Raw genomic sequence first — 57,671 nt, 5'->3', positions numbered from 1 at the left:
TGCACTTATGGCATCGTTAAAATCAAAACCATCTCCAATTTATCATCAAGATTTCGCTAGTAGAATTACCACAGGTAATTTAGAAGATGATATAGCTAAAGTAGCCGATGCAGATTGGATTATGGAAGTTGTAGTTGAAAGACTAGACATCAAAAAAATGGTGTTTGAAAACTTAGAGAAATATCGTAAACCAGGCACGTTAATTACATCTAACACTTCTGGTATTCCAATAAAATTTATGAGTGAAGGACGAAGTGAAGATTTCCAGAAACATTTCTGCGGAACACACTTCTTTAACCCTGCGCGTTACTTAAAATTATTTGAAATTATTCCTGGACCAAAAACAGATGCTTCTGTTTTAGAATTCTTGAATGGTTATGGTGAACAATTTCTTGGCAAAACCTCGGTAATTGCAAAAGATACACCGGCATTTATCGGAAACAGAGTTGGTATTTTCAGCATTCAAAGTTTATTTCATGCGGTTAAAGATTTAGATTTAACTATTGAAGAAGTAGATAAATTATCTGGACCAGTAATTGGTCGTCCAAAATCGGCAACCTTCCGTACGGTAGATGTTGTAGGTTTAGATACTTTGGTTCACGTAGCAAACGGTATTGCAGAAAACTGTAAAAATGACGAACGTTTAGAATTGTTTAAATTACCAGATTTCATCAATACTATGATGGAGAACAAATGGTTAGGAAGCAAAACAGGACAAGGTTTTTACAAAAAACAAGTGTCTGCAGATGGATCTAAAGAAATTTTATCATTAGACTTAAACACCTTAGAATATCGTTCGGCTAAACGTGCAAAATTTGCAACTTTAGAACTTACGAAAACGATTGATAAAGTAGTAGACCGTTTTAAAGTATTAGTAAAAGGAAAAGATAAAGCGGGTGAGTTTTACAGAAAAAGCTTCACAGCATTATTTGCTTACGTATCTAATCGTATTCCAGAAATTTCAGAAGAGCTTTATAAGATTGATGATGCCATGAAAGCTGGTTTTGGTTGGGAACATGGACCTTTCCAAATTTGGGATGCTATTGGAGTAGAAAAAGGAATCGAATTAATGAAAGCTGAAGGCCTAGAGCCTGCTGCTTGGGTTAATGAGATGCTTACTTCTGGTAACACCTCTTTTTATTCTATAAAAGAAGGCGCTTCTTTCTTTTATGATATCGCTTCTAAAAAACAAACTAAAATACCTGGTCAAGACAGTTTTATCATCCTTGATAATATTAGAAAAACAAACGAAGTGTTTAAAAACTCTGGTGTTGTTATTGAAGATATTGGGGACGGCATACTTAACCTAGAATTCCAATCTAAAATGAACACCATTGGTGGAGACGTTTTAGCTGGGTTAAATAAAGCTATCGACTTAGCCGAAAAAGATTTTGCTGGTTTAGTTGTTGGTAATCAAGCTGCAAACTTCTCGGTTGGTGCAAACATAGGCATGATTTTCATGATGGCTGCAGAGCAAGAGTATGATGAGCTTAATATGGCTATTAAATACTTCCAAGATACCATGATGCGCATGCGTTATTCTTCAATCCCAACAGTTTCCGCACCTCACGGTATGGCCTTAGGTGGTGGTTGTGAATTATCATTACATGCAGATAAAGTCGTCGCAGCAGCAGAAACTTACATGGGACTTGTAGAGTTTGGTGTTGGTGTTATCCCTGGTGGTGGTGGTTCTAAAGAAATGGCTTTAAGAGCATCAGATACTTTCAGAAAAGGAGATGTGCAGTTAAATACACTTCAGGAATACTTTTTAACTATTGGTATGGCAAAAGTATCAACTTCGGCTTACGAAGCTTTTGATATGGGCGTTTTACAAAAAGGAAAAGATATTGTTGTAGTTAATAAAGACCGCCAAATTGCTGTAGCTAAAGAACATGCTAAATTAATGGCGAATATGGGTTACACACAACCTATAAAACGTACAGATGTTAAGGTATTAGGCAAACAGGCTTTAGGTATGTTTTTAGTAGGAACAGATTCCATGAAAGATTCTAAATACATTAGTGAACACGACATGAAAATTGCTAATAAACTAGCTTACGTTATGGCTGGAGGCGACTTATCAGAACCTACTTTAGTAACCGAGCAATATCTATTGGATTTAGAACGTGAAGCATTCCTTTCACTTTGTACAGAGCGTAAAACTTTGGAAAGAATTCAACACATGTTAACCAAAGGAAAACCTTTAAGAAACTAAGAAAAATGAAAACAGCATATATAGTAAAAGCATATAGAACCGCAGTTGGTAAAGCACCAAAAGGCGTATTTCGTTTTAAAAGAACAGATGAATTGGCAGCAGAAACCATCAAGTATATGATGAAAGAATTGCCTAATCTAGACCCAAAACGTATCGATGATGTTATTGTTGGTAACGCCATGCCAGAAGGTGCACAAGGACTTAATATGGCTCGTTTAATCTCTTTAATGGGATTAGAAGTTGTAGATGTTCCAGGTGTAACTGTAAATCGTTTTTGCTCTTCTGGAGTTGAAACTATTGGAATGGCAACTGCAAAAATTCAAGCAGGAATGGCAGATTGTATCATTGCAGGCGGAGCAGAAAGCATGAGTAGTGTACCAATGACAGGTTTTAAACCAGAGTTAAATTACGATGCCATTGTAAAAGCTGGTCACGAAGATTATTATTGGGGAATGGGAAATACTGCAGAAGCTGTAGCAAACCAATTCAAAGTATCTCGTGAAGATCAAGATGAATTTGCATTCAATTCTCACATGAAAGCATTACGAGCGCAAGCTGAAAATCGTTTTCAAGATCAAATAGTACCCATTGAAGTAGAACAAACTTACATTGATGCTAACGGAAAGAAAGCTACAAAATCTTATACAGTAACTAAAGATGAAGGTCCTCGCGCAGGAACTAGTAAAGAAGCTTTAGCAAAACTAAGAGCCGTATTTGCTGCTGGAGGAAGTGTTACAGCTGGTAACTCGTCGCAAATGAGTGATGGTGCTGCATTTGTAATGGTTATGAGTGAAGACATGGTTAAGGAATTAGGATTAGAGCCCATTGCAAGAATGGTAAACTATGCTGCTGCAGGTGTGGAACCTCGTATCATGGGAATTGGGCCAGTAAAAGCAATTCCAAAAACATTAAAACAAGCCGGATTAAAACAAGACGATTTATCTTTAATTGAATTAAACGAAGCTTTTGCTTCACAATCTTTAGCGGTAATTAGAGAGTTAGGTCTTAACCCAGATATCATTAACGTAAACGGTGGTGCTATTGCATTGGGTCACCCATTAGGATGTACCGGAGCAAAATTATCTGTACAACTTTTTGACGAAATGCGTAAGCGCGACATGAAAGGTAAATATGGTGCAGTTACCATGTGTGTTGGTACAGGTCAAGGTGCTTGTGGAATATTCGAATTTTTAAACTAATAAAAAACTTAATACTAAACTATAAAATGGAAGCAACTGAAAAAGACATCTTAAGAGGTGGTCAATTCTTAGTAAAAGAAACAAATTGTGAAGATGTGTTTACTCCTGAAGATTTTTCAGAAGAGCAAACAATGATGAAAGAATCTGTAATGGAATTTAATGATCGTGAAATCATTCCTCATAAAGCACGTTTTGAAGCTAAAGACTATGCGCTAACTGAAGAAGTTATGCGTAAAGCTGGAGATATGGGCTTTTTAAGTGTTGCTGTTCCTGAAGCTTTTGGTGGAATGGGAATGGGATTTGTTTCTACGGTATTAACTTGTGATTACATTTCTTCTGGAACAGGTTCTTTCAGTACTGCTTTTGGTGCTCATACAGGAATTGGTACTATGCCAATTACGCTTTATGGTACAGAGGAACAAAAACAAAAATACGTACCTAAATTAGCTTCTGGTGAGTGGTTTGGAGCATACTGTTTAACAGAGCCTGGAGCTGGATCTGATGCCAATTCTGGAAAAACGACTGCTACCCTATCGGAAGACCGAAAAACATATAAAATTAACGGACAAAAAATGTGGATCTCAAATGCAGGTTTCTGTAGTGTGATGATTGTTTTTGCTCGTATTGAAGACGACAAAAACATCACAGGTTTCATTGTTGAATTTGATAAAGAAAATCCAAACGGTATAACTTTAGGTGAAGAAGAACACAAATTAGGTATTCGTGCATCATCAACGCGCCAAGTATTCTTTAATGACACTGTAGTACCAGTTAACAGTATGTTAGCAGGTCGTGGAGAAGGATTTAAAATTGCAATGAATGCGTTAAACGTTGGTCGTATTAAATTAGCTGCTGCATGTTTAGATTCTCAAAGAAGAATTTTAACTACTGCCGTAAATTACGCTAATGAACGTAAACAATTTAAAACACCAATTTCAGATTTCGGAGCTATTAAAGTGAAATTAGCCGAGATGTCCACAAATGCATATGTAGGTGAATCTGCAACTTATAGAGCTGCAAAAAACATAGAAGATAGAATTTCTATGAGAGAAGCTGCTGGAAACACACATCAAGAAGCGGAGTTAAAAGGTGTTGAAGAATATGCTATTGAATGTTCTATTTTAAAAGTAGCTGTCTCTGAAGATGTACAACACGCTGCAGATGAAGGTATTCAAATATTTGGTGGTATGGGGTTTTCGGAAGAAACTCCAATGGAATCTGCTTGGAGAGATGCTAGAATAGCACGTATTTATGAAGGTACAAACGAAATTAATCGTATGCTTTCTGTTGGTATGTTAGTTAAGAAAGCCATGAAAGGTCATGTGGATTTATTAGGCCCTGCTTCTAAAGTTCAAGAAGAATTAATGGGTATTCCATCTTTCGAGACTCCTGATTTTTCAGAATTATTTTCAGAAGAAAAAGTAATGATTAATAAGTTGAAAAAGACTTTTTTAATGGTTGCCGGAGGAGCTGTTCAAAAATTTGGTCCAGATCTAGACAAGCACCAACAATTACTTATAGCTGCTGCCGATATTTTAATTGAAATTTATATGGCTGAATCTGCCATTTTAAGAACTGAAAAAAATGCCAAACGCTTTGGAGCCGATTCTCAATCTGTTCAAATTGCAATGTCTAAATTATACTTATATCACGCTGTAGATATTATCGAAGAAAAAGGAAAGGAAAGTATCATTTCTTTTGCTGAAGGTGATGAACAACGTATGATGCTTATGGGACTTAAACGTTTTACAAAATATCAAAACTATCCAGACATTGTAGATTTACGTAACGAAATAGCCGAAAAAGTGAAGGCCGAAAATAAATATTGCTTTTAAGGGATTAAAAGAATTTGTGTGACTAACTCAAATATAAACGACGCTTCGAATTAATTTTTGAAGCGTCTTTTTATTTTTATTAAATTAGATGAAAATAAAATTAAATGAAAATATTACTACTTCCTGTACTTCTGCTATATATTCTAGGTACATCTGCTCAAACAAACCAAAAAATATATGATATTATAGATGCTGTTTCCGCAGAACGTATAGAAAATGATATCCAAAAATTAGTCGATTTCGGCACTAGGAATACGTTTAGTGATACCATTTCAAATATAAGAGGAATTGGAGCAGCTAGACGCTGGATAAAATCGGAATTCGAAACGATCTCAAAAGATTGTAAAACCTGTTTAAACGTATTTTATCAAAAAGATTTTGTGACCAAAGAAGGTAATCGCCGTGTTCCACACGATGCTTGGGTTGTTAACGTCGTCGCTATTCAGAAAGGGACTAAATACCCAAACCGCTATATCATTATGAGCGGAGATATCGACTCTCGTGGTAGTGATACTATGGAATTCACAAAAGATGCTCCTGGAGCAAACGATAATGCTTCTGGCATGGCCGGAACTATTGAAACTGCAAGAGTATTATCTAAGTATCAATTTGAAAATAGCATTGTTTATGTTGGTTTATCTGGTGAAGAACAAGGCCTATTTGGCGGTGGTGGCTTAGCAAAATATGTTAAAGAAAAAGAATGGGATATCATTGGAATATTTAATAACGACATGATTGGAAACATAAAAGGTGTTGATGGTGTTATCGATAATAGAACTTTTAGAATTTTCTCTGAGCCTGTTCCTACTAATGAAACAGAAAAAGAACGTAAATCAAGACGTTTTTATGGAGGAGAAGTCGATGGAATTTCTCGTCAATTAGCCCGTTACGTGCATAAAACAGTAAAAACATACATGCCAGAAATGAATCCGATGATGGTTTATAGATTAGATCGCTTTGGTCGTGGCGGACACCACAGACCATTTAACGATTTAGGTTTTGCTGGAATACGAATAATGGAAGCGCACGAAAACTACACACAACAACACCAAGATATTCGTGAAGAAAACGGTATTAAATATGGAGATATTATTGAACACGTCAATTTTGATTATGCAAAAAAACTAACCACTGTAAATGCCATAAACATGGCCAGTTTAGCTTGGGCACCTCCTGCTCCAAAAACGGTTGCAATTGGTGGTATTGTAGAACCATCGGTTAAATTTAAATGGGATAAAGTTGAAGGAGCCATCGGTTATAAAATATATTGGAGAGATACCACTTCTCCTACTTGGGACAACAGTCGCTATGTTGGTGATGTCTCAGAATTCATGTTAGATGGAATTGTTATTGACAACTATTTCTTCGGAATTGCTTCTGTTGGGAAAGATGGTTTTGAAAGCCCAGTAGTATTTCCTAATAAAATAATGAGATAGCTTCTATCTAGTGATTAACTCTAATATAAACGTACCTCGCGCTAATTTAAAAAGAATCGCATTATGTGCTAAAAAACATATTTTCTCAAATCATAGTAATAAAAAAAAAAGAACCCAAAAGGGTTCTTTTTTAACATAGCACACTATAAAATCTACTACTTATTTTTTAACTACAGCAGGCGCATTAAGTTTGGTACTCATTTCCGAAGAAATTGCAGAACGCTCATATTTTAATTTTCCAGACATCGTCTCGATAACACAACTAGCATCTTTATCATTAATCTCTAAAATTTTGCCATGTAAACCACTTTTGGTTATTATTTTATCACCACGTTTTAATTCGGCTGCAAATTTCTTTTCTTTTTTTGCACGTTTCATTTGTGGTGCTATCATAAAGAAGTACACAACTACAAACATTAATACAAATGGTAATAAACTACCAATTCCACCTTCTCCCATTATAATTTTTATTATTTAATTTCTGGTTTAGTTATTAAGCGTCTGTTTTTACAAATGCCGTAATTTTAACAACTTCTTTTCCTTTTTCGGTATTTGCAGTAAGTGTTAAACTTTTAGAAATTTTCCCTTTTCCGCTACCGTTATATTTTACTGTAAACTCACCTGTTTCTCCAACAGCTAACGGTTCTCTAGACCAGTTTTGAGGTACTGTACACCCACAAGATGTTCCAATATTAGTAATCACTAAAGGTGCTTTACCTGTATTAGTATATTTAAAAACAGTTTCAACAGATTTTTTAGCTTCTATTTCTCCAAAATCATGAGTTGTTTCAGCAAACTCTATCACTGGAAAGTTAGAAGCACTAGCATCTCTTACCGCCGCAGCAGTAACATTTGCTTCTTCAATTTTTTTAGCTGCATTTTCTTCTTTACAAGATGTTAATGCTAATAAGCATAATGCACTTAATCCTAATATTACCTTTTTCATTTTAAATATATTTTTAATTGAAGTTACAAAAATAACAATTATTTAATCGAATTGAAATTTTTGTTATACTCTTAACATAAAATAACGTTACATTAAACCTCTTCCTATTTTGTTTAAAGTACCTGCTTCGGTATATTCTTTCACCAACTTATCTAATATACCGTTAATAAAAACGCTACTTTTTGGTGTAGAATATTCTTTAGCAATTTCTAAATACTCATTAATAGTCACTTTTGCTGGAATAGAAGGGAAATTTTTCACCTCACAGATAGCCATTTGTAACAACACAAAATCCACATTGGCAATACGATCCGTATCCCAGTTTTGAGTTTTCAGTTCAATCTCTTTGTTTATGGCTGTCCTATTTAACAACGTCTTTCTAAACAAATCTATAGCAAACTGCTTATCCTCTGCGTCTTTATATAATCTAGGTGTAAAATGGTTTTCCGAAGATGTTTGTTTTACCTTTCTAAGTATTTTTAAAATGGTAGTATTTACAGTAGGTAAATCATCCAACCATGTTAAATTTTTATCTTCTAAATACTCGTAAAGCTTGTCGTTTGGAGCTATAATTTCTTTAAAAACATCTACTAAAAACTCCTTATCTTCTTTGAAGCTAGACGTATCAGTTTGCATATAATTTTTATACAAATCACTAGATGTGATAGCTTTAAAAATAACATCTACATACTCACTATCCAATTCCCAATCCTTAACGTTATAAAGTTCTAATTTGTCTTTTAAGTCCAAATTATTAAATAAAACTTTAAAAACCTCATTGTTTACAAACTTACGGTTTGGATCTATATCCTCTTTAGTAGCAAGGTGCTTGTTCTGTTTTTTTAGCAAATTGCTTTCGGCTCTTTTCTGAACCTCCATCATCAACGAAATAAGTAATAAGTATAAGTTATACATATTATCTATACTAAAAAGTAGAAATTTTTGATCTTTACTAAAATCATCACTTTCACTACCTTTAAAGGCATACATGGTTTGCATTACTTTTACACGAATATGTCTTCTATTTAACATCATTACAAAGAACTTATTATAGGTTGAAAATTTTATTGCTTTTGTGCGGCAAAAATAACACTATATTTAAATAAAAACGGCATTTAAACACTTTATTATTACTAAATACTTTAAGCTATATTTAACAATTGCTTATAACTATATCAATATATTATTTATATTGAATACCCTATATTTGTGACTTATTTCCTTTAAAATAAATGAAAGAATTACAACACTTAAATAAGTACTTTCTAAAATACAAAACCAACCTTCTAATCGGGATATTTATAACCATAATTGCCCGAATGTTTTTGTTGTTTACGCCTCGATATGTAAAAAAAATATTTATTGTAATAGAAAAATATTTCAATGAAGACATGCCTATCGATGTTTTTAAAGCAGAACTTCTAGAAGCTATTCTTTATATTATAGGTGCCGCTATCATTGGTGGTATCCTTACTTTTTTTATGCGTCAATATATTATAAACGTATCGAGATATATTGAATTTGATTTAAAAAATGAAATTTATGAGCAATACCAAAAGCTCTCTTTAAATTTTTATAAAAAAAATAGAACGGGGGATTTAATGAACCGTATTAGTGAAGATGTTGGTCGCGTTCGTATGTATGCTGGCCCAGCCATAATGTATAGTATTAATACAGTAACGCTTTTTGTAATTGCGTTAATATATATGTTCGAAGAATCTACATCATTGGCGCTATATACCATATTACCGCTACCAATACTATCTATAATAATTTACAAATTAAGTAAAGAAATACATAGAAGAAGTACTATTGTACAAGAGTATTTATCGAAACTTTCTACTTTTACACAAGAATCTTTTAGTGGAATTTCAGTAATAAAAGCCTATGGTATTGAACCGCAAACTTCGGCAAACTTCTCTACACTTGCCGCAGAAAGTAAAGAGAAACAAATAGATTTAGCTCGAGTGCAAGCTTGGTTTTTCCCAATGATGGTTTTACTAATTGGAGTAAGTAACCTAATTGTAATTTACATTGGTGGCATGCAATACATTAACGGTGAAATTGAAAGTATTGGTACCATTGCCGAATTTATTATTTATGTCAACCTGCTTACTTGGCCCGTAGCTACTGTAGGCTGGGTAACATCGATTGTACAACAAGCCGAAGCTTCGCAAAAACGAATTAATGAGTTTTTAAAAATTGAGCCTGAAATTAAAAATAAAACTGAAGCTGAAACCAAAATTACTGGAGATATCGAATTTAAAAACGTTTCTTTTACTTATGATGATACCAACATTCAAGCTTTAAATGATGTTAGTTTTAAGGTAACCGAAGGAGAAACCCTTGCTATTATCGGAAAAACCGGATCGGGAAAATCTACTATTTTAGATTTAATTGGTCGTCTTTACGATATCGATAAAGGATCCATTATGATCAATAAACAAGAAATAGATCAAGTTAATTTATCCAATTTGCGTGACAGTATTGGTTATGTTCCACAGGAAGCTTTTCTATTTTCTGATAACTTAAGAAACAATATTAAGTTCGGGAAGGAAGACGCTACGGAAGAAGAAGTGATTGAGGCGGCAAAAAATGCGCAAGTTCATAAAAACATCATGAAATTCACTCATGGATACGATACCGTTTTAGGTGAACGTGGTATCACGCTCTCGGGAGGACAAAAACAACGAGTTTCCATAGCAAGAGCTATTATAAAATTACCAAAAATATTACTTTTCGACGATTGCTTATCGGCTGTTGATACAGAAACAGAAGAAAAAATACTTAAAAATCTAAAGAAAATTACGGAAGGTAAAACAACTATTATTGTGAGTCACCGCGTTTCCTCGGCTAAAAATGCGGATAAAATAATTGTTTTGGAAGATGGGAAAATTGTACAGCAAGGCACACACAATACACTTATTGAAATCGATGGGTATTACAAACATTTATATTTAAAACAACTGAGCGAAACATCTTCAAAATAAAACACTTAGCATTTTATTTTCTTTACTTTAAATAACTAAATTTCACTTTTTTAAAAGAAACTCCTTAAAATGTTGGTTTGCTTTAGTTTTTTTTAGATTTTTGAAACACTAGAATTAAAAACAAATTTCTATATAATTATGAACAATAATGGTATGATGGAGAAAGAGGAGATTTTTTCAAAGGTATTGAGAGCAGGAAGACGCACTTACTTTTTTGATGTAAGAGCAACAAAAGCTGAAGATTATTATTTAACAATTACTGAAAGTAAAAAATTCACAAATGATGATGGTTCATTTCATTACAAAAAACATAAAATTTATATTTATAAAGAAGATTTTGCCGAATTCAAAGATATTTTAGGTGAAATGACTGACTATATCATAAATGAAAAAGGTGATGAAGTAATTAGCGAACGTCATCAAAAGGATTTTAAAAAGGAATATGACAGTGCAGATACAGATGATGGTTCTCGAGTTACCGAAGCCGAATTAAAAACACCAGAAAGCTTTACTGATATTAGCTTTGACGATATTTAATTGATTTCAAAAAAACATACTCAAAATCCGTTACAATAAAAATGTAACGGATTTTTTTATGCCTTTATAGCCGGTAAATAAAAATTAGCTCAACACGATTTAAAACAACCTTGGATTTGTTTAATTAAACAAAATTCTGAAACCGTTTGCACTAATACTAAAAGGGAAAATGAAACAAATTATAGTGAAAGTAGAGAACTCTTAAATATACTATGAAACGGATGTTCCATTTTTCACTTTGTTTTCTGGGTTTAATAACATAACATCTTTGCCTTCTACAGCACCTATAACTAAACATTCACTCATAAACTTCGCGATTTGTTTCTTCGGAAAATTAACAACAGCTACAATTTGTTTTTGCAATAAATCTTCTTTTTTATAAAGTATTGTAATTTGTGCCGATGTTTTTTTAATCCCCAAATCGCCAAAATCTATAATAAGTTGATAAGCAGGATTTCTCGCTTCAGGAAAATCACTCACTTCAATGATAGTACCCACTCGTAAATCGACTTTAGAAAAATCTTCGAAAGTTATTGCTTCGTTCATTTTTTAAAAATACAAATAATCCCGAACTTAGCATAAAACTTTTAATCATGGCTCGAACACCTTCCAACATGCTTCCTTTAGGTACAAAAGCACCTAATTTCGCCCTATTAGACACCGTTTCTGGAACCACTTTAAATCTCAATAATTTAAAAGGAGACACAGGTACTGTTATTATGTTTATCTGTAATCATTGTCCGTTTGTAATTCATGTAAACGAAGAATTGGTTGGCTTAGCAAATCATTATTTAAAGAAAGGAATTAAATGTATTGCTATTTCGAGTAACGATGTTGTTAATTACCCACAAGACAGCCCTGAAAAGATGAAGATTCATGCCAAAAATGAAGGTTACCCGTTTCCATATTTATATGATGAAAGTCAATCTATAGCAAAGGCTTATGATGCCGCTTGCACTCCCGATTTTTATGTGTTTGATTCTAATTTAGAATTAACTTACAGAGGACAACTTGACGATTCTCGACCTGGAAATAGCATTCCTGTTACTGGTAAAGATTTGCGCCATGCGTTAAACTGCCTAATTGATCATGCTGAAAATGATACGATACAAAAACCTAGTATTGGTTGCGGTATTAAATGGAAAAAGGCTTAATTAATTTTCAATTGAAAAATACCAACATCCAGCCAAGTATCAAACTTAAACCCTACTTCTTTTAAATGTGCGACTTGAGTAAAACCAAACTTTTCATGTAGTTTAACACTGGCAGGATTAGGAATGGTTAAAACGCCCAAAACCGATTTAAAATCACGTTGCTTTAGCAACGCTATTAACTCTTTATATAAACGAGAACCTATTTGCTTCCCATGTGCTCCATTTTTTACATAAACCGTAGATTCTACAGTGAAATTATATGCCGGTTTTGGCCTAAATTTACTACCATAAGCAAACCCTGAAATCTCATTATTTTCTTCAAAAACAATACACGGATAATCTTTTAAAATAAGTTCTAACTTTTCGGTAAAAGCACTTAAAGACACAGGCACTTCATCAAAAGTAACCGTGGTGTTTATTACATAATAATTGTAAATTTCAAGTAGCGAGTTGACATCGTCAAGGGTTGCTTTTCTTATCATTTTAAATCCATCCTTTTAGTTTCATTAAGTTTTCAATATGCGCATAATGATGATTGCTATGCCAAGCATAATTGCCAATATTGAAATTTAGAGGCACTTCGTTATTGGTTTCTGGATGAATAAAACAGGCTTGCAAATCTTCTTCCGATAAAGTTTTTAGTAAATACACTAATTTGACATGAATAGCACGTAAATGAATTAACGACATCTCTATGGGAGCAGATTTAGAATCGATTAATTCTGCCCAACGCTCTTCAAAATAAGCTTTAATTACAGGCTTATCTTCTGTTAAAGTCCATTTAAAACGGGTATAACTATGATGATGACTATCGGATAAATGATGAACCACTTGTCTAATCGTCCACCCCTCTGGTCTATATTGAGTATCTAATTGTGAGTTTGTTAAACCTTTCACCAAACGCTCTAAGCGATCTGGAAAATGTTCTAGTATTGAAATCCAACTTTCAATATGTTGTGAAGTAATTTTCTTTGGACAATTAAATTGACCTATAGGATATTTTAGCTTTTCAAGTTCTTTATCTGTCATGAAAACAAATATAAAACAATACTAGTCAATTTCTACCATATCATTTTTAACAAAATTAATAGCCATTTCTAACTGGCTAAAATGCTTTATAGTACCTTTAAAAAACAGCTTTTCGATAGTAGCGTTAGAAAGACGAGCCTTATCAGACACCACGATATAAGAATTCAAAAAATAACTATTTTTAAAAAACTTTACCCAATCGGAAGCCATAACCGAATAGGAATTAATTCTATTTGAAATCAAGTTAATAGTTGCTCCATCTGGTGTTCCTAAAAACCAAAAAACATCATCGATCACGGCTTTTGCATGGTTATCCCAACTAAAGTCCACACCTTGTCTAATTTCAGAAACAACAAATTTGTCAAAAACAAAAACATCTCCAAAAGAGTAATTAAATTCTTTTAAAACTTCCGGATAAAAATCCGTATCCATTATACTAATCATGATGCAAATTTAAATTTAACAGTTAACTATAAAGAATATATTCGATGAACCAAAATAATTGTCTGCCATTTGGTAACCGAAAAAATGAAACACTAAAAAAGCACCCCTAAAGAGGTGCTTATTTTTATTTAATCTATATAAACCCTTGTAAATAAGTTAACTAAAAAAATTAGAAAATATTTTATTATCTCCCTAGACTTAAGCCCCTATTTAACAAAGAAACAGATGCTTTTTAGATGCCGAGACTACACTCTACATAAATGAGTCTCTAACTTTTTTTACAAAAAAAGTTATTCGCTTCTTATTTTACATCCATAAGTTCTACATCGAAAACTAAAGTTGCATCTGGTGGAATTACACCGCCTGCTCCTGCACTTCCGTATCCTAAATGACTTGGGATTACTAAACGTGCCTTATCTCCTACTTTTAATAAGCCAATACCTTCATCCCATCCTGGAATAACTTGTCCTACTCCAATAGCAAAATCAATTGGTGAATTACGTTTGTATGATGAATCGAAAACAGTACCGTCAGATAACTGTCCTTTATAATGTACAGAAACCGTTTTACCTTTTTCAGCTTGAGTACCATTTCCTTCTTGAAGAATTTGGTAACGTAAACCACTTTCAGTTTTTTTGAATCCAGCTGCTAATTTGTCTAATTCAGCTTCTGCTGCTTCTGCAACTTCTGCTAATCTTTTTTCACGAGAACCTTCAAATTCTCTAAAAGATTCCACCGCTTTAAAAGCCTCTGCATCTGCACCAACTCTTACTATTTCTAAAGTATCTATTAAATCGCCTTGAGCAATAGCATCAACTATATCTTGTCCTTCTACAACTTTTCCAAAAACGGTATGCTTACCATCTAACCAAGCTGTTTCTACGTGAGTTATAAAAAACTGACTTCCATTTGTTCCAGGTCCTGAATTAGCCATAGATAATACTCCTGGTCCGTCGTGTTTTAAATCTGGATGAAATTCATCGTCAAATTTATAACCTGGGCTTCCAGTTCCTGTACCTTGTGGGCAACCACCTTGTATCATAAAATCCTCAATTACTCTATGGAATTTTAATCCATCGTAATAAGGTTCTCCCTGTGGTTTCACATTGTTTTCAAGGTTTCCTTCAGCTAAAGCTACAAAGTGACCAACTGTTCCTGGTGCTTTTTTGTACTCTAAAGCAACTAGAACTTCTCCTTTTGTTGTATTAAATTTTGCGTATAATCCGTCTTGCATGATTGTTATTTTTAAGAAAGTGCAAATATACGGAAGTAAGTTTGTAGTTAAGAAGCTTGTGGTTTATTTTTTCGCTTACGCGGAAAGGGAACATCACCAACACTTTAGATCGTTAAAACTATGTTTGTTTTTTATATTTTTAGATAATAAGATGGTTTGTTGTGTTTTTATTGTTTTTGTAACCATACCCTAATTTCTTTTCGTAAAGAAACCTCAGGTTTTGGTAACGGAATTTTTTGCCCAAATTGTTTACTTTTATTAAATTTTGAATACATAATTTTATGTTTTTTCCAAGCTTCAGGATACAATTCCAAGAACTTGTTAAAAAAACTTTGTTCATTAATTTTCCCTTCTATTTTAGAAAGTACGTCTTTAAATTTCTCTTCTTGTTCTATAATCATGTTGGTATTATATAGTAATAAATGAAACTTTTGTAGTCTCTGGTTTTATTCTTTTTAATTGTGGGTAGCGGGTTTGTATACGAGGATTTTCCGAAGGAAAACCTAATATACCAGAATGCATTTACTCTTGATTAAGCACTAAAATAAGCATTATTTTTATAGGGTGTTGGCAGTAGGCTTTATTCTCCATTTCAATGATTATTAATATCCTAAATCCTCCAACTTTACAAGTCCAGAAACAATATCGACGTATTTTTTATATTCTAAAGGCATACCGATATTAAATAAAATATTTTTAGCAGGGTCTATGTTTTCCCCTTTCAAATGGCATAAATAAAGACGTTCATTTAAATTAGGGTAAATTTCTATTGACGTTAATTCATAATTTGAAATTTCACTAATATCTACATTTTTGGGCATAAGCTCCTTTATAGATTTATCATAAATTCCGCTTGGATGATTGTATTTTCCGTCTTTTAAAATGTCTTTCTCAATTAATTTCCCACCATTCTCACCAAAAGAAATAAAATTCTTTTCATTTTCAGTTCCTGCCCAAACAGTTACTTTCCTACTACCTGAATTTTCTTTAATCCATAATTTAGGCTGTTCATAATTTTCTAATGGGTCAATCTTCAGGGTCTCAATATTGGCTTTTTTTAGAAATTGCCTCGTAACCGCGTGTAAAAATAATATTGGTGTATTTTCCAAATTACTTTCTTTGAATTTATTATCCTCACTAAATGAATTAAAAAATATAAGAAAAGGTGATTTAATCATTTGAGCTAAAACAAAAATGCCCTTTCTCGTTTCAATAGATAATACCTTATTTTCTTTCCAAATTACTCTTCCCATTATTCAAATGTCAATGTTCAAATATTTACCTCTTAGTTTTTTCAACTTACTGCCAACGTCTCGTGTAAGAATAGTCACATATTAATTTAACCCTAAAATAGCAATTATTTTTAGACATCATTGTAATATGTTTTATTCACAATCTATGTCTGAGATGTTTCTGGCTTCTAAAATATTTACCACCTCATAGGTACTGTCATAATCAGCAGCAAATCCATCTTCTGATTTTCCTTTATCAATAATTTCAATTCTCACAAATATTGGAGAGTAAGGCTCTTGGTTTTTTGTTAAATTGAAATATAACTGAGTCAGTTCCTCTTCCGCCATAATCCAAAATTCCTTATCATCTCCACAAGGGGAAAAACTACTAACCTCATGTCCTAACGTTATTCTTCCTCTTAAAATATTTTGTGTACTATCAGATTTAGATTCGCGTTTTTCAGAGTAAATTGGGAAATCTGTATTGATTTCCGAGTTTTTCTCTAGTATTTTTTCGCTTGTAACATTTTCAACGATTGTTTTTTGCTTCTCCTTACAAGAAATTAGAAATAGATTAACAACGAATAAAACTAATAACGGTTTGTACATATTTTTTAATTTCATGTTTTTTTATGATAATTATCTATTTCTAAATTGTAAAGCTTAAGTCCAAGAATATTTACGCTCTTACTTTAAACCTAAAGTAGTAATTATTTTTAAACATTATCAGGTGCCTTTTTAGTTAAATCCTTTCCATAAAGGAGGTAAACCAATTAATATTACTCTTAATTAAAAAGAGTAAAAACCTACTTCACCTTCAATTCATGAAATTTATTTCGGATAACCAAACCTATTGGACGATTTTGAATTTTAGATTCTAACCAAGAAATAATATCTAGATATAAAAACGCTCGACTTTGGTAGGGATCGTTTTCGTATTCCTTTAGTTTTTTATGCAGTTTTATAAATTCGTTCTTCACCTCATGCGGATAGATATCACCTAAACCTCTTAAAAACTTGATAAATTCCTTTTGCACTTCATATAAATCTTCCATTTTAATTAAAAACTTATACGTACTCTTTATAAGCACATCGAGATTGTAATCTAAACCAGCTTCATAATGGGCAACCAAATTTAAAATACGAGAAAAACACAATAAATCTTCACGCATTTGTAATGATTTATTACTAATAATTTTATCTAAGAATTCTATACATTTTTTATTTTCTCCGGCTCCAAAATACATACTGGCCATTTTATAATAAAATACCATAACGTGATGCTCGTCTGTACGATTTCTATAAAACTTTAATTCACTCAAAACTTCATCGACTAAAGGCAAACCTTCCTCGAAGCTTCCTTCAATAAAATGTAAATTAAACTTGTTATTATAGATGTATAGAAAAGCTAAACCATCAAGATTATCATCCTTAGGGAACCATTTTTCTTTGGTTACACCCTCGAATTTAATTAAGCTCTCCTTAAACTTATCGTATTTTCTTAAAAAGTATAACGACTCTAATAAATAATTATTTCCGCTTAAAAAAAACACAGGATTTAGCTCAATCATCTCTTCTTTAGCATAAAATAAATCTACCCATTTTAGAGAGTATTTATAGCAAGACAAAAAATCTACGGTTAAAAAACTGTACCATAAATACGATTTGTAAAGCCACAATTTTTCTCGAAAGCCAAGCTCGTGTATATCATACTTTGGTAAACGGTCATTAAAATACTTATTAACTTGTTTATAATCTTCATCATTTTTAATGTAGCCTATTTTTAAATAAAGGCCGTACAATTGTAACGATAAATTAGATAATTTACTAGCTAAAACATTGTGCAAACTAAGTTCTTTGGCTTGTATGGTAAGCTCATCTGCTCGGTTACTTAAACTACGGGTTATGTATTGCGATTCTATAACTTTTTCGAGCTCAACTACCTCGTAAGCCACATTTTTTTCCTCATTTACAATAGCTAGACTTTTTGCTTTATCTAAGAGTTTTAAACTTTGCTTGTATAGGCCTTTATGGTAAAGTATGGTTGCAAAATCGAGCTGTTCACGAATTTGTAATCGAATATCTTTATGAGACGGGTTTAACCGTAAACTAATTAAAATCTGTTTATAGAGATGCGCTTTAAGATTAGAAAGTTGTTGCTTTTTTACAATCCCTTTCTTTAAAATAACAGATTCATCATAAACCGACAGTTTATCAAGAATATTAAAAAGCATTAAAAACTTAGAGTCTTCATTTACTCCCAATCTTCCTACATAAAGCTTAAATTGGCGCTTTTCGGATTTAGAAAGTGATTTCACTAGCACAAACAAATTATCTTTTTGCTCTTTCGTCATAGTTACAAAATCAGTATTAATTATTTGATTAACAGATAGTTAAACAAGTTATTACAACTTTAAACATCGTAATAACACAAGGTTGTATATTCGATTTGGTTAAGCAAAATATAACTTCGTAGAACAATAAGAAAATATATTTCAATAAATGTCTGATAATAAAGTCCAAATTTTCGATACAACACTAAGAGATGGTGAACAAGTCCCTGGTTGTAAACTAAATACCGAGCAAAAATTAATAATAGCCGAACAGTTAGATTTTTTAGGTGTTGATATTATTGAAGCAGGTTTTCCAGTTTCAAGTCCGGGTGATTTTAAATCGGTTGAGGAAATTTCTAAGATTGTTAAAAACGCGACCGTTTGTGGATTAACACGCTCGGTAGAAAATGATATAAAAGTAGCTGCCGAAGCATTAAAGTATGCAAAACTACCAAGAATACATACAGGTATTGGCACATCGGATTCTCATATAAAATTCAAATTTAAATCTACGCAAGATGCTATAATCGAACGTGCTGTTCAAGCCGTAACGTATGCAAAATCTTTTGTGGAAGATGTTGAGTTTTATGCTGAAGATGCAGGTAGAACCGATAACGAATATTTAGCACGTGTTTGTGAAGCTGTAATAAAAGCAGGAGCAACTGTTTTAAACATTCCAGATACAACCGGATATTGCTTGCCAAGTGAATATGGTGCAAAAATTAAGTACTTAAAAGAAAACGTAAAAGGAATAGATAAAGCTATTTTATCTTGCCATTGCCATAACGATTTAGGTTTAGCTACTGCTAATTCTATAGAAGGTGTTATTCATGGTGCACGCCAAATAGAATGTACTATTAACGGTATTGGTGAACGTGCTGGAAATACTGCTTTGGAAGAAGTGGTTATGATTTTAAAACAACACCCATACCTAAATTTAGATACAAATATAAAAACCGAAATGCTTTACGGATTAAGCCAATTGGTATCCGATAGTATGGGGATTTATACTCAACCAAATAAAGCTATTGTTGGTGCTAATGCATTTGCGCATAGCTCTGGTATTCACCAAGATGGTGTGATAAAAAATCGTGAGACTTACGAAATTATCGATCCTAAAGATGTAGGTGTTACCGAATCTGCAATTGTTTTAACAGCCCGTAGCGGTCGTGCTGCACTTGCTTACAGAGCAAAAAATGTAGGATACGAATTAACAAAACTTCAATTGGATGTCATTTATACAAATTTCCTTGATTTCGCTGACAAGAAAAAGGAAGTAAATGATGGAGATATTCACAATATTATAGAAAATAGTAAAGTTTATAACGAAATTGTTTCATCTTAATAAAAAATAGGCTATTACGTGTTATCTTTGCAAAATAAAACATAACAAATGAAATTAAATATAGCCGTATTGCCAGGGGATGGAATTGGCCCAGAGGTCACCGCGCAAGCCGTAAAGGTGTTGAAAGCCATTGCTATGGATTTTAACCACATATTTACTTTCAATCATGGTTTAGTTGGCGCATGCGCCATCGACAAGACGGGAACCCCTTTACCTCAAGAAACCATAGACATTTGTAAAAATGCCGACGCCGTTCTTTTTGGAGCCATTGGGCGTACATCTTTCGATTTAGATCCAAATGCAAAAATACGTCCGGAACAAGGTCTTTTAGGGATTCGTAAAGAACTGGGACTCCACACAAACATACGCCCTGTAATAGCTTATGAAGATTTACTAAACAAATCTTCATTAAAAGTAAAGCAGATTAAGGACGTTGATATTTTAATTTACCGTGAACTTACTGGAGGTATTTACTTTGGTGAAAGAACGTTAAGTGCAGATGGGAATACTGCAACCGATACTTGTACCTATAACAGATTCGAGATTGAGCGTATAGCGCATGCAGCATTTAAAGCAGCACATGCAAGAAAAAAGAAAATTACATTGGTAGATAAAGCCAATGTTTTAGAAAGTTCGCGCCTTTGGAGACGCATCGTGCAAGAAATTGCACCACAATATCCAGACGTAAAACTGAAATACATGTATATCGATAATGCCGCTATGGAACTCATTATCAATCCACGACAATTTGACGTTATTTTAACCGAAAATATGTTTGGCGATATTCTTTCCGAAGAAGCCAGTGTAATCGTAGGTTCAATCGGTCTATTAGCATCAGCATCACTAGGAGATAAATATGCCATGTTCGAGCCCATTCACGGTGCTTATACTAAAGCAGCCAACAAAGGCATAGCAAACCCAATAGCATCCATTTTATCAGCTGCTATGTTGCTAGATCATTTTGGACTAGACGAAGAAGCTAACAGAGTGCGTGAAGGTGTTGATAAATCTTTAAAATTACACATTACAACGCCCGATTTAAATAACAAATACGATAATATTAGCACCACTAAGGTTGGCGATTTCATCGAAGATTTTATTAATCATCCCGACGAAACCAATCTTAATTTTACCAATATACATTTGGGACAATCAACTATTATTTAATAATTTGAAATAGTTACCAAAAGGAATTAAACAAAAATAGCATCGATAATATCGATGCTCTTTTTTATTTCTATTAATAATGTGTTCTCAGCGTTACCAAAGGGGCTGGGATTTAGACTAATAAACTCTTGAAACAAATGTTTTGAATTACGTGCACCTCTTCTACTAGAGCCCAAACATGTCATTAAATTACTAAGTCGGCATGAGTTAGTGTTGTTTTACATCATCAAAATCACAGGACCTGTTTACTTACTTATTCTCCAACCATTCAAATAATCGTTCCGGCCAAGATTGCAAACGTCCATTTCCTATAGCCAAACCAAATCCATGCCCACCAAATGGATAAACATGCAATTCCGCTTCAACATCATGAGCTTTTAAAGCCTCATAGAACTTCAAACTATTTTTTATTGGAACTGCTTTATCATCACCCGAATGCACCAAAAATGTCCGTGGCGTATTTTTAGTAACCTGCAACTCATTAGAATATTCTTTTATTAACACTTCACTAGGTTTTTCTCCTATTAAATTTCTACGTGATCCCATGTGCGTAAAGGTCTCATCCATGGTAATTACAGGATAAATTAACGCCATAAAATTTGGTCGAGCAGAAATAGTATCCAATGCCGTTTCTTTAAAATTATTAGGTTTATCATATTGAGTACCCAAAGTAGAAGCTAAATGCCCACCAGCAGAAAATCCAATAACACCAATTTCATCTGGACTAATGCCAAACTCCACAGCATGACTTCTCAAATAACGCACGGCACGTTGCGCATCTTGTAAAGGCGCTTCTTGACGTATAACTATCGATTTAGAATCTGGTAATCTGGATTTTAAAACAAATGCAGCAATACCTTTCGTGTTAAACCACTTTGCTATTTCTGTACCTTCCCAATCGTATGCTAACATATGATATCCACCACCTGGGCAAATAATTACAGCTCTAGCCGAATTAGCTCTTTTTGTTGGTAAAAAAACTTCTAAGGTTGGCGTTTGTACGTTACTAATCCTTTTAATATCTTTTATTTCAACAATTTCTACTTCGGTAGTTTTCTGACTATTGGGAATAGAACCATCCCATAAATCAATAATTTGAGATTGTGAAAAACTAGAATTTATCATTATAAAAAAAAAGAGATTAAACAAAGACCGTTTCATAATATACTATTTAGGAAATTTATCGCGAATTTGTTCCAAGCATAAGTTATGGATACTGCCTTCATGGGTGTGTCTTTTAGATGTATCGGGAACGTAAGTTCCGTCTTGAACTTGTCCACCAATTTTCTGGTAAGCCTCTCTAAAACTCTGCCCTTCTACAACCAAAGTATTAATATTATCAACTGTAAATAAGTATTTATACAAATCGCTATTAACATCAACATCCTTGACAATAATTTGCTGAATTGAATAATTAAAAATATCTAAAATATCTTTCAATTCTTCGAAAGCTGCTATCATATTTTCTTTTAATAACTGATAATCTCTATGGTAACCGCTTGGCAAATTATTGGTTATTAAAACCATTTCACCTTGTAAAGCTTGGATTTTATTACATTTACCACGAATTAATTCGAAAACATCAGGATTTTTCTTGTGTGGCATAATGCTACTTCCCGTTGTTAATTCATCTGGAAAAGAAATAAATCCAAAATTCTGACTCATATATAAACAGGTGTCCATTGCAAAACGAGACAGTGTATTACACAAACTACCTAAAGCCGCAGCAATAGTTCGCTCATGTTTACCTCTACCCATTTGCGCAGCGACTACATTGTATTTAAGTGTTGCAAAGCCCATTTCTTTGGTGGTATATTCACGATCTATAGGAAACGAACTTCCGTAACCAGCTGCAGAACCTAACGGGTTTTGATCTACTGTTTTAATAGCAGCATCTAATAGATAAACATCGTCTATCATTAGCTCTGCGTAAGCAGAAAACCACAATCCAAAAGATGATGGCATAGCCACTTGCAAATGCGTGTAACCAGGTAGAACTTTATCTTTATACGTATTAGCTAGATCTAAAAGTGTATTAAAAAGCATTTCTGTTTTATCTTTAATAACACCTAAATTTTCTTTGTAATATAAATTACAAGCCACTAGAACTTGATCATTTCTAGAACGTGCCGTGTGGATTTTTTTTCCTACTTCACCTAAAGATTTTGTAAGTTCAAATTCAATTTTAGAGTGTACATCTTCAAACTGAGGGTCGATAACAAAAGTACCATCTTCAATTTGTTTTTCTAAAACTTTTAACCCTCTTAATAAATCGACTAATTCTTCAACAGAAATAATCCCGATTTTCTGAAGCATTTTAGCATGTGCACGCGATGCAATAACATCATATTTGGCTATATGAATATCAATTTCCCTATCGTTTCCAACAGTAAATTGTTCTATTTTTTTATCTATTGAAATACCTTTATCCCACAACTTCATCTTAATACTTTTTTTCTGTTTCCACGAAAGCGAAAATCTATTATTTTAAAGAAAGAAGAAAAATCTACTTTCCATTTTTTTATTTTACAATAACCTTCTCTAGTAATTTAATATACAAATCTACACCCTCTACTATTTCATTTAAATGAATAAATTCGTCTGCAGAATGCGAGCGTGTACTATCTCCAGGTCCTAATTTTAAAGACGGACAAGTTAGTGTTGCTTGATCGGATAATGTTGGAGAACCGTAAGTTGATCGTCCCATTTCAATACCTGCTTTAACTAAATCATGATCCATAGGAATACACGATGAATTTAACCTTAAACTCCGTGGTGTAATACTTGTACATGGTGCCTTTTCTTGTAAAATTTCGGCTATTTCTGTGTTGCTATACGCATCATTTACACGAACATCAATAACCAAATCTACATGACCCGGAACCACATTATGCTGAGAGCCTGCATTAATTTGTGTTACTGTTAACTTAACATCTCCTAAAGCTTTCGAGCCCTTTTCAAACTTTAAATCTTTAAACCATTGTAACACAGCTATCGTGTTATAAATGGAGTTATTATCGTTTGGATGTGCGGCATGACTTGGCGTTCCCGCTACAACAGCATCGAAAACTACAAGGCCTTTTTCAGCTACAGCTAAATTCATCAAAGTCGGTTCGCCTACAATAGCAACATCTACGTTAGGTATTACGGCCAACATACTATTTAATCCATTTGGCCCGCTGCTTTCTTCTTCCGCGGAAGCGACAATAACCAAATTATATTTTAAATTATCATGATTGTAAAAATGAGTAAACGTTGCGATTAAAGACACCAAGCAACCTCCAGCATCATTACTTCCTAAACCGTATAATTTTCCATCTTCTACAATAGCTTTAAAGGGATCTTTGGTATAAGCCGAATTGGGTTTTACAGTATCGTGATGCGAGTTTAAAAGCAAAGTTGGTTTACTTTTATCGAAATATTTATTAACGGCCCAAACATTATTTTGAGTACGTTTAAAATCAACATTATAACGCTTAAACCAATCTTCGATATGCAATGCCGTTGGCTCTTCTTCCGAAGAAAACGATTGTGTTTCTATCAGCTTTTTTAGAAGTGAAATGGCATCATTCGTTAAATCCTGCTGCGTCATTTTTTATAAGGTTATTTTTGTGAAATTATCATTTTCTTGGGTTAACATTTCTGTATTCCCCATATTTATGGCACTAACACCATTTTGCAACGCATTAAAACAATTTTCTAGTTTTGGTAACATGCCATCGACAATAATTCCTTTTGCCAATAAATCTTTATATATATTAGTATCTATATGTTTTACTACCGAATTTTTATCATTTATATCTTCTAAAACGCCATTGAATTCAAAACAATAATAAATAGAAGTTTCATACAATTTACTCATACCAATAGCAACTTGCGAAGTAATAGTATCGGCATTTGTATTTAATAATTGCCCATTACCATCATGAGTAATAGCACAAAATACAGGTGTAAAATTGGCCTGAATTAGTTTATCTATCGATTTGTGAGCTACGTTTTCAACATCACCAACAAAACCAAAATCTACATCCTTTACAGGGCGTTTAACAGACTGAATACTATTAATATCGGCTCCTGTTAATCCAATAGCATCGATATTTAAACCTTGAAGTTTGGCTACCACATTTTTATTTACCAATCCACCATAAACCATAGTAATAACTTCTAAAGTTTCAGCATCTGTAATACGTCGACCATTTACCATTTGAGATTCTATCCCTAATTTTGATGCAATATGTGTAGCACGCCTTCCTCCACCGTGAACCAAAATTTTCTTTCCTTCTAAATTAGAAAACAGTTTAAGAAAAGCATTTAGAGACGTTTCATCTTCAATGATATTTCCTCCTATTTTTATGATTGATAATTTTTCTTTCATCTATAAGTTTTCTAATATCTTCTTTAACACTAATTGCGCAGCAAATGTTCTATTATTTGCTTGTTGAATAACTAAAGAGTTATCACTATCTAAAACGGCATCTTCAACAACTAAATTTCGTCTAACAGGTAAACAGTGCATAAATTTAGCTTCACCAATTTTTTCTTTAGTAATCATCCAGCTTGGATCAATATTATCTACTAAACCGTAATCTTCATAAGAACTCCAGTTTTTTGTATAAACAAAATCGGCATCTTTAAAAGCTTCTTCTTGGTTATGATAAATTGGTGTATCTCCTGTAATTCCTGGGTTTAAATCATAGCCTTCTGGATTAGCTATAACAAACTCCACATCCATTTTTTGCATGGCTTGTGTAAAACTATTTGCCACCGCATGTGGTAAAGATTTAATATGTGGTGCCCAACTTAAAACAACTTTAGGCTTTGATACTTTAGAGTATTCCGAAATGGTAATCGCATCTGTCAATGCTTGCAGCGGGTGGCCTGTTGCACTTTCCATGCTAATAACAGGTACAGATGCAAACTTTTTAAAAGATTCCAAAACATGTTCGCTTTCGTCCATTTCTCTATCTGTTAAACTTGGAAATGCACGTACTGCAATAATATCGCAATATTGAGACACTACGGCTGCTGCTTCTTTAATATGTTCGGCCGTCTTGCCATTCATTACAGTTCCATCACCAAACTCAATAGCCCAAGCATCTCCAGAAACATTCATCACAATTGGATTCATTCCTAAATTTAAAGCTGCTTTTTGCGTACTTAAACGGGTTCTTAAACTTGAATTAAAGAATAATAAACCTAAAGTTTTGTTTTTCCCTAATTCAATGTCTTGTAAAGGATTTACTTTTAATGCTTTCGCTTCTTCTATCCAAACATGTATGTTATCGATATCGTTTATGGATGTGTAATGTCTCATTTTTTTAATCTTATTTTTAGATTTTCATAGTTTTAGAAACCGTAAAAAATCATGTGCAATATTTTAATATTTAGACCTAAACAGCCTAAATATTGTTACTATTTGATCTTGGTAAACGGTACTTTATTATCAAAGGCATTGGTTATAAAATTATCCTCCAAACCATTTACAATCCAAGTTTCTATTTTTGCTTTTCGAGTAACCGCTGCAGCTTCTATTTTAGATTGCATACCACCAGTTCCGTGAGAAGATTTCGAATCGACAACTTGATTTCTTAATTCATCAAAATCATCAACCTCAGCAATAGTCTCTGGTTTTCCATTCTCAATAGACGCTTTAGTGTAAATTCCATTAGTGTTCGTGGCAATTATAAACAAATCCACATCTAGTAGTGATGCCGTTAATGCTCCTAATTTATCATTATCACCAAACTTTATCTCGTCGGTAGCTACCGTATCGTTTTCATTTATAATAGGGATATAATTATTTTGAACCAATACGTTTATGGTGTTCACAATATTAGATTTACTTTCCTGTTTTTTAAAATCGGAATACGATAGTAAACACTGAGAAGTAAGCAATCCATATTCTCTAAAAATTTCTTGATAAATACGAATTAAATGTGGCTGACCTATAGATGCTAATGCTTGTTTTACAAACACCTCTTCGTGCTTGCTTTCAAGTTTTACAAACTGTTTTGCTACAGCAATAGCACCAGAACTTACAATAATAAACTCGCAAGTATCTTGAAGTTTCGCAATCTGATTAGCGACATCTTCAATTTTACCTCGTGAAATATTATTGGTTTCTTTGGTGAGTGTATTCGACCCTATTTTTAATAAAATTCGTTTCTTTTTCTGCATGCTATCTTGTTTGTCCGTTACCATGAACATACCATTTATTGGTAACTAAATGTTGTAAACCAATTGGTCCACGTTGGTGTAATTTATCTGTGCTTATCGCCAATTCGCCACCTAAACCTAATTGTCCGCCATCGGTAAAACGAGTAGATGCATTATGGTACACAGCTGCCGTATCTACATTTTCCATAAACACTTTAGCTTCTGCTTCATTGGCAGTTACAATAACAGATGAATGTCCTCCAGAATATTTATTAATCATGGCAATTGTATCTTGGTTAGATGCAATTTCGCCAATAAGTATTTTATAGTCTAAAAATTCTTTATACCAAATATCATCTGAAGTAATGGCTTTAACCTCATGGTTTTTTGAGATACTAGCATCACCTAAAACTTCAATATTAGAATCTTTTAATTTTGTAATTAATCGATTTACAAAATCGTCTTTATTAGCAAGATTTTTATCAATTAAAATTTTATCTACGGCATTACATGCTGAAATTTTCGATTTCCCATTCATAATAATATCAATAGCAATATCTAAATCGGCAGCTTCGTGTACATAAACAAAATTGTTTCCACGACCGCTAATAATTACTGGACAAGTTGCGTGTTCCTTAACAAAAGCAATTAAACGCTCGCCTCCACGAGGTACTATTAAATCGACTTTCTGCGTTGGTTTTTCTAAAAAAGCTTGAGTTTCTGTTCTGTTAAATTGTAAATATTCAACCCAATCGGTAGGTGCGCCTTCTTCTTGTAAAGCTTGATGCCACAATTCAACAATTTTTAAATTTGAATTCAAAGACTCTTTTCCGCCCTTTAATAAAATTTTGTTTCCTGATTTGAATGCAATTCCTGCAGCTTCAACTGTAACATCTGGGCGCGATTCATAAATAATTAAAACGGTACCGAAAGATGCTGTTTTGTTATAAACCTGCATGCCATTATCGTGCTTAAAACTGAAACGTTCCACACCAACAGGATCCTCTTGAGATGCTAAATGTGTAACCGATTTAATCATTTCATCAACTTTTAAATCATCAACTTTTAAACGATCAAACATCGAAATATCATCGCCTTTATAAGCTTCTAAATCTGTTTTATTAATGTTGATTATTACTTGGCGCTCTTTTTCTAAAAGCACTGCCATTTTTAATAAAACAGCGTTTCTAGTTTCTATGGATAATAGGGTATTCATTTTTTTAATCTTCTCTTATTCGGTTGGTAGTTATTCTCTTTATGTGATTTCTCAAAAGGTCGAAACAACAAAACGATTTATATAATCAACAATCTATTATATATTTTCTAACCTCTATATTCGTTTGCTGCTTTCTATTTACTTACTGACTCTTCAACCTCATTTAAAACTTCAACTAAAGCTTCAAAAAACATATTAATATGTTCTTTTCTAATGGTTAATGGAGGTAAAATTCTCAATAAGTTTTTATTCATTGCGCCACCAGTAAAAATATGATGATTATAAATTAAATCTTTGCGTAATTGTCCCACTTCAAAATCAAATTCTAAACCAATCATTAAGCCTTTCCCTTTAATATTTTTTATCTGCGGAATGGTTTTAGCCAATTTCAAAAAATAACAAGACATTTCATTCACATTATCAATTAACTTCTGTTCTTCAATAACTTTTAAAACCGATAAACCAGCAGCACAAGCTAAGTGATTTCCTCCAAAAGTAGTTCCCAACATACCAAATTTAGCTTCAATATTTGGATGTATTAAAATTCCACCAATTGGAAATCCATTTCCCATACCTTTTGCTATAGAAATAACATCTGGAGTTACATTATAATGTTGGAAGGCAAAGAATTTACCCGAACGTCCGTAACCAGATTGCACCTCATCGGCAATAAAAAATGTATTGTTTGCTTTACAAAGTGCATCCACTTGCTCAAAAAATTCTGCAGTACCTTGATCTAAACCACCAACACCTTGTATAAACTCAACAATAACAGCACAAACATCTCCTTTTTCAAGCTCTCTTTTCACACCTTCAATATCATTTAAAGGCAAAATAGTTACTGCTTGCTGCGCATTTATTGGTGCTATAATATTTTTATTATCGGTTACCGCAACAGCTGCCGATGTTCTTCCATGAAACCCATTACTAAAAGCTACAACGCGCTTTTTTCTTGTTTCAAACGATGCTAATTTTAAAGCATTTTCATTAGCCTCAGCACCAGAATTACATAAAAACAACTGATAACCTTCACACCCAGAAAGTCTTTCAAGTCTATTAGCTAATTTTACTTGTAACGGGTTTTGAACGGCATTAGAATAAAACCCCAACGCTTCTACTTGTTTAGAAATCGCCTTTACATATTTAGGATGAGCATGACCAATAGAAATTACGGCATGACCACCATATAGATCTAAATATTCGGTTCCATTTTCATCATAAACATAAACACCTTTACCCGAAACAGGCGTGACATCATAAAGCGGATATACATTAAATAGTGGCATAGTTATTTTGTTTTTATCTGGTTAATTTTCTCAAAAGATGCGTTTATTCCTTTTATAAGCGACGAGCTTAAACCTCGGTGTTCCATTTCGTTCAAACCTTCAATAGTACAGCCACTTGGCGTGGTTACACGATCTATTTCTTCCTCTGGATGCTTCCCTGATTGTTTCAATAAACTAGCCGCTCCAAAACAAGTTTGCATTGCTAATTGGTGTGCTTCATGCGCCTCAAAACCTAACTGAATAGCGCCCTGTGTAGTTGCACGAATTAAGCGCATCCAAAAAGCAATTCCACTAGCGCAAATAACAGTTGCAGCTTGCAATTGTTCTTCAGGAATCTCCAAAGAAGTTCCCATACTACTAAAAACAGTTTTCGCTAAATCACTTTTTTCTTTCCCTTTTTTATTGGTAGAAAAACAGGTCATAGATTGTCCAACAGACGCAGCAGTGTTTGGCATAGCGCGTACCACGTAACTATCCGTTCCAACAATAGCTTCCATTCTCTCAATAGCAAAACCGGTAATAACCGAAATTAACACGTGGTCTTTAGTTAAATACGATTTTAAATCATTTAAAATACCTTCAAAGTGTCTCGGCTGAACTGCAAAAATTACAACCTCAGAATTCTTGATAGCTTCAACATTATCGGTAGTTAAAGTCACTTTTTCCGAATCATCAAACCCTTTAATAGAACTCAAATTTCGTTTCGTTAAGTACAAACTCGTCAACGCTTCCGAAGTCAATAAACCCTTCGCGATAGATTGGCCTAAGCTGCCTGCTCCAATAATGGCTACTTTCATAATGCCTAATTTTATATAAATTCTTTTTCATTTCCGTGAGAACGGAAACTTCATTTATCAGTTGTTTTTTTGGCGTTACCACAAGGGTCGGGCTTTCACTACTCGCTCCCTCCTTTGGTCGGGGAGCTCAAACAGACCGCTCAATCCCTAACGCACCACTCTAATGTGCTTACTCAAATTCTATTAAAATCTTCAGTTATAAAAACTGAAATTTTGATTTCCGCTAAAGCGAAAAAATAAGATTTAGAAATAAGTTGCCTTTAAACCTAATCCGGTAGTTTCGTCTAAGCCAAACATCAAATTCATGTTCTGCACCGCTTGTCCCGAAGCTCCTTTCAATAAATTATCAATAATACTCGTCACCAATAATTTACCGTTATGTTTATGTAAATGTATTAAACATTTATTAGTATTTACTACTTGTTTTAAATGTAATTCATCATCCGATACAAAAGTGAATTTTGCATCTTTATAAAAATCTTTATAAATAACCTTAGCTTCTTCAATAGTTCCTTCAAAATCGGTGTAAAGCGTTGCGAAAATCCCTCTAGGAAAATCACCTCTATTTGGCATAAATAAAATCTCGGAAGTAAAATTATTTTGCAATTGTTTAACCGATTGGTTTATTTCTCCTAAATGTTGATGTGCAAATGGTTTGTAATACGAAAAATTATTATCTCTCCAAGTAAAATGAGTAGTTGCAGACAATGATGTTCCTGCTCCAGTAGCGCCCGTTACAGCGTTAATATGCACGTCTTTACTTATCAAACCTTTACCCGCCAATGGCAATAAACCTAACTGAATTGCTGTAGCAAAACAACCTGGATTTGCAATATAATTTGCAGTTTTAATATCCTCACGTTGTAATTCTGGTAAACCGTAAACAAATGTTTTACCATTAAAAACCTTATCGGCTTCTAATCTAAAATCATTTCCTAAATCTATAATTTTTGTATTATCAGAAAACGTATTATTCGATAAAAATTTAACCGAATTTCCGTGACCTAAACATAAAAACAAAACATCTACATCTGGGTTTACAGTATCGGTAAATTTTTGGTCTAACGAGCCCACTAAATCCTGATGTATTTTACTTATTTTATTTCCAGCATTCGATGTGCTAAATACAAAATTGATATTTGTATTTGGGTGATGCATTAATAAACGAATTAATTCACCAGCCGTATAGCCTGCACCTCCAATAATTCCAACTTCAATATTTTTCATTATATATATTTTATTAGAGCTGTTAAAACTTTAAAATCTAACAGCTCCAGATACTTTTATTCCTGAGAATTTACTTGTCTGTATATTTTATTTTGATTTCCGAAAATTTTAATAAACCCTTTAGCATCATCTGCCGTCCAAGCTTTGTTTTCTTCACCATAAGTACTAAACTTACTAGACATTAAATCATGATCTGAGACAATACCGTCTAAAGAAAAATGATAAGGTTTTAGAGACACTACAACATTACCAGAAACCATTTTCTGAGAACTTTGTAAAAAAGCTTCAATATCTCTCATTACTGGATCTAAATACTGCCCTTCGTGTAAATGCATACCGTAAAAACTAGACAAATAATCTTTATGTTGTAATTGCCATTTTGTTAAAGTATGCTTCTCTAACAAGTGGTGTGCCTTTAATGTAATTAAAGCCGCAGCAGCTTCAAAACCAACACGTCCTTTAGTTCCAACAATGGTATCACCAACGTGAATATCTCTACCAATAGCATAAGCCGAAGCAATATTATTTAAGTTTTCAATATTTACTTCTGGTTTGTTTTCCTGTCCGTTTAAAGCAACAAACTCACCATTCTTAAAAGTTAGTGTTACTTTTTCTTCACCTTCTTTTACTAATTGAGAAGGATAAGCTTCACTTGGCAAAGGTTTTTCAGACTCTAAAGTTTCAACACCACCAACACTAGTTCCCCAAAGACCTTTATTAACAGAGTATTTCGTTTTTTCCCAAGGCATATCAATACCTTCAGATTTTAAATACTCGATCTCTTCTTGTCTAGTTAATTTTTGATCTCTAATTGGAGTAATTATTTTAATATTTGGTGCCAATGTTTGAAAAATCATATCGAAACGAACTTGATCATTTCCTGCTCCAGTACTACCGTGCGCAATATATTCGGCATCAATACTTTTAGCGTATTCAATAATTTCAATAGCTTGAATAATACGCTCTGCACTTACAGAAAGTGGATATGTACTGTTTTTTAACACATTCCCATAAATTAAATACTTCACTACTTTTTGGTAAAACGTAGCTACAGCATCAATGTTTTTATAAGTAGAAACACCCATTTTATAGGCATTACTTTCAATATGCTTAATTTCTTCATCTGTAAAACCACCTGTATTTACACTTACGGCGTGTACATCATATTCTTTTGATAAACTTACTGCACAGTATGATGTATCTAACCCGCCACTGTATGCTATTACTAATTTTTTCATTTTTTTATATAACTTAATTTCTTATTTATTTTAATTGTTTAGACTCCGCCTCAAAACATGGATTAACATAATACCTGTAGTTTAACTCATCTCTCAACTTCCCTAATTTCTCTAATTCTTCAACCAATACTGTAGACATTTGAGCTAAAGTAACATGCGTCATCCCTAGCAATTCATTATAATAATGAACTTTAGGAGTTTGTGCTATAGAAATAAGAAAACTCTCGGTGAACAGCTCTGTCATTCGGCTCATTAACAATAAGCCAAGGTTGTAATTACGGAAATCACGATTTACCCATAAACAAGCACGCTCATAAACAGAACGTCCTTTTACATGGTGCTCATGCGCAAAGATATGTCCATAAATCTCATCTCCTCTTCTCAATAAAAAACATCCGTTTTTTATACGTCTTCTTAATAAATCTACGCTAACAAAATACAAAGTAGGAAGTTCTTTTGACCGTTCAGAAATAATTTCTAATACGCTCTCTGGAAGTTTATAAACAAGATCTATATCTATGCCTTGTTGAGAACAATAGATTTCGGCCTTATTAATAACACTTGTAACATCTGTGTTCAATATAGTATCCATTTTTTATTATGCCCTTTAAGGCATACGTCTATTTAGCTCAAAACTAGATAATAAAGCCCTGAGTTTAAATTAATTTAATTGTTGAAGCATTTATTATAATAATAAATACTAACAAAATTGATTCTAAAAATTAACGAAAATTTGAAAGTGAATTACTTTCTTAAACTATATAACCCCAAGGGGCGAATTTGAGGAATGCGCACAACATTAGTTTTAGTGTTTTCTACTAAAACAAAAGAGATAAGAGATATGTTGTTTCCTGTTTTCACTGAATAACTACCTTAACTATTAACTCTAAATCGTCGGCGTGAGCCCCTTTCGTTAATATAAGCCGCAAAATTACAACTAATTATGAATTACACAACATTAAATATAAAAAATAGAGTAGATTTATATTTAATGTTGTGCAACTATATTAATCTAATGTTTTTGATATCAAAAACATTAATAAATTACTATTTCTTGAATAATTCAATATCCTTTATTTTTCCAAATTGAAATCTCTTGAAGATGTATGGTCTGCAGACGGAAAATCGTCTGGTAATTCTGTTTGAGTCACTTTATTAGTTGCAGCCCACTCTACCCCGCGTTTTAACAAGGTTATAAAACCAACGCACTCAAATGATTCCGTATCGTGCCCCAAAGTGGTGTGAAATATTCTGCCTTTACCATAATCGATAACCATAGCTACAGGTTCTTTTTGTTCTAGCTCTGGTTTCTTCTTTGTAGATACAGCTGTTGCTAAAATCGTTACATTTTCTGCCGGCCCTCTAAGAAAGGCATAACATTCATCTGATGTATGCATCCAAACCTTCGGCATTCCTTTAGTAATTGGGTGCTCGGTGTTGTAGTTTGTTACAGCAAAAGCCTCTCTTTTACCATGAGTTCCTCCTTTTCCTGGACTATAATCTCTCTTTGGCTTATTGTCTTTATCAATATATAAGTAAGGACCGTGTTTTTCGGTTCGACCGCCCCAACCGCCTATAGCAATCATTTCGTTATAAGCTGTCCATTCTGGAAAGCTATTATCCGCAGCATGCACACTAACAAAGCCTCCTCCTTTTTTAATATATTTTTCAAACTTCTTTTGAACTTTCTCAGGCCATGATGCTGCTTTGTATCCAAAATTAGAAATTACCACATCATATTTTGAAAATTTCGGATTAAAATCTGGATCTGTTTTTGGCTTGCCTTCAATACCTTCACCAACATTTGCAAATCCTAACCAGTCTTTATTTTCCTCGCTATTATTTAAATATTTAGTTCGAGCTATATCTACAGTAAACATACCTGTTTCTTCAAGATATTGCTTCATCATAATAGTTGACTTTGGCCAAACTGTATGATTATTTTGTCCGTCTACAATGAGTACTTTTATTTTACTTTTAATTGGATTACACGAATAGCTATTGCTAATAAAACAAAGACTAATTAGTAAAACAACAATACGATTTATCATAATTTTTATTTTTTATAATTCTCTAACCCAAATATTTCTATAACTAACACCACTATTATCACGGTGATCTTGCAACTTAATTGGTGCTTTCCCGTGAGGTTTATTTTTAGGCCATCCAATAAACTCTGTAGTTCCTTTAATTTCGTAATGGTCTTGAATTAAAACACCATTGTGAAGTACAGTTATTGTGCCAGATTCTGTTTTTTCTCCTTGCTCATTAAACTCAGGTGCATGATAAATAATATCATAAACATTCCAGTTTCCTGCTTTTGAAGACGCTTTAGCCAACGGAATACTTTGCTTGTATATAGAACCGACTTGGCCATTTACATAAGTTTCGTTATCATTATTATCTAAAACCTGCACTTCATATCTGCCTTGAATAAACACGCCACTATTAGAACGACTTTGTCCTTTTCCTTTTATTTCTTCGGAAGATTTCCATTCTATATGAAGTTGCATATCACCAAAATCACGTTTGGTTTGAATATCCCCTGCCTTATTTTTAACAGTCATGCTTTTATCAGGATTTAAAATCCATTCAACATTTGATGAATTAGTAGAAGATACCCATTCATCAAAATTTTCACCGTTAAATAATACAATCGCATCCGACGGAATTTGAGTATCCTCATTCACCTCAACAACCATAGGCTTAGGTTCCCAAACTTCAGTTTCTTTAGCTTTTTTTGGTTCTAATGCATCTTCCGTAGTTTCAACCTGTTGTTTAGAATCTACCGACACAAGCTTTTGGCTACAAGACGCGAAAACTAAAGCTGTTAAAATAATTAAACTTTTATTCATTAAATTCCGAGTATACTTTTTAAATAAGCTTCATCTGGTTTCGCTCCAGCAAAATCATCGAAACTACGTTCGGCAGCTTCAATAATATGCTGCTGAATAAAAGGCGCACCTTCTCTAGCACCTTGAACCGAAGATTTAATACAGCATTCCCATTCCATAACCGCCCAAACATCACAATCGTATTTAGTAAGTTTTGTAAAAATACTTTTGAAATCGACTTGGCCATCACCTAAAGATCTAAAACGACCTGCTCGATCTTGCCAATCAGAATACCCGCCGTACACACCTTGCTTCCCAGACATATTAAACTCAGCATCTTTAACATGAAAAGCTTTTATACGCTCGTGGTAATAATCTATAAATTTTAAATAATCTAACTGTTGCAATACAAAATGACTTGGATCGTAAAGAATGTTAGCACGTTTATGATTTCCTGTTGCCTCTAAAAAACGTTCAAAAGACACTCCATCGTGCAAATCTTCACCTGGGTGCAGTTCATAACAAATATCAACCCCTTGCTCATCAAAATGATTTAAAATTGGAGTCCAACGGTTTGCTAACTCCTTAAAGCCCATTTCCACTAAACCTTGCGGACGTTGTGGCCAAGGGTACATAGTATGCCAAAGCAAAGCACCCGAAAACGACGCGTGAGATTTTAAACCTAATCTACCACTTGCTGTCCCCGATTTCTTAACAAAATCGATAGCCCATTCCGTTCTTGCTTTTGGATTTCCTTTTACAGCATCGGGAGCAAAACCATCAAATAAAGTATCGTAAGCCGGATTTACAGCCACTAACTGCCCTTGTAAATGTGTAGACAATTCTGTTATTTCTAAACCATAAGAATTAACTTTTCCTTTTAAATCATCGCAATACGTTTGACTTTCCGCAGCTATTTCGATATCGATTAATCCCGTTTCCCATGTTGGAATCTGAATCCCTTTATATCCTAAATCTGCAGCCCATTTACATAAGTTATCTAAAGTATTAAATGGCGCTTCACTTCCTGCGAATTGCGCTAAAAAAATTGCTGGTCCTTTTATTGTTTTCATATTTTATCTTATTTTTTTTTGGCGTTACCCAAGGGTCGGGCTTTCTCTACTCGCTCCCTTCCGTTGGTCGGGGAGCTCAAACATACCGTTCAATCCCTAACGCAGCATCCGCCAATAGTAGTTTATATCGTTATTCTATTTTTGTCCAAGCAGCGTTCTTTTTATCACTTTCAACGGCTGCATAAATAAATTGCATCCCTCGAATACCATCTTTCACCGCTGGATAATCTGGTTTATCAATAGTTTCACCATTTAAAACAGCCATTAAATGCGTCGCAAAATTCTTATAAATAGTTGCAAAAGCTTCTAAATATCCTTCTGGGTGTCCTGCCGGAATACGAGAAACATTTAGAGCTTCTTCATATAAATTATTACCATTTGGTGTAAATATTTTAACAGGCTCTTCTAACCAATGTGTAATTAATTGGTTCGGATTTTCTTGCTGCCATTCCAAACTTCCTTTTTCACCATAAACCTTTATAGCTAGATTATTTTCTTCACCTAAAGCAATTTGCGAAATAGACATGGTTCCCTTTGCTCCGTTTTCCATACGTAGTAATAAGTTACCATCGTCATCAAGCACACGGCCTTCTCCAAACTTCCCCAAATCTGCAGCAAGTTCTTCAATTTTTAGTCCTGTAATATATTCAGCTAAATTTTCTGCATGCGTTCCAATATCACCTAAAGCACCGCCAATACCCGATTTACTCGGGTCTACTCGCCAAGACGCCTGCTTCTGTCCGGTTTGCTCTACTGCCGTAGACAACCAACCTTGCAAATATTGTACTTGTATTTTTCTAATTTTACCCAAATCACCTTTAGCAACCATAGCTCGCGCTTGCTTTACCATGGGGTGACCAGTGTAATTATGTGTTAAAGCAAAAAGTTTCCCGCTTTTTTCGATTATAGTTTCTAACGCGATGGCTTCGTCTAAAGTTAACGTCATCGGTTTATCGCAAACCACATTAAATCCATTTTCTAAAGCTAATTTTGCAGGAGGAAAATGCATATGATTTGGTGTTACAATGGAAACAAAATCCATACGAACACCTTCAGGAAGTTCCTTTTCTTTTAAAATCATTTCTTCAAAACTACCATAGCATCTATCTTCTGGAAGATATAACGCCTTACCTGATGCTTTAGACTTTTCTTCATTACTACTAAAAGCCCCACAAACTAATTCTATCATGCCATCGATGGCTGCGGCTCTGCGGTGTACATCTCCAATGAATGATCCGGTGCCGCCACCTATCATTCCCATTCTTAATTTTCTTATCATAACTACTTATGCTTGTTCTGTTTTATTTCTTTTTTTCATATAAAAATTTAATCCTAAAAATGCCACAATAAGGATTGCTGGCAAAATAGACATGGTTCTTAATGCTTCAGAAGCGTTGGCATCATCCATCAACTTCCCCATAATTGGTAATACTAATGACACAGAAAACATACCTGCTCCACCCATAATTGAAAGCCCTAGCGCTCCTGTTTCTGGCAAATATTCTGCCACAAAACCTAACATGGTTGGCCAAAAGAATGTAACTCCAATAGCAAAAACTGCTGCTGCAACAAAAGTCATTCCACCACTAGTTACCGTTAACAACCATAAACCTATAAAAGTGAATATTGCTGAATATAATAGCATTCCTGAAGGTTTTAACCTATGTACAACTTGCCCAGCGAACAGTCTCCCTAAAGCCATAATACCGTTAATAAATGCTAATACTAAAAGTGGCACTGCAACAGATTCTTTTAAAAGCGATTCTATTCGTTGTGTGGTTCCTAACTCTGACGCTGCTGTTAAAAGCATGCAAAACACCATAAAGATGAATAAAGGTTTCCCGACGCTAGAGAACATTTTTTTATTACTAATCCCCATTTGTACACGCTCGGTGACCGGGAATTCTTGTCCAAAAAACAATACAGCATACAGCACTAATGGCACAAATAACGTTGAAACCATAATTTGCCAACTTAAGCCCATAACATCCATAACGAGCCATCCTACAATAGAACCAATTACAATACCTCCAGGAAACCATACATGAAATCTATTTAGCATTTTTGTTTTTTCATTAACATACATCGATGCTACCATTGGGTTTAAAGCCGCTTCTACCATACCATTACCGATACCAACAAATAATGTTGCTAGAAATAATGACGTCATTGAATCGGCCATAATGGTCCACACAATTCCGACTGTGTGCATAATAAAGGCAATCCAAGTAATTTTTTTAATTCCGAGAAAATCGACTAGTGGTCCTCCAAAAATCATGGCAATTGTAAAACCGAAAAAAGCCGGTGTAAACGCGTAACCAATTTGTTCTAATGTTAACCCAACCCCTTCTGGGCCAAAAACAGTTTCTAATCGTGCGCGTATAGCAAAAGTCATTGCCGTTGTAATTAATGCTAAACAACTCCCAAGAAAGAGTCGTTTCTTATTAATGTTTTCCATTTTAAAATATTTAGTTTGGTTGGTATATAAATTACAGCACCATATTGATCATAACAAATAAGCTTCCCTTTATAAAAACTCTAAACTTTTTAAAGTATAGACTTAGGTATTGAAACAAAAAAGATATAGTAATTTCTACTTAGTGAAAGTATAAAATAGAATTTTAAATGGCGTGTATTATCATTCAGTGAAATAATTTAAACACAGTCTACCACATTTACAGCATACTTTAACCTATATGTATTAGGTGAGCATTTTTCATGCTTTTTAAAAACTGTTGCAAAGTATTGACTTGTTGCAAAACCACAGGTATAAGCAACTTCCGCAATGGTTAACTCGTTGTTTTCTTGAAGAATTTTTTTAGATAAATCCAAACGCTTCATGGTAAGATAACGCATAGGCGTTACATTAGTTAAGCGCTTGCAATGGTGCGTAAACCTTGTTACTCCCACACCTGCGGATTCTGCCATTAGTTCTACAGTCCAATTTTCGGATAAATTATTGACTAATTCATCTAAAAAGAACTTTACACTTCTTGAACTATCGGTTAGTTTTTCATCTAAAACAACATCGTCTGTATTTAATAAATCGAGTAAAAGGATTAACAAATAATTGACTAACAGTCTTATTTTAGAAGCATTGCTCCCATTTTCATCGGTATTGATAGCCTTGTTAATTCTAAGAAAACAATCGCGAACTGTTTGATCGGTTTTCCAAATAGATTTTTCATTCTGTCTTAAAATAGTCGTTAGTCGTCCTAAATCACTCGGCGTTAACGTTATCCAATCTGGCCAAACCCAATCTTGATGAGGCCTTCGCACACCTAAATCGATGATAACCCAATAAAATTTCCCCATACCAACATATGGATTGCCAACTTTATGAGCTTCCCACGGACGTGTAATTGTTAAATGATTTGGAGTAAGTAAAACCTCATTATTTTCCTGAGAATACGGCATAGTGCCCGATTCTAAAAAATGAAACTCAATACCTTCGTTACGATGCCAATCTAAACCCCAATCTTGTGGCTCATTTGCATCCCAATAGCCAATACTATTTAGCCCGATGGTATTTTCGTCTAATCGATCACCAGGATAAGTATGCCTAGCTAAAGCTTTAAACTTTATTTTTTTTCTATTAAATGCATCAATTAAAGGCAAACAAGTATCTGCATGGTACACAATACCATCAGCCTCATAAGGCTCAATATTTATTTTGTTTACTTTCACTGAAATTATTTGAACATTAGCACCACGCAAAATACACATTTTTTATGAATTAAAATTTGAGTTCCTTTAAAATTCAAACAAGACGTAATTTCGTGCCAATTTACATACTTGTTTGAATCCTTTCAGTGATAATATATAAACAGTAATGCGGATAAATTTTATAAATTTGTGTTCAAAAATCAACCAACTATTTTTACTCTCTACCACTTATGAATAGCATTAAATTATTAATATCCGTTTTGATATTGGCACAAACCTTATTAATTAACGCCCAATCATCTCTTAACGGAACAATTACAGACAGCAACAATAACCCTATATCTGGAGCTACTGTTTTTTTAAACACAGAACCAATACTTTTTAGCATAACAGATTCCGAAGGCAAGTACTACTTAACAAATACACCTAAAGGGAATTACATTTTAAGTATTTCGCATTTAGGGTTTAAACCTATCAATGATAATGTTAGACTGAAAGTTAATAACACTGAGTTATCATATAGCTTAGAGACCGATTTACTAAACTTACACACCGTAGTTATTACAGGAAATTTTACGCCTAAAATACAATTAGAATCGAGTACCTCTGTGAGCACTTTAAACACCAAAGACTTAAAACAAATAGTTCCGCAAGGTACTGCAAGCTTATTGCAAAACATACCTGGAACTTTTGTAGATGCATCTGCTGGAGAAGTTTTTACAAGAGTTTACACACGTGGCGTTTCGGCTGCAGCCGAAGATGATATGGGTTGGTATTACGTATCTTTACAGGAAGATGATTTACCTGTGAGCTTAGTACAACACTCTTATTATGGTCCCGATTTGTTTCATCGTGTAGATTTAATGACTGCTAACGTTGAAGCCCTAAGAGGCGGTAGCGCATCGGTAACTGCCATGAATGCTCCTGGAGGTGTTTATAATTTTATTTCTAGACAAACCAACTCAGAAGAATTAACAGGAGAAGTACAACTACAAACCGGTATTCAAGGTGAAGGAAATCCATATTACCGAGCAGACGCTGTTTTAGGCAGCCAATTAGGAAATAATTGGAGTTTTAATGCTGGTGGACATTACAGACATGATGAAGGTGCAAGAAATACAGATTTCACTTTTAGTAAAGGCGGACAATTTAAATTCAACTTAACTAAAGTAAACTCTCGTGGATACTTTAAACTTTACGGAAAATATTTAAACGATCATACCAATAGATATAACGGTGTTGCGGCTACAAACTGGGACAATCCTGAAGCTGCTTTTGAACAAGATTTCAACTCCTCTGCCCTATTAATGCCTTCTTACAATGCATCGATTCCCGATGGTCGTTATTTAGAAGACGGTAAAACAAACAGTTTTAATCCATCAAAAGGTGTGCATGCAAAAGATTTAGCGGTTGGGTTAGATTTGTTTCAGAACCTAAACCATAATTGGTCTATTAAAAATAATATGAAATTTTCGACCAAAAATGCAAATTGGCAAACCTCTATTAGTAACGCTTTTGTATCATTGAGCGACCCTACAACGTATTATTTACCAAGTAACGGGAATCCTTTTCCTGTTGGCCAAATTGTTTTTAAAAATACTCAAACAGGAGACGAAATGGCAAGAATTGATAACAGTCCTATTTTTGCAGGAAGTCCAATAAACTATTTAACCGATAGTACACTACCTAACGATGCTGTTTTGGGCACATCGACTTGGTATAAAGACAACAATGCCGATGAGTTTATGCAACAATTAACTTTATTAAAAACTTGGGACAACCACGATTTTAGTTTTGGTTTTTCTACTGGTATATCTAATACTTCCGTTTTTACACAGGGTAGTTTTGCATTTTCTACTTACGAAAATAATCCAACGATGTTGGAGGTCACCTTAGAAAATCCTGGCGAACCGGTTCTTTATTTATCTGATGGGTATGGTGTAAGTAATTATGGTGGTTTATTTTTCACAAACAGTCGTGCTGATGTTTTTCAAGCAGCTACATTTGTTAATGACATTTGGAAAATTTCGGATAATATTCAATTAGATTTAGGACTTCGTTATGAATCTATATACCATAAAGGCAGTAACGACCGTAGCGCTCCTTTTACACAAAATGGAGGTTTAGATGCAGATGAAACCACTATTTATGATAACAATATTTTACAACCAACAGGTGAACGTGATTCGTTTAATTTCAACTATAATTACTTATCATATTCAGCAGGTTTAAATATCAAATTAACCGAAGATGCTTCTCTATTTGGACGTTATTCAAGAGGAAACAAAGCACCAGAATTAAATTATTATTTCAACAACTTTGCTAACGTGCCTATTATTAATGCAGGTGAAGTACAAAAAATAAAACAAGCGGAATTGGGATTAAAATCGGCTTTAAAAGATTTCTCATTTACAGCAACACTGTTTTGGAGTGAATTAAAAAACATTGGAGTTTCTAATTTTGAATTTGATGATAGTACAAGCAGTATTTTTTACACGCCAATACAATTTAACAGCTCACAAACATTAGGCTTAGAATGGGAAACCATTTACAACCCTATTCAATATTTAACCTTTCGTTTTAATGGTGTTTTACAAAACCCAAAGGCAACAAAATGGAATATTTATGATGCAGCAGGATCTGTTGACATAGCAGATGATAGCGTTATAAACTATTCTGGAAACAGATTACCTTTCAATCCAAAATTACTATTTAATCTGTCTGCAGAATTTCAGAAAGGCAAAGTTTCATCTTTCATTAAATGGAAATATACAGGTAAACGTGAAGGTAACGTAGCCAACGCTTTTCAATTGGCCGCCTACAGTGTTTTTGATGCTGGTATAAGTTATCAAATAAACAAGAATTTAAGTGCTCGCGTATTAGCTAGTAACCTTTTAAACTCTGACGGGTTGGCTAACTTTTTTGGAGCAAATTCTTTTGGAGCAAATGCCAATGGAGCAACTCAATATTACATTAATAACAACCCAGATGCTAGTTTTATTGTAGTTCCTATTTTACCAAGAGCTACATTACTTCAATTAAATTATACGTTTTAAAAAAGTTCTATTTCTTTTAACTCATTGTAAATTGATCGTATTATAAACAAAAAAAGTTGGATTTACATCCAACTTTTTTGTTTACTATATTAAATAATCTAATTTAATTAATCTTTATAAAGTTCTTCAATAGTCCAGTAATCTGCTCTATCTTTAGATTGCTCTCTAGCATTTCTAACCACTTTTTTATGAACGTAATCTGCCTCATTCATAGCTCTAACATAACTAAGTACATCTGCAATCCATTGATCACTATTAGATTTCAACGACATCATGATACCGTATTCTTTACCTTCTATTGGTCCAATTAACCCATTTAATAAAATTTTACTTAATTTACCTTTATCACCTAAAACACGCGTGCTTCCTATTAATGTTGGAGCGATTAATGTTCCATCTTCAGTTGGCACACCTTTTAAATTAGCACCATGACAAGTAATACATAATTGCTTATAAGCATCATATCCTTTAAGAATACTTTTCTTTTCCCCAACACCACGGTTAGAAATTAGAGTTTTTAACTGTATTAGCTTAGAATCATCTTTTTTTAAACTTTCTACAACCGAATGCGACACAATTTCATGACCTTCATACTTGACATTAATAGCATTTAATAACTCTGTTGCTTGTTTATCTTTACTGTAACGTAAACTTAATGCTAACTGATTTACTACATCGATATCAGCATCAGAAATTAACGTTTCCATATCTTTAAATAAATCGGTATCTCCTGCTTTCAAGAAATTCTCACTTAATCTAATAGCTGTTAAACGTACACGAGGATCTTCATCTGTAAATTTTTCTACAATTAATGCTTTATCAACATTACCCAATCCTTCTAAAGTCCAAAGCGCTGTTACACGTTCAATTCCAAAGTCCTTATCATTATTAAATAAACCATCTAAAAATGATGTATTATCCCTTACAATAGCTTGTAATTCCGGAACTACTGATTGATCATCTTTTAAAATAATTAATTTCTGTGCTGTATTACGATACCATCCATTTGGATGTCCTAAATATTGAATTAACTCGGAAGCTTTTTTTCCGAGAAGGTTAGGCTTTACATCTGTTTCAATGTCTTCATGAACAATTCTATAAATACGCCCTTTCCCTATATTTTTATCTAATTCTTTACGGATAATTACAGGGCGTAATGAACTTCCTTTTCTAGTCCAGTTACTTTCCTGAATAATACCGCGATACATATCAACGATATAAAGTGAGCCATCTGGACCTGTTTTGGCCTGTATTGGTCTAAAGTTTAAATCGGTCGATGCCATAAACTCTGTTTTATCATAAGCATTATAAAGTACACGTTTACCATCTTCAACTTTTACTTTTGCACGACGAATTAAACGCCCAACAGGTTCTGGTATAAATAAATCGCCATAAGTAGATGGAGGTAATTTATGGCCACGAAATATTTCTTGTCCGGCAACACCTGTAAAATGGTTAAGCGTATTATCTTCACGTAAACGTTTTGGACCACCTTGAACATCTGGAGTACCTACAATAGGCCATGGTTCCATGAAACCTTCTGCTAATCTTCCTGCTGGATTGTAATCACCATAAACTGCTGGTTGCTGAAACCCATATGCTGGGTTTTCACTACCTGCCGAAGAGTAATACATAACACCCATATCATCTTGAGATAATCCCCATTGACCACTTGGCATATTCTCTAGAGAATCTACAATAACTTCATTCTTTTTAAATTTAAAACGTAATGGATTGTATGTGGTATAAACCCAATTATCTAAATTCCAAATTAATCCACTTTGTTGATGTTCTAAATTTCCTCCACGGCGGTCTGGATTATAATACACACGTTCCTTTATATCGGCAACACCATCTCCATTTGTATCTTTATAACTCCATAAATCGTACGAATATGTTTCATTTACAATCAACTCATTTTCTAAAGGTAATATCATTCTAGGTAACAATAAGCTATCAATAAATACCGTACTCTTGTCCATTTTACCATCGCCATCCAAATCTTCTAGTAACTTAATTTTACTAATAGACCTGTTAGTTCCACTGCCGTCAACATCTTGCATATAAGTATTCATTTCTGCTACGTACATACGTCCGTTACCATCCCATGCAATAGCTACTGGTTCATCTACCATAGGCTCACTTGCTACAAGTTCAACTTTGTACCCTTCAGGTAAATAAAAAGATTCTAAACTTTCTTCGGGTGAAAGAAACTTTGAAGATGCTTCTCTAACAATCTCAGGCTTTTCATAGATTTTGTCTACATATTCCTTTTTCTTACAATTGAAAAAAGACAAAACAATAAGTAATAAAGCGCACGTTTTTTTAATTCTCATATTTGGTTAGTTTATTTTATTTATAATTGAAAGCATTAATACTAATAATTAATAGCTTTAAATTTATAATGAAAACAAGACTGTCTCTATAAATTATAATTTTAAAACTATAACAAATGCTTCAGAACAAGAGATTTTCGAATGATTAATAAAAACAAATCGAAAAACAGGACTGTGATTGGGTATTGCTATTCAAACAAAAAGTCCTCATTATTGTTAAAAACTTAAATAAGATTAACAAAAACAAGGACTTAAAATATTTTATAATGTTTGCAATTTTATTCTACTATTAACTTCCCTTTCATCATTACATAATGCCCAGGGAAACTACATAAAAAATCGTACGTTCCTGGTTCTGGAGCATCAAACTCTACTATAGATGTTTCGCCAGCACCAACAATATCAGTATGAGCAATAACATCTTTACCATTATCTGGAATATATTGTGTTGCTTTGGCTGTAGCTGCTTTATTTCCAAATGCTGAAAGACTTACCCCTTTTTTAAGTAAAACGAAATTATGTCCCATGACATTTTTATCCATTTTACCAATATGCTTTAAGGTGATTTTAATTTTTTCCCCAGCTTTTACTTTAATTTCTTTCTTATTAAATTGCATGGCATCATTTCCTGTAATAACCACATCGTTGGCGTTGCTTTCAACTGTTTTTACAACCTCTGTTTTTTTATCATAAGAAAAGCCTTCTTTCTTCTTTTCTTCTTTTCCTCCACATCCTATTAATACTACTGCAGAACACGCAGCAACTAATACATACTTTGCTATTTTCATTTTAGTCATTTTAGTTTAAATTAAATTTTTACAGGAATCTTCAATGTATCAAATATACATATATAAAGGCTTCTAGTAGTGCAATATTTTTCAGTGAAAAATTCTGCACTACTAGAAGCCTAAAGATAAAATTATTTTTTCAGGTAATTTATGTGATTTTCTCTTTATTATAAAATATAGTCTGTGCTAATAAAGTTAGATGTTTTCTTCTCTAATAATTCTTTTAAAATAGCATTATTATAAGCGTTATCTTTTGAAGCAACAAAGGTTCTAATTGAAAAAGAACGTAAAGCATCGTGCACACTTAATGTTCCATAAGCCGAATCTTTTCTTCCTGTAAAAGGATAAACATCTGGTCCACGTTGGCATGAGCTGTTTAAATTTACTCGGCAAACTAAATTAACCAAAGTATCAATTAACGGTGAAAGTGTATGCACATTTTGACCAAACAAACTTACTTGTTGTCCATAATCAGACTCTGCCATATCATGAAGAGGTTCTTCGATATCTGAAAAAGAAACCACTGGTACCACTGGTCCAAATTGTTCTTCTTTAAATACACGCATATCTTTTGTTACAGGATAAAGTACCGCTGGAAAAATAAAATTATCTGTAGTTTCTCCTCCTTTTTTATTTAAAATTTCTGCACCTTTATCTTTAGCATCATCAATTAATTCTTGAATATACCCTGGCTTCTCTTTCTCTGGAAGTGGTGTTAATTTTGCTCCTGCTTCCCATGGGTTTCCAAATTTAAGTTGATCTACTTTAAAAGCAAACAATCTATTAAATTCTTCGACAACCGATTCGTGAACATATATTACTTTTAAAGCCGTACAGCGTTGTCCGTTAAACGAAAGTGTTCCCGCTAAACATTCTTCTACTGCTAAATCTAAATCGGCATCTGGTAAAACTATTGCTGGGTTTTTAGCTTCTAAACCTAAAACCATACGCAATCTATTCCCTTTTGGATGCTGCGCTTGCAATGCATTTGCAGATTCACTATTACCTATTAAAGCCAACACATCAATTTTACCCGATTGCATAATTGGTGTTGCCAAAACACGACCACGACCATAAACAATATTAACGACGCCTTTTGGAAAACTACTCTGAAAAGCTTCTAGTAAAGGTGAAATTAATAGTACACCTATTTTTGCTGGTTTAAACACTACAGGATTCCCCATGATTAATGCAGGAATTAACAGTGTAAAAGTTTCATTTAAAGGATAATTATATGGCCCTAGGCATAATACTACACCTAATGGACCACGACGAATATGTGCATAAACCCCAGAGTTTTTCTCGAATTTTGCCGAGTCTCTATCTATTTGTTTATATCCTTCAATGGTATCATAAATATAATCGACTGTTCTATCAAACTCTTTTTCAGAATCTGGTAAGTTTTTTCCAATTTCCCACATCAAAAGTTTTACAACTTCTTCGCGTTTGGTTTTCATTTCTTCAACAAACTTTTCCATGCAAGCAATTCTATCAATCACTTTCATAGTTGGCCATAAACCTTGTCCTTTATCATAGGCATTAGTTGCAGATTCTAAAGCCTCTAAAGCTTCGGCTTCTCCTAACTGAGGAATGGTACCTAATACGGTTGGTTTATAATCTTTAGTAGATGAAATCGTAGAATATACTTCTGCCGTTTCTCCTTCCCAGTGTTTAAGTTCTCCATTAACCAAATAAGTTGATTGGTGAAATAAAGAATCTATCTTATATGCTTCTGGAATTTCTTGAAATTTAGTTTTCATATTAAAATATTGTATTTTGTAGTAAAGTAAAGGTATTAATATTCTCATCGAAATGAGAACAAAACAGCTCCAATCTACTAAAAAATACAGTATTATTAATATATTAATTAGAACGAAATAAGATACTTACAACTCAAACGTTTGCGTTAAAATATAAATTATAAAACTACGATACCTCAAAAAATATCTTAAAACCTATATAATAAACGGGAAATTAAAAAGAATTTGAAATTATGTTTTATAAAATTTGAAACTACACTAAAAACTGAAATAAATCGGGCTTATCATTTAAGTAATCTCCAAAGAAATTTCGTTCTTTCATTTTGGCTATAAGCGGTTCTAAATCTTTTGCAGATTTAAGCACAATACCAACTACAGCCGAACCGTTTTCACGATTTGTTTTTTTAGCGTATTGAAAATGTGTAATATCATCGTCTGGTCCTAAAATTTCAACAACAAATTCTTTTAAAGCTCCAGCTCTTTGCGGAAATTTCACAATAAAATAATGCTTTAAATTAGCATACAGCAAGGCACGTTCTTTTATTTCTGCTGTTCGGGTTATATCATTATTACTCCCAGAAACTACACAAACTACGTTTTTTCCTTTTATTTCTTCTGCATAAAAATCTAATGCAGATATACTTAAAGCTCCAGCAGGTTCTACCACAATAGCATCCTTGTTATAAAGTTCTAAGATTGTTTGGCACACTTTACCTTCCGGAACAGTTATCATGGCATGTAAATTTTCTTTACAGATTGCAAAGGTTAAGTCGCCTACTCGTTTTACCGCTGCGCCATCAACAAATTTTTCTATAGTCTGGATTTCAGTGTTCTTATTATTTTTGATTGAAGTGGTCATCGATGGCGCACCTTCTGGTTCCACACCAATAATTTTAGTATTTGGAGAAAGTTCTTTAAAAACAGTTGATAAACCAGATGCCAATCCGCCACCTCCAACAGCTATAAACACATAATCTATAGGTTCTGTGGCTTGTTCTAAAATTTCAAGTCCAACAGTACCTTGACCTTCAATAACTTTTTCATCATTAAAAGGGTGAATAAAGCTCTTACCTAATGCTGTACATTCTTCAGCTGCGGCATTGTTGGCATCATCAAACGTATCTCCTTCGAGTTTAATATTGATAAAATCGCCACCAAACATTTTAACTTGTTCTATTTTCTGATTTGGCGTTGGTGTAGGCATATAAATAGTGCCTTTGATTTTAAGTAATTTACAAGATAAAGCCACACCTTGCGCATGGTTTCCTGCACTAGCACAAACTACTCCATTTTGAGCTTCCTCTTGAGTTAGAGAACTTATTTTATTATAAGCACCACGTATTTTATACGAGCGTACTTGCTGTAAATCTTCTCGTTTTAAAAAAATATTAGCTTCAAAATTTTCTGAAAGACGAAGGCTTTGCCCTAAAGGCGTAACTGCCGACACTTTTTTTATAGTATCAGCAGCTCGCTTTATATTATTAATACTAGGAAAGTAAGTGATCTCCTTCATTAATTTTTAATTTTAGTAACCAGCAAGATTTACGAAATCTTACAGGTTGTTTTATTTAACAAGACCTGTCAAGTTAATAAAAACTTGACAGGTCTAAAATATTTATTTAAATCCTTAAACTATTGGCTTCATAGCCGTCATAGATGCTCTTAAGAACGTTCCAACTTTTTCAACTGGGTGATTTCTTAAAGCAGCATTTACTTCAATTAATTTAGCATTATCTACACCTGCACCATTACTAGTAGCATAAGGTTTTCCGATAATATCAGTATCAACAGTTTTCATGAAATCTGCTAATAAAGGCTTACAAGCGTGATCGAATAAATAACATCCGTACTCAGCAGTATCAGAAATTACAGCGTTCATTTCATATAATTTACGTCTTGCAATTGTATTTGCTATAAGTGGAGTTTCGTGTAAAGACTCATAATAAGCCGATGCTTCGATAATTCCAGAATCTGTCATAGCTTCAAAAGCTAATTCTACACCTGCTCTTACCATAGCAACCATTAATACACCATTATCATAAAATTCTTGTTCAGAAATTTCAACATCACCAGCTGGTGTTTTTTCAAATGCAGTTTCTGCAGTTGCAGCTCTCCACCCTAATAAATCTTTATCATCGTTAGCCCAATCTGCCATCATACCTGCAGAAAAACGACCTTCAATAATATCATCCATATGTTTTTGGAATAATGGACGCATTATATCTTTTAATTCTTCTGAAAGTTCAAAAGCTTTAATTTTTGCTGGATTAGAAAGACGATCCATCATGTTAGTAATACCACCATATTTAAGACCTTCTGTAATAGTTTCCCATCCATATTGAATTAATTTAGAAGCATAACCTGCATCGATTCCTTTTTCTACCATTTTATCGAAACAAAGGATAGATCCTGTTTGAAGTAAACCACATAAAATAGTTTGCTCTCCCATTAAATCAGACTTTACTTCAGCAATAAAAGAAGATGCTAAAACACCTGCTTTATCACCTCCAGTTGCTGCAGCGTAAGCTTTTGCTTGTGCCCAACCTTTTCCTTCTGGATCGTTTTCTTCATGAACCGCTATTAAAGTTGGTACACCAAATCCTCTTTTATATTCTTCTCTTACTTCTGTCCCTGGACATTTTGGAGCTACCATGATTACTGTTAAATCTTCACGAACTTGAGTTCCTTCTTCAACAATATTAAAACCGTGAGAATAAGATAATGTTGCTCCTTTTTTCATTAAAGGCATTATCGCTTTTACTACACTTGTATGTTGTTTATCTGGTGTTAAGTTTAATACTAAATCTGCAGTAGGAATTAACTCTTGGTAAGTACCAACAGTAAAACCATTATCGCTTGCATTTAAAAAAGATTGGCGTTTTTCTGCAATGGCAGCGTCACGAAGTGTATAAGAAATATCTAAACCAGAATCTCTCATATTCAATCCTTGATTTAAACCTTGTGCACCACAACCTACTATAACAATTTTTTTACCTTTTAAAGCATTTACACCATCTTCAAATTCCGAAGAGTCCATAAATCTACATTTAGATAATTGATTTAATTTATCTCTTAATGATAAGGTGTTAAAATAATTTCCCATTTTATAATTTAATTAGTATTTATTATTGAAGGCTTTAAGCACTTCTGTTACTTTCATTTCTTCTTTAGTCACTGCAATCCTTCCCGAACGCACAAACTGCATAATGCCATAAACACTTAGTTCCTTGCGTAAATTTTCAATTTCTAGACGTCTTCCAGATTTTTCTAAAACGAAAAAATCTTTATTTACGGTTACAATTCGAGCATAACTTTCTTTTATAATATTCTGAATTTGAGGTTCGTTAAACAATAATTCAGATCTTATTTTAAACATACTCGATTCTGTAAAAATAGTATCATCTTCAATATGATAAAATGCACGAATAGTTTCTACTTGTTTTTCTATTTGTTTAACAATTTTTATGGCTTGTTCTTCGCACATATTAACAACAATAACAAAGCGATTTACACCATCAATTTCCGATTGTGAAGTTGTTAAACTTTCTATATTTATGTGTCTACGTTGAAAAATAGCTGAAATACGATTTAATAACCCGATATTATTTTCGGTATAAATTGAAATCGTAAATGATTGTATATCTTGATTCATTTTATTTTAGATCTTAATTTATTAGCACAATCTTACATCTGAAACTGAAGCTCCGGTTTCAATCATTGGAAAAACGTTTCCTTCTTTCTCTACGCAAACTTCTAAGAAATACGATTCTTTAGATTCAATCATTTCCTTTACTGCATCTGCCAACTCTTCACGTTTTTCAACTTTCCTAGCTTTGATATAATAGCCTTCTGCAATAGCCACAAAGTTAGGATTTGTCATTTCCGTTGATGCATAGCGCTTATCGAAAAACAACTGTTGCCATTGGCGCACCATTCCTAAAAACTCGTTATTTAAAACTACAATTTTAACAGGTGTTTTTTGCTGAAAAATAGTTCCTAATTCTTGAATATTCATTTGAAAACCACCATCACCAATAATAGCAACCACCTCGCGATCTGGCGCTGCCATTTTAGCTCCAATAGCTGCTGGAAGAGCAAAGCCCATAGTTCCTAAACCACCCGAAGTAATATTACTTTTTGTGATATTAAAATCGGCATAACGACAAGCAATCATTTGGTGTTGCCCAACATCGGAAACTATAGCAGCATTACCTTTAGTCTCAATATTTATCTGTTTTATCACTTCACCCATGGTTAAGCCTTCTTTACTTGGCGAAAGATCTTCTTTAATAACCTTTTCGAACTCAATAGCATACAAATCTTTAAATTCTTGTAACCAAGCCTCATGATTTGCTTCATTTAATAAAGGAAGTAATTGTGATAAACTATCTTTAGAATTTCCCAAAACAGCCACTTCTGTTTTTACATTTTTATCAATCTCCGCAGGATCAATTTCAAAATGAATCACTTTAGCTTGCTTTGCATAGGTTTTTAAATTTCCTGTAACACGATCATCAAAACGCATACCAATAGCAATTAACACATCGCATTCATTGGTTAATACATTAGGAGCATAATTACCGTGCATACCAACCATACCAATATTTAATGGATGAGAAGTTGGTACTGCTGAAGCTCCAAGAATGGTCCAAGCTGAAGGAATTCCCGCTTTTTCAATTACAGCTTTTAATTCTGCTTCGGCTTTACCTAAAATAACACCTTGGCCCCAAACAATCATTGGTTTTTTTGCTGCGTTAATTAATTTTGCAGCAGCTTTAACAGCTTCTTTATCTGTTTTTGGTATGGGATTATAACTTCTTATTCCCGTACATTTTTCATATTTAAAATCGAATTCTTCCAACTGAGCATCTTTAGTAATATCTACTAAAACCGGTCCCGGACGCCCACTCTTAGCAATATAAAATGCTTGAGCTATAGCTTCTGGAATTTGAGATGCTTTGGTTACTTGGCAATTCCATTTTGTAACTGGTGTAGAAATACCAACAATATCAGTTTCCTGAAAAGCATCACTACCTAACAAATGCGAAGCGACTTGCCCAGTAATACACACTATTGGTGTAGAATCTATTTGAGCATCAGCAATACCTGTTATTAAATTTGTTGCACCAGGTCCTGAAGTTGCCATAGCAACCCCAACTTTTCCTGAAATACGTGCATAACCTTGTGCTGCATGCGCAGCTCCTTGTTCATGACGTGTTAACACGTGATGAATTTTGTGTTGAAATTTATACAATTCGTCGTAAACAGGCATAATTGCACCACCTGGATAACCGTAAAGTATATCTACTCCTTCGGCTAATAAGCAATGAATAATGGCCTCGCTACCAGTAATTCGCATAGTCTCTTGCGTCTTACCTTCCTGTTTTTCTATGGTTTGAGTGTCTTTCATCTCTATATATTTTCGTCTTGCTCTTGTAATCGTTTGTTAAAACGCATCCGTTACACAGCCTTTAGAAGCCGATGCAACAGATTTTGCATATTTATATAATATTCCTTTTGTATGTTTTAATTCTGGCTGAACCCATTGTGTTTTTCTTTCTGCCAATTCTTCATCAGAAAGTAATACGTTGATAGAATTATCTTCAGCACTAATTTTTATTTTATCACCAGTTTTTAATAAACCAATGGTTCCGCCTTCTTGTGCTTCTGGGGTAATATGCCCAACAACAAAACCGTGTGTTCCTCCAGAAAAACGACCATCTGTAATTAATGCAACAGATTTACCTAAACCTGCTCCCATAATTAATGAGGTTGGTTTTAGCATTTCTGGCATTCCTGGACCTCCTTTTGGACCTACATATCTAATAACGACAACATCGCCTCTTTCTACTTCTCCATTTGAAATCCCAGTATTTGCAGCTTGCTCACCATCGTAAACAACAGCTTTTCCTTCAAATAATAAACCTTCGTTTCCTGATATTTTTGCTACAGCACCTTCCGTTGCTAAGTTCCCGTAAAGGATTTGCAAGTTCCCTGAAGATTTTAATGCTTTATCTTTTGGATATATAACGTCTTGACTATCTTCATCAAACGAAAGTGCTTCAACATCTTTTAAATTTTCAGCTAAAGTTTTTCCGGTTACCGTCATACAATCACCGTATAAATAACCATTATCTAATAAATATTTCATTACAGCTGGAGTTCCACCAACACCATGAACATCTTCCATTAAATATTTTCCACTAGGTTTTAAATCTGCTATTAAAGGCGTTCTATCGCTAACACGTTGAAAATCTTCTAATGTAAATTCGATATCTGCAGCATGAGCAATTGCTAAAAAGTGCAATACAGCATTTGTAGATCCACCCAATGCGTTTACAAGTGCAATAGCATTTTCAATAGATTTTTTAGTAATAATATCTAAAGGCTTTAAATCTAACTCCAAAAGGTTTTTTATAGCAAGAGCTGTTCTCTCACTTTCAGATAATTTATTTGGATTCTCAGCAGGAATAGAAGAATTATAAGGTAATGCAAATCCCATACACTCTATTGCAGAAGCCATAGTGTTTGCTGTATACATTCCTCCACAAGCTCCCGCTCCTGGTATAGCACTTTTTATAATATCTCTATATTCTTCTTCACCAATTTCGCCTGCAACTTTTTGTCCTAAAGCCTCAAAAGCTGAAACAATGTTTAATTTTCTTCCTTTATATTTACCTGACGCTATCGTACCACCATACATCATAATTGACGGACGATTTAAGCGTAACATAGCTATAACAGCTCCTGGCATATTTTTATCGCAACCAACAACAGAAACAAGTGCATCATAACTTTGAGCATTCATTACCGTTTCAATAGAATCTGCAATAATATCACGAGAGGCTAAAGAGTAATTCATACCCGAAGTTCCCATTGAAATACCATCACTAACACCAATAGTATTAAACCCCAAACCAACCAAATTGGCTATTTTACACTCTATTTTAACTTCTGCAGCTAAATTATTTAAATGCATATTACATGGGTTACCATCGTAACCTGTACTTGCAATGCCCACTTGGGCTTTTTTCATATCCTCATCGGTCAATCCTACCGCATATAACATCGCTTGAGATGCTGGTTGAGATTCATCTTGAGTTAACCTTCTACTATGTTTATTGAGTTCCTTCATTTTTGTTGCGGATAATTTTATCTTTTACTATATTTTTATTTTAAAAATTTATGAAATTGTGAATTCCATTAAAAACTCTTCATTATCTAAAATAATAATCGAAATTAATTTATTAGGATTTTAATTCGATTTTTAATTCGATTTATCGGTTAAATTCACAAACATAAAACACATGCTAACTTACTATAAATCAGTATTTTAATTCAGTATTTTTACTATGCCCAAAAAGTGAAAAATTTACAATAAAAAAAGGCTTCTATAAAAGGGAGGCTTTTTGACATATTTAGATTTTTAAAAACCGTTTTACAAGCCTTATGAAATAATCATAATAACATTAATAGAAGCATTAATTAAGGACTTATTCTTCATGTAATACTATAAATTAATTCCTTCTATATCAGAAACGTTTAATTTATCTATTCAAATATTTATAAATAAAAATTATTAAGCAAATTTTAGGTTAAAAAAGTCTAAATGAATTAACAATTCCTTTTATTTTTCTATTTTTGCAGCCACATATAACAGAGGAAAGATTTGACTGATTGCAACCTCTTTGTACTAAATAAATTTTCAAAACAAATTGAAAAGAACTCAGTACAAATAAAAATGCTAAAGGCAGTGTAAACTTCCTTCGACGTTTTCGTCAAATCTTGCTATAAAATAATATAATATGGCTTATTTATTTACTTCAGAAAGTGTTTCTGAAGGACACCCAGATAAGGTGGCGGATCAAATTAGTGATGCGTTAATCGACAATTTTTTAGCTTTTGATACCGAATCGAAAGTAGCATGCGAAACCCTTGTTACTACTGGACAAGTAGTACTTGCTGGTGAAGTGAAATCAACAACTTATTTAGATGTTCAAAAAATTGCTAGAGATACTATCAATAAAATTGGATATACTAAAGGAGAGTATATGTTTGATGGAAATTCGTGTGGCGTACTTTCCGCTATTCACGAACAATCAGACGATATTAGTCAAGGTGTAGATCGCGGAACCAAAGAAGAACAAGGTGCAGGAGATCAAGGTATGATGTTTGGTTATGCTAGTAATGAAACAGAAAATTTCATGCCATTAGCTTTAGATTTGTCTCACAGGATTTTAAAAGTTTTAGCAGAATTACGTCGCGAAAATAAAGATATTACTTACTTAAGACCAGATTCTAAAAGTCAAGTAACTATTGAATATAGTGATGATAATGTACCACAACGTATTGATGCCATCGTAGTTTCTACACAACATGATGATTTTGATGCCGACGATATTATGCTTGCAAAAATCAGAAAAGATATTGTTGAAATTTTAATTCCACGCGTAATTTCAGATTTACCTGAAACTATTCAGAATTTATTCAATAACGATATTAAATATCATATAAACCCTACTGGTAAATTTGTTATTGGTGGACCTCATGGTGATACTGGTTTAACTGGTAGAAAAATTATTGTAGATACTTACGGTGGTAAAGGCGCACATGGTGGCGGTGCTTTCTCAGGAAAAGATCCAAGTAAAGTAGACAGAAGTGCTGCTTATGCTACAAGACATATTGCTAAAAATTTAGTAGCAGCAGGTGTTGCTAGTGAAGTTTTAGTACAAGTTAGTTATGCTATTGGTGTTGTTGAACCTATGGGAATTTTTATAGATACTTACGGAACTTGTACCTTTAATATGACCGACGGAGAAATAGCTGAAAAAGTTTCAGAACTTTTCGATATGCGTCCATTTGCTATCGAAGAGCGTTTAAAACTTAGAGCACCTATATATAGCGAAACCGCTGCATACGGACACATGGGACGTAAAAATGAAACGGTTACTAAATCATTCTCACAACCAAACGGTGAATCAATAACATTAGATGTTGAATTATTTACTTGGGAGAAATTAGATTATGTAGATAAAGTAAAAGCTGCTTTCGGATTGTAATATCTCTGAGTAAACTTTAAATAATAAAAAAAGTGATCAACTAAGCTGATCACTTTTTTTATATAATAATATCACTGCTATTT

49 protein-coding genes (1 of these 49 cut by a window edge) are annotated in these 57,671 nt (G+C 33.5%); 11 read left to right on the top strand and 38 right to left on the bottom strand.

Annotation, left to right across the window (positions count from 1 at the left end; all coding sequences use genetic code 11):
- The 4 genes from GQR97_RS11005 to GQR97_RS10990 form a co-directional block, all read left to right on the top strand.
- Nucleotides 1-2,215, top strand: the 3' portion of a protein-coding gene (locus GQR97_RS11005; RefSeq protein ID WP_158848333.1) for a 3-hydroxyacyl-CoA dehydrogenase/enoyl-CoA hydratase family protein. Its footprint begins 194 nt before the window's first position; the window shows 2,215 of its 2,409 coding nt (coding positions 195-2,409); its start codon lies off the left edge, out of view; it ends in the stop codon at nucleotides 2,213-2,215.
- A 5-nt stretch (nucleotides 2,216-2,220) separates the two neighbouring features.
- Entirely contained in the window at nucleotides 2,221-3,414 is a 1,194-nt protein-coding gene (locus GQR97_RS11000; RefSeq protein WP_158848331.1) for an acetyl-CoA C-acyltransferase, read from the top strand.
- 26 nt (nucleotides 3,415-3,440) lie between these two features.
- Nucleotides 3,441-5,249 (top strand): acyl-CoA dehydrogenase family protein, encoded by a 1,809-nt coding sequence (locus GQR97_RS10995; protein ID WP_158848329.1) that lies wholly within the window; start codon nucleotides 3,441-3,443, stop codon nucleotides 5,247-5,249.
- 104 nt (nucleotides 5,250-5,353) lie between these two features.
- Entirely contained in the window at nucleotides 5,354-6,685 is a 1,332-nt protein-coding gene (locus tag GQR97_RS10990) for a M28 family peptidase (protein ID WP_158848327.1), read from the top strand.
- Nucleotides 6,686-6,844: 159 nt separating this feature from the next.
- Here GQR97_RS10990 and yajC read toward each other — a convergent pair whose 3' ends face one another.
- The 3 genes from yajC to nusB all read right to left on the bottom strand — a co-directional run bounded on the left by yajC (nucleotide 6,845) and on the right by nusB (nucleotide 8,666).
- Nucleotides 6,845-7,144 (bottom strand): preprotein translocase subunit YajC, encoded by a 300-nt coding sequence (gene yajC, locus GQR97_RS10985; RefSeq protein ID WP_158848325.1) that lies wholly within the window; start codon nucleotides 7,142-7,144, stop codon nucleotides 6,845-6,847.
- Nucleotides 7,145-7,178: 34 nt separating this feature from the next.
- On the bottom strand, nucleotides 7,179-7,631 hold the full coding sequence (locus GQR97_RS10980) for a DUF1573 domain-containing protein (protein ID WP_158848323.1): 453 nt from the start codon (nucleotides 7,629-7,631) through the stop codon (nucleotides 7,179-7,181).
- 87 nt (nucleotides 7,632-7,718) lie between these two features.
- Nucleotides 7,719-8,666, bottom strand: coding sequence for a transcription antitermination factor NusB (gene nusB / locus GQR97_RS10975; protein ID WP_158848321.1), 948 nt, complete (start codon nucleotides 8,664-8,666; stop codon nucleotides 7,719-7,721).
- Between the two features lie 197 nt (nucleotides 8,667-8,863).
- Between nusB and GQR97_RS10970 the strand changes: the two genes are divergently transcribed.
- Both GQR97_RS10970 and GQR97_RS10965 read left to right on the top strand, forming a co-directional pair.
- Nucleotides 8,864-10,621 (top strand): ABC transporter ATP-binding protein, encoded by a 1,758-nt coding sequence (locus GQR97_RS10970; RefSeq protein ID WP_158848319.1) that lies wholly within the window; start codon nucleotides 8,864-8,866, stop codon nucleotides 10,619-10,621.
- Nucleotides 10,622-10,759: 138 nt separating this feature from the next.
- Complete coding sequence (locus tag GQR97_RS10965) at nucleotides 10,760-11,158, top strand: PUR family DNA/RNA-binding protein (protein ID WP_158848317.1); 399 nt, start codon at nucleotides 10,760-10,762, stop codon at nucleotides 11,156-11,158.
- A 210-nt stretch (nucleotides 11,159-11,368) separates the two neighbouring features.
- Here the strand turns inward: GQR97_RS10965 and GQR97_RS10960 are convergent, their stop codons facing one another.
- A complete protein-coding gene (locus GQR97_RS10960) occupies nucleotides 11,369-11,704 on the bottom strand; it encodes a tRNA-binding protein (RefSeq protein WP_158848315.1) in 336 nt (111 codons plus the stop codon).
- 47 nt (nucleotides 11,705-11,751) lie between these two features.
- Between GQR97_RS10960 and GQR97_RS10955 the strand changes: the two genes are divergently transcribed.
- A complete protein-coding gene (locus GQR97_RS10955; RefSeq protein WP_158848313.1) occupies nucleotides 11,752-12,312 on the top strand; it encodes a thioredoxin family protein in 561 nt (186 codons plus the stop codon).
- Here the strand turns inward: GQR97_RS10955 and GQR97_RS10950 are convergent.
- The 8 genes from GQR97_RS10950 to GQR97_RS10915 all read right to left on the bottom strand — a co-directional run bounded on the left by GQR97_RS10950 (nucleotide 12,309) and on the right by GQR97_RS10915 (nucleotide 18,605).
- Nucleotides 12,309-12,794, bottom strand: coding sequence for a GNAT family N-acetyltransferase (locus GQR97_RS10950; RefSeq protein ID WP_158848311.1), 486 nt, complete (start codon nucleotides 12,792-12,794; stop codon nucleotides 12,309-12,311). The two genes, GQR97_RS10955 and GQR97_RS10950, sit on opposite strands and share 4 nt — an antisense overlap.
- Nucleotide 12,795: 1 nt before the next feature.
- Nucleotides 12,796-13,341, bottom strand: coding sequence for a YfiT family bacillithiol transferase (locus GQR97_RS10945; protein WP_158848309.1), 546 nt, complete (start codon nucleotides 13,339-13,341; stop codon nucleotides 12,796-12,798).
- A 21-nt stretch (nucleotides 13,342-13,362) separates the two neighbouring features.
- Nucleotides 13,363-13,785 (bottom strand): hypothetical protein, encoded by a 423-nt coding sequence (locus GQR97_RS10940; RefSeq protein WP_158848307.1) that lies wholly within the window; start codon nucleotides 13,783-13,785, stop codon nucleotides 13,363-13,365.
- Between the two features lie 301 nt (nucleotides 13,786-14,086).
- Nucleotides 14,087-15,019 (bottom strand): peptidylprolyl isomerase, encoded by a 933-nt coding sequence (locus GQR97_RS10935; RefSeq protein WP_158848305.1) that lies wholly within the window; start codon nucleotides 15,017-15,019, stop codon nucleotides 14,087-14,089.
- A 167-nt stretch (nucleotides 15,020-15,186) separates the two neighbouring features.
- Nucleotides 15,187-15,420: a hypothetical protein gene (locus GQR97_RS10930; RefSeq protein WP_042495871.1), complete on the bottom strand. Its 234-nt coding sequence runs from the start codon at nucleotides 15,418-15,420 to the stop codon at nucleotides 15,187-15,189.
- Between the two features lie 201 nt (nucleotides 15,421-15,621).
- Nucleotides 15,622-16,272, bottom strand: a complete 651-nt coding sequence (locus GQR97_RS10925; RefSeq protein ID WP_158848303.1) for a hypothetical protein — start codon at nucleotides 16,270-16,272, stop codon at nucleotides 15,622-15,624.
- Nucleotides 16,273-16,404: 132 nt separating this feature from the next.
- Nucleotides 16,405-16,860 (bottom strand): hypothetical protein, encoded by a 456-nt coding sequence (locus GQR97_RS10920; protein ID WP_158848301.1) that lies wholly within the window; start codon nucleotides 16,858-16,860, stop codon nucleotides 16,405-16,407.
- A gap of 197 nt (nucleotides 16,861-17,057) precedes the next feature.
- Entirely contained in the window at nucleotides 17,058-18,605 is a 1,548-nt protein-coding gene (locus GQR97_RS10915; protein ID WP_158848299.1) for a hypothetical protein, read from the bottom strand.
- A 148-nt stretch (nucleotides 18,606-18,753) separates the two neighbouring features.
- Here GQR97_RS10915 and GQR97_RS10910 point away from each other — a divergent pair, with 148 nt between their 5' ends.
- Together GQR97_RS10910 and leuB are read left to right on the top strand one after the other, a co-directional pair.
- Entirely contained in the window at nucleotides 18,754-19,929 is a 1,176-nt protein-coding gene (locus GQR97_RS10910) for a 2-isopropylmalate synthase (RefSeq protein WP_158848297.1), read from the top strand.
- 48 nt (nucleotides 19,930-19,977) lie between these two features.
- Nucleotides 19,978-21,096 carry a 3-isopropylmalate dehydrogenase gene (gene leuB, locus GQR97_RS10905; protein ID WP_158848295.1) on the top strand — a complete coding sequence of 373 codons (1,119 nt, stop codon included), beginning with the start codon at nucleotides 19,978-19,980 and terminating at the stop codon, nucleotides 21,094-21,096.
- Between the two features lie 249 nt (nucleotides 21,097-21,345).
- Here leuB and GQR97_RS10900 read toward each other — a convergent pair whose 3' ends face one another.
- The 18 genes from GQR97_RS10900 to GQR97_RS10815 all read right to left on the bottom strand — a co-directional run bounded on the left by GQR97_RS10900 (nucleotide 21,346) and on the right by GQR97_RS10815 (nucleotide 40,610).
- Nucleotides 21,346-22,221 (bottom strand): alpha/beta hydrolase, encoded by an 876-nt coding sequence (locus GQR97_RS10900; protein WP_233267520.1) that lies wholly within the window; start codon nucleotides 22,219-22,221, stop codon nucleotides 21,346-21,348.
- Between the two features lie 42 nt (nucleotides 22,222-22,263).
- Nucleotides 22,264-23,538, bottom strand: coding sequence for an argininosuccinate lyase (gene argH / locus GQR97_RS10895; RefSeq protein WP_158848291.1), 1,275 nt, complete (start codon nucleotides 23,536-23,538; stop codon nucleotides 22,264-22,266).
- Between the two features lie 79 nt (nucleotides 23,539-23,617).
- On the bottom strand, nucleotides 23,618-24,688 hold the full coding sequence (locus GQR97_RS10890; RefSeq protein ID WP_158848289.1) for a M20 family metallo-hydrolase: 1,071 nt from the start codon (nucleotides 24,686-24,688) through the stop codon (nucleotides 23,618-23,620).
- Nucleotides 24,689-24,691: 3 nt separating this feature from the next.
- Nucleotides 24,692-25,471 (bottom strand): acetylglutamate kinase, encoded by a 780-nt coding sequence (gene argB / locus GQR97_RS10885; protein ID WP_158848287.1) that lies wholly within the window; start codon nucleotides 25,469-25,471, stop codon nucleotides 24,692-24,694.
- Nucleotides 25,472-26,410: an acetylornithine carbamoyltransferase gene (locus GQR97_RS10880; protein ID WP_158848285.1), complete on the bottom strand. Its 939-nt coding sequence runs from the start codon at nucleotides 26,408-26,410 to the stop codon at nucleotides 25,472-25,474.
- 98 nt (nucleotides 26,411-26,508) lie between these two features.
- Entirely contained in the window at nucleotides 26,509-27,273 is a 765-nt protein-coding gene (gene proB / locus GQR97_RS10875) for a glutamate 5-kinase (protein WP_158851755.1), read from the bottom strand.
- A 1-nt stretch (nucleotide 27,274) separates the two neighbouring features.
- Nucleotides 27,275-28,468 (bottom strand): glutamate-5-semialdehyde dehydrogenase, encoded by a 1,194-nt coding sequence (locus GQR97_RS10870; protein ID WP_158848283.1) that lies wholly within the window; start codon nucleotides 28,466-28,468, stop codon nucleotides 27,275-27,277.
- A gap of 134 nt (nucleotides 28,469-28,602) precedes the next feature.
- Nucleotides 28,603-29,754, bottom strand: coding sequence for an aspartate aminotransferase family protein (locus GQR97_RS10865; protein ID WP_158848281.1), 1,152 nt, complete (start codon nucleotides 29,752-29,754; stop codon nucleotides 28,603-28,605).
- A 2-nt stretch (nucleotides 29,755-29,756) separates the two neighbouring features.
- Nucleotides 29,757-30,551: a pyrroline-5-carboxylate reductase gene (gene proC, locus GQR97_RS10860; RefSeq protein ID WP_158848279.1), complete on the bottom strand. Its 795-nt coding sequence runs from the start codon at nucleotides 30,549-30,551 to the stop codon at nucleotides 29,757-29,759.
- Between the two features lie 243 nt (nucleotides 30,552-30,794).
- Nucleotides 30,795-31,778: an N-acetyl-gamma-glutamyl-phosphate reductase gene (gene argC / locus GQR97_RS10855; RefSeq protein ID WP_158848277.1), complete on the bottom strand. Its 984-nt coding sequence runs from the start codon at nucleotides 31,776-31,778 to the stop codon at nucleotides 30,795-30,797.
- Between the two features lie 56 nt (nucleotides 31,779-31,834).
- Entirely contained in the window at nucleotides 31,835-33,016 is a 1,182-nt protein-coding gene (locus GQR97_RS10850; protein WP_158848275.1) for an argininosuccinate synthase, read from the bottom strand.
- A gap of 25 nt (nucleotides 33,017-33,041) precedes the next feature.
- Entirely contained in the window at nucleotides 33,042-33,608 is a 567-nt protein-coding gene (locus tag GQR97_RS10845; protein ID WP_158848273.1) for a hypothetical protein, read from the bottom strand.
- 481 nt (nucleotides 33,609-34,089) lie between these two features.
- Entirely contained in the window at nucleotides 34,090-35,067 is a 978-nt protein-coding gene (locus tag GQR97_RS10840; protein ID WP_158848271.1) for a ThuA domain-containing protein, read from the bottom strand.
- Between the two features lie 12 nt (nucleotides 35,068-35,079).
- The gene (locus GQR97_RS10835; RefSeq protein ID WP_158848269.1) at nucleotides 35,080-35,871 is read right to left on the bottom strand and encodes a DUF1080 domain-containing protein; all 792 of its coding nucleotides are present in this window, start codon (nucleotides 35,869-35,871) and stop codon (nucleotides 35,080-35,082) included.
- Entirely contained in the window at nucleotides 35,871-36,923 is a 1,053-nt protein-coding gene (locus GQR97_RS10830; protein ID WP_158848267.1) for a sugar phosphate isomerase/epimerase family protein, read from the bottom strand. Before GQR97_RS10830 ends, GQR97_RS10835 begins: the two co-directional genes overlap by 1 nt.
- 130 nt (nucleotides 36,924-37,053) lie before the next feature.
- Nucleotides 37,054-38,202, bottom strand: a complete 1,149-nt coding sequence (locus GQR97_RS10825) for a Gfo/Idh/MocA family protein (RefSeq protein WP_410488924.1) — start codon at nucleotides 38,200-38,202, stop codon at nucleotides 37,054-37,056.
- Nucleotides 38,203-38,208: 6 nt separating this feature from the next.
- Nucleotides 38,209-39,381: an MFS transporter gene (locus tag GQR97_RS10820; RefSeq protein WP_158848265.1), complete on the bottom strand. Its 1,173-nt coding sequence runs from the start codon at nucleotides 39,379-39,381 to the stop codon at nucleotides 38,209-38,211.
- Nucleotides 39,382-39,578: 197 nt separating this feature from the next.
- On the bottom strand, nucleotides 39,579-40,610 hold the full coding sequence (locus tag GQR97_RS10815; RefSeq protein WP_158848263.1) for a helix-turn-helix transcriptional regulator: 1,032 nt from the start codon (nucleotides 40,608-40,610) through the stop codon (nucleotides 39,579-39,581).
- A 209-nt stretch (nucleotides 40,611-40,819) separates the two neighbouring features.
- Between GQR97_RS10815 and GQR97_RS10810 the strand changes: the two genes are divergently transcribed.
- A complete protein-coding gene (locus GQR97_RS10810; RefSeq protein ID WP_158848260.1) occupies nucleotides 40,820-43,645 on the top strand; it encodes a TonB-dependent receptor in 2,826 nt (941 codons plus the stop codon).
- A gap of 107 nt (nucleotides 43,646-43,752) precedes the next feature.
- On the opposite strand, the gene GQR97_RS10805 is transcribed toward GQR97_RS10810, so the two are convergent.
- From GQR97_RS10805 to ilvD, 8 genes are all read right to left on the bottom strand, one after another.
- On the bottom strand, nucleotides 43,753-45,981 hold the full coding sequence (locus GQR97_RS10805; protein WP_158848259.1) for a c-type cytochrome: 2,229 nt from the start codon (nucleotides 45,979-45,981) through the stop codon (nucleotides 43,753-43,755).
- A gap of 278 nt (nucleotides 45,982-46,259) precedes the next feature.
- Nucleotides 46,260-46,769: an azurin gene (gene azu, locus GQR97_RS10800; protein WP_158848257.1), complete on the bottom strand. Its 510-nt coding sequence runs from the start codon at nucleotides 46,767-46,769 to the stop codon at nucleotides 46,260-46,262.
- A gap of 167 nt (nucleotides 46,770-46,936) precedes the next feature.
- The gene (locus GQR97_RS10795; protein ID WP_158848255.1) at nucleotides 46,937-48,529 is read right to left on the bottom strand and encodes an NADP-dependent glyceraldehyde-3-phosphate dehydrogenase; all 1,593 of its coding nucleotides are present in this window, start codon (nucleotides 48,527-48,529) and stop codon (nucleotides 46,937-46,939) included.
- Nucleotides 48,530-48,782: 253 nt separating this feature from the next.
- The gene (ilvA, locus tag GQR97_RS10790) at nucleotides 48,783-50,042 is read right to left on the bottom strand and encodes a threonine ammonia-lyase IlvA (RefSeq protein ID WP_158848253.1); all 1,260 of its coding nucleotides are present in this window, start codon (nucleotides 50,040-50,042) and stop codon (nucleotides 48,783-48,785) included.
- Between the two features lie 114 nt (nucleotides 50,043-50,156).
- Nucleotides 50,157-51,632, bottom strand: coding sequence for a ketol-acid reductoisomerase (gene ilvC / locus GQR97_RS10785; protein ID WP_158848251.1), 1,476 nt, complete (start codon nucleotides 51,630-51,632; stop codon nucleotides 50,157-50,159).
- A gap of 12 nt (nucleotides 51,633-51,644) precedes the next feature.
- On the bottom strand, nucleotides 51,645-52,181 hold the full coding sequence (gene ilvN / locus GQR97_RS10780) for an acetolactate synthase small subunit (RefSeq protein ID WP_158848249.1): 537 nt from the start codon (nucleotides 52,179-52,181) through the stop codon (nucleotides 51,645-51,647).
- Between the two features lie 21 nt (nucleotides 52,182-52,202).
- Nucleotides 52,203-53,939 carry a biosynthetic-type acetolactate synthase large subunit gene (ilvB, locus tag GQR97_RS10775; protein ID WP_158848247.1) on the bottom strand — a complete coding sequence of 579 codons (1,737 nt, stop codon included), beginning with the start codon at nucleotides 53,937-53,939 and terminating at the stop codon, nucleotides 52,203-52,205.
- A 36-nt stretch (nucleotides 53,940-53,975) separates the two neighbouring features.
- On the bottom strand, nucleotides 53,976-55,664 hold the full coding sequence (ilvD, locus tag GQR97_RS10770) for a dihydroxy-acid dehydratase (protein ID WP_158848245.1): 1,689 nt from the start codon (nucleotides 55,662-55,664) through the stop codon (nucleotides 53,976-53,978).
- Between the two features lie 670 nt (nucleotides 55,665-56,334).
- Here ilvD and metK point away from each other — a divergent pair.
- A complete protein-coding gene (gene metK, locus GQR97_RS10765) occupies nucleotides 56,335-57,588 on the top strand; it encodes a methionine adenosyltransferase (protein WP_158848243.1) in 1,254 nt (417 codons plus the stop codon).
- Nucleotides 57,589-57,671 lie beyond the last annotated feature (83 nt).

Origin of the sequence: Algibacter sp. L1A34, assembly GCF_009796805.1 — a bacterium.
Taxonomy (GTDB): Bacteria; Bacteroidota; Bacteroidia; order Flavobacteriales; family Flavobacteriaceae; genus Algibacter.
Note: the sequence above shows the minus strand (reverse complement) of the source record. Positions and strands in the feature narration are given on the sequence as shown.

What these genes read in the sequence shown, in the direction of transcription:
- GQR97_RS10945 (WP_158848309.1), bottom strand. Translation starts at nt 13,341, where the DNA reads ATGACAGATAAAGAACTTGAAAAGCTAAAATATCCTATAGGTCAATTT.
- GQR97_RS10955 (WP_158848313.1), top strand. Translation starts at nt 11,752, where the DNA reads ATGGCTCGAACACCTTCCAACATGCTTCCTTTAGGTACAAAAGCACCT.
- GQR97_RS10870 (WP_158848283.1), bottom strand. Translation starts at nt 28,468, where the DNA reads ATGAATACCCTATTATCCATAGAAACTAGAAACGCTGTTTTATTAAAA.
- yajC (WP_158848325.1), bottom strand. Translation starts at nt 7,144, where the DNA reads ATGGGAGAAGGTGGAATTGGTAGTTTATTACCATTTGTATTAATGTTT.
- ilvC (WP_158848251.1), bottom strand. Translation starts at nt 51,632, where the DNA reads ATGGGAAATTATTTTAACACCTTATCATTAAGAGATAAATTAAATCAA.
- GQR97_RS10835 (WP_158848269.1), bottom strand. Translation starts at nt 35,871, where the DNA reads ATGAATAAAAGTTTAATTATTTTAACAGCTTTAGTTTTCGCGTCTTGT.
- ilvA (WP_158848253.1), bottom strand. Translation starts at nt 50,042, where the DNA reads ATGAAGGAGATCACTTACTTTCCTAGTATTAATAATATAAAGCGAGCT.
- proC (WP_158848279.1), bottom strand. Translation starts at nt 30,551, where the DNA reads ATGAAAGTAGCCATTATTGGAGCAGGCAGCTTAGGCCAATCTATCGCG.
- leuB (WP_158848295.1), top strand. Translation starts at nt 19,978, where the DNA reads ATGAAATTAAATATAGCCGTATTGCCAGGGGATGGAATTGGCCCAGAG.
- GQR97_RS10980 (WP_158848323.1), bottom strand. Translation starts at nt 7,631, where the DNA reads ATGAAAAAGGTAATATTAGGATTAAGTGCATTATGCTTATTAGCATTA.
- GQR97_RS10930 (WP_042495871.1), bottom strand. Translation starts at nt 15,420, where the DNA reads ATGATTATAGAACAAGAAGAGAAATTTAAAGACGTACTTTCTAAAATA.
- GQR97_RS10925 (WP_158848303.1), bottom strand. Translation starts at nt 16,272, where the DNA reads ATGGGAAGAGTAATTTGGAAAGAAAATAAGGTATTATCTATTGAAACG.
- GQR97_RS10865 (WP_158848281.1), bottom strand. Translation starts at nt 29,754, where the DNA reads ATGCCACTATTTAATGTATATCCGCTTTATGATGTCACGCCTGTTTCG.
- GQR97_RS10880 (WP_158848285.1), bottom strand. Translation starts at nt 26,410, where the DNA reads ATGAGACATTACACATCCATAAACGATATCGATAACATACATGTTTGG.
- GQR97_RS10795 (WP_158848255.1), bottom strand. Translation starts at nt 48,529, where the DNA reads ATGAAAACTAAATTTCAAGAAATTCCAGAAGCATATAAGATAGATTCT.
- GQR97_RS10995 (WP_158848329.1), top strand. Translation starts at nt 3,441, where the DNA reads ATGGAAGCAACTGAAAAAGACATCTTAAGAGGTGGTCAATTCTTAGTA.
- GQR97_RS10970 (WP_158848319.1), top strand. Translation starts at nt 8,864, where the DNA reads ATGAAAGAATTACAACACTTAAATAAGTACTTTCTAAAATACAAAACC.
- GQR97_RS10910 (WP_158848297.1), top strand. Translation starts at nt 18,754, where the DNA reads ATGTCTGATAATAAAGTCCAAATTTTCGATACAACACTAAGAGATGGT.
- GQR97_RS10960 (WP_158848315.1), bottom strand. Translation starts at nt 11,704, where the DNA reads ATGAACGAAGCAATAACTTTCGAAGATTTTTCTAAAGTCGATTTACGA.
- proB (WP_158851755.1), bottom strand. Translation starts at nt 27,273, where the DNA reads ATGCAGAAAAAGAAACGAATTTTATTAAAAATAGGGTCGAATACACTC.
- GQR97_RS10805 (WP_158848259.1), bottom strand. Translation starts at nt 45,981, where the DNA reads ATGAGAATTAAAAAAACGTGCGCTTTATTACTTATTGTTTTGTCTTTT.
- GQR97_RS10940 (WP_158848307.1), bottom strand. Translation starts at nt 13,785, where the DNA reads ATGATTAGTATAATGGATACGGATTTTTATCCGGAAGTTTTAAAAGAA.
- GQR97_RS10965 (WP_158848317.1), top strand. Translation starts at nt 10,760, where the DNA reads ATGAACAATAATGGTATGATGGAGAAAGAGGAGATTTTTTCAAAGGTA.
- GQR97_RS10950 (WP_158848311.1), bottom strand. Translation starts at nt 12,794, where the DNA reads ATGATAAGAAAAGCAACCCTTGACGATGTCAACTCGCTACTTGAAATT.
- GQR97_RS10850 (WP_158848275.1), bottom strand. Translation starts at nt 33,016, where the DNA reads ATGAAAAAATTAGTAATAGCATACAGTGGCGGGTTAGATACATCATAC.
- GQR97_RS10990 (WP_158848327.1), top strand. Translation starts at nt 5,354, where the DNA reads ATGAAAATATTACTACTTCCTGTACTTCTGCTATATATTCTAGGTACA.
- nusB (WP_158848321.1), bottom strand. Translation starts at nt 8,666, where the DNA reads ATGATGTTAAATAGAAGACATATTCGTGTAAAAGTAATGCAAACCATG.
- GQR97_RS10820 (WP_158848265.1), bottom strand. Translation starts at nt 39,381, where the DNA reads ATGGAAAACATTAATAAGAAACGACTCTTTCTTGGGAGTTGTTTAGCA.
- ilvB (WP_158848247.1), bottom strand. Translation starts at nt 53,939, where the DNA reads ATGAAAGACACTCAAACCATAGAAAAACAGGAAGGTAAGACGCAAGAG.
- GQR97_RS10845 (WP_158848273.1), bottom strand. Translation starts at nt 33,608, where the DNA reads ATGGATACTATATTGAACACAGATGTTACAAGTGTTATTAATAAGGCC.
- GQR97_RS10900 (WP_233267520.1), bottom strand. Translation starts at nt 22,221, where the DNA reads ATGATAAATTCTAGTTTTTCACAATCTCAAATTATTGATTTATGGGAT.
- ilvD (WP_158848245.1), bottom strand. Translation starts at nt 55,664, where the DNA reads ATGAAGGAACTCAATAAACATAGTAGAAGGTTAACTCAAGATGAATCT.
- metK (WP_158848243.1), top strand. Translation starts at nt 56,335, where the DNA reads ATGGCTTATTTATTTACTTCAGAAAGTGTTTCTGAAGGACACCCAGAT.
- GQR97_RS10825 (WP_410488924.1), bottom strand. Translation starts at nt 38,202, where the DNA reads ATGATAAGAAAATTAAGAATGGGAATGATAGGTGGCGGCACCGGATCA.
- argH (WP_158848291.1), bottom strand. Translation starts at nt 23,538, where the DNA reads ATGAAGTTGTGGGATAAAGGTATTTCAATAGATAAAAAAATAGAACAA.
- GQR97_RS10915 (WP_158848299.1), bottom strand. Translation starts at nt 18,605, where the DNA reads ATGACGAAAGAGCAAAAAGATAATTTGTTTGTGCTAGTGAAATCACTT.
- GQR97_RS10935 (WP_158848305.1), bottom strand. Translation starts at nt 15,019, where the DNA reads ATGCAAGACGGATTATACGCAAAATTTAATACAACAAAAGGAGAAGTT.
- argB (WP_158848287.1), bottom strand. Translation starts at nt 25,471, where the DNA reads ATGAAAGAAAAATTATCAATCATAAAAATAGGAGGAAATATCATTGAA.
- GQR97_RS10920 (WP_158848301.1), bottom strand. Translation starts at nt 16,860, where the DNA reads ATGTACAAACCGTTATTAGTTTTATTCGTTGTTAATCTATTTCTAATT.
- GQR97_RS10810 (WP_158848260.1), top strand. Translation starts at nt 40,820, where the DNA reads ATGAATAGCATTAAATTATTAATATCCGTTTTGATATTGGCACAAACC.
- GQR97_RS10890 (WP_158848289.1), bottom strand. Translation starts at nt 24,688, where the DNA reads ATGACGCAGCAGGATTTAACGAATGATGCCATTTCACTTCTAAAAAAG.
- argC (WP_158848277.1), bottom strand. Translation starts at nt 31,778, where the DNA reads ATGAAAAATATTGAAGTTGGAATTATTGGAGGTGCAGGCTATACGGCT.
- ilvN (WP_158848249.1), bottom strand. Translation starts at nt 52,181, where the DNA reads ATGAATCAAGATATACAATCATTTACGATTTCAATTTATACCGAAAAT.
- GQR97_RS10830 (WP_158848267.1), bottom strand. Translation starts at nt 36,923, where the DNA reads ATGAAAACAATAAAAGGACCAGCAATTTTTTTAGCGCAATTCGCAGGA.
- GQR97_RS10840 (WP_158848271.1), bottom strand. Translation starts at nt 35,067, where the DNA reads ATGATAAATCGTATTGTTGTTTTACTAATTAGTCTTTGTTTTATTAGC.
- GQR97_RS11000 (WP_158848331.1), top strand. Translation starts at nt 2,221, where the DNA reads ATGAAAACAGCATATATAGTAAAAGCATATAGAACCGCAGTTGGTAAA.
- azu (WP_158848257.1), bottom strand. Translation starts at nt 46,769, where the DNA reads ATGAAAATAGCAAAGTATGTATTAGTTGCTGCGTGTTCTGCAGTAGTA.